Source organism: Tessaracoccus caeni (genome assembly GCF_029211185.1).
GTDB lineage: Bacteria > Actinomycetota > Actinomycetes > Propionibacteriales > Propionibacteriaceae > Arachnia > Arachnia caeni.
In genome coordinates this window covers 1-53989 of sequence record NZ_JARGDO010000008.1, presented here as the reverse complement: position 1 = coordinate 53989, position 53989 = coordinate 1, and the positions used below count along the sequence as shown (strand labels likewise).

At 65.0% G+C, this 53989-nt stretch carries 67 protein-coding genes, 1 tRNA gene and 1 other RNA gene (1 of these 69 cut by a window edge); 29 read left to right on the top strand and 40 right to left on the bottom strand.

The annotated features are described in order from the left end of the window. On the top strand, positions 1-425 hold the 3' end of the coding sequence (locus P0D62_RS08760; RefSeq protein WP_275702257.1) for a PEP/pyruvate-binding domain-containing protein. It extends 2044 nt beyond the left edge of the window; the window shows 425 of its 2469 coding nt (coding positions 2045-2469); its start codon lies beyond the left edge, outside the window; it ends in the stop codon at positions 423-425. Here the strand turns inward: P0D62_RS08760 and P0D62_RS08755 are convergent. The 3 genes from P0D62_RS08755 to P0D62_RS08745 all read right to left on the bottom strand — a co-directional run bounded on the left by P0D62_RS08755 (position 397) and on the right by P0D62_RS08745 (position 2092). Further along, positions 397-972: a DUF1697 domain-containing protein gene (locus P0D62_RS08755; protein ID WP_275702256.1), complete on the bottom strand. Its 576-nt coding sequence runs from the start codon at positions 970-972 to the stop codon at positions 397-399. The genes P0D62_RS08760 and P0D62_RS08755 overlap by 29 nt on opposite strands. Positions 973-979: 7 nt before the next feature. Then, positions 980-1327, bottom strand: coding sequence for a TM2 domain-containing protein (locus P0D62_RS08750; protein WP_275702255.1), 348 nt, complete (start codon positions 1325-1327; stop codon positions 980-982). Positions 1328-1486: 159 nt separating this feature from the next. Next, positions 1487-2092 (bottom strand): hypothetical protein, encoded by a 606-nt coding sequence (locus P0D62_RS08745; RefSeq protein WP_275702254.1) that lies wholly within the window; start codon positions 2090-2092, stop codon positions 1487-1489. Between the two features lie 65 nt (positions 2093-2157). Between P0D62_RS08745 and P0D62_RS08740 the strand changes: the two genes are divergently transcribed. Both P0D62_RS08740 and P0D62_RS08735 read left to right on the top strand, forming a co-directional pair. Next, positions 2158-2868, top strand: a complete 711-nt coding sequence (locus P0D62_RS08740) for a TetR/AcrR family transcriptional regulator (protein ID WP_275702253.1) — start codon at positions 2158-2160, stop codon at positions 2866-2868. Between the two features lie 77 nt (positions 2869-2945). After that, positions 2946-3614 (top strand): response regulator transcription factor, encoded by a 669-nt coding sequence (locus P0D62_RS08735; protein WP_275702252.1) that lies wholly within the window; start codon positions 2946-2948, stop codon positions 3612-3614. A gap of 830 nt (positions 3615-4444) precedes the next feature. Here the strand turns inward: P0D62_RS08735 and P0D62_RS08730 are convergent. Both P0D62_RS08730 and P0D62_RS08725 read right to left on the bottom strand, forming a co-directional pair. Then, a complete protein-coding gene (locus P0D62_RS08730; RefSeq protein WP_275702251.1) occupies positions 4445-4852 on the bottom strand; it encodes a PIN domain-containing protein in 408 nt (135 codons plus the stop codon). Further along, positions 4837-5094 (bottom strand): type II toxin-antitoxin system Phd/YefM family antitoxin, encoded by a 258-nt coding sequence (locus tag P0D62_RS08725; RefSeq protein WP_275702250.1) that lies wholly within the window; start codon positions 5092-5094, stop codon positions 4837-4839. The genes P0D62_RS08730 and P0D62_RS08725 overlap by 16 nt, the downstream gene beginning before the upstream one ends. Before the next feature lie 471 nt (positions 5095-5565). On the opposite strand from P0D62_RS08725, the gene P0D62_RS08720 reads away from it, so the two are divergent. Together P0D62_RS08720 and P0D62_RS08715 are read left to right on the top strand one after the other, a co-directional pair. Next, positions 5566-5934, top strand: a complete 369-nt coding sequence (locus tag P0D62_RS08720) for a hypothetical protein (protein ID WP_275702249.1) — start codon at positions 5566-5568, stop codon at positions 5932-5934. A gap of 321 nt (positions 5935-6255) precedes the next feature. Further along, complete coding sequence (locus P0D62_RS08715) at positions 6256-6378, top strand: hypothetical protein (protein ID WP_275702248.1); 123 nt, start codon at positions 6256-6258, stop codon at positions 6376-6378. Between the two features lie 129 nt (positions 6379-6507). Here P0D62_RS08715 and P0D62_RS08710 read toward each other — a convergent pair whose 3' ends face one another. The 3 genes from P0D62_RS08710 to P0D62_RS08700 all read right to left on the bottom strand — a co-directional run bounded on the left by P0D62_RS08710 (position 6508) and on the right by P0D62_RS08700 (position 9726). Beyond that, on the bottom strand, positions 6508-7674 hold the full coding sequence (locus P0D62_RS08710) for a DUF418 domain-containing protein (protein WP_275702247.1): 1167 nt from the start codon (positions 7672-7674) through the stop codon (positions 6508-6510). 250 nt (positions 7675-7924) lie between these two features. After that, entirely contained in the window at positions 7925-9187 is a 1263-nt protein-coding gene (locus tag P0D62_RS08705) for an MFS transporter (RefSeq protein WP_275702246.1), read from the bottom strand. Positions 9188-9318: 131 nt separating this feature from the next. Then, positions 9319-9726 (bottom strand): SgcJ/EcaC family oxidoreductase, encoded by a 408-nt coding sequence (locus P0D62_RS08700; RefSeq protein ID WP_275702245.1) that lies wholly within the window; start codon positions 9724-9726, stop codon positions 9319-9321. A 440-nt stretch (positions 9727-10166) separates the two neighbouring features. Between P0D62_RS08700 and P0D62_RS08695 the strand changes: the two genes are divergently transcribed. After that, a complete protein-coding gene (locus tag P0D62_RS08695; protein WP_275702244.1) occupies positions 10167-10928 on the top strand; it encodes a class I SAM-dependent methyltransferase in 762 nt (253 codons plus the stop codon). Between the two features lie 141 nt (positions 10929-11069). Here P0D62_RS08695 and P0D62_RS08690 read toward each other — a convergent pair whose 3' ends face one another. The 3 genes from P0D62_RS08690 to P0D62_RS08680 form a co-directional block, all read right to left on the bottom strand. Then, on the bottom strand, positions 11070-11996 hold the full coding sequence (locus P0D62_RS08690; RefSeq protein WP_275702243.1) for a nucleotidyl transferase AbiEii/AbiGii toxin family protein: 927 nt from the start codon (positions 11994-11996) through the stop codon (positions 11070-11072). Positions 11997-12012: 16 nt separating this feature from the next. Further along, entirely contained in the window at positions 12013-12579 is a 567-nt protein-coding gene (locus P0D62_RS08685) for a type IV toxin-antitoxin system AbiEi family antitoxin domain-containing protein (RefSeq protein WP_275702242.1), read from the bottom strand. A 158-nt stretch (positions 12580-12737) separates the two neighbouring features. After that, on the bottom strand, positions 12738-13112 hold the full coding sequence (locus P0D62_RS08680; RefSeq protein ID WP_275702241.1) for a hypothetical protein: 375 nt from the start codon (positions 13110-13112) through the stop codon (positions 12738-12740). A 183-nt stretch (positions 13113-13295) separates the two neighbouring features. On the opposite strand from P0D62_RS08680, the gene P0D62_RS08675 reads away from it, so the two are divergent. Both P0D62_RS08675 and P0D62_RS08670 read left to right on the top strand, forming a co-directional pair. After that, the gene (locus P0D62_RS08675) at positions 13296-13547 is read left to right on the top strand and encodes a type II toxin-antitoxin system Phd/YefM family antitoxin (RefSeq protein ID WP_275702240.1); all 252 of its coding nucleotides are present in this window, start codon (positions 13296-13298) and stop codon (positions 13545-13547) included. Beyond that, positions 13544-13801, top strand: coding sequence for a Txe/YoeB family addiction module toxin (locus P0D62_RS08670; RefSeq protein ID WP_455153227.1), 258 nt, complete (start codon positions 13544-13546; stop codon positions 13799-13801). The genes P0D62_RS08675 and P0D62_RS08670 overlap by 4 nt, the downstream gene beginning before the upstream one ends. Before the next feature lie 300 nt (positions 13802-14101). On the opposite strand, the gene P0D62_RS08665 is transcribed toward P0D62_RS08670, so the two are convergent. Together P0D62_RS08665 and P0D62_RS08660 are read right to left on the bottom strand one after the other, a co-directional pair. Next, positions 14102-14602, bottom strand: a complete 501-nt coding sequence (locus tag P0D62_RS08665) for a DinB family protein (RefSeq protein ID WP_275702239.1) — start codon at positions 14600-14602, stop codon at positions 14102-14104. 85 nt (positions 14603-14687) lie between these two features. Beyond that, entirely contained in the window at positions 14688-15029 is a 342-nt protein-coding gene (locus tag P0D62_RS08660) for a YciI family protein (RefSeq protein WP_275702238.1), read from the bottom strand. A gap of 145 nt (positions 15030-15174) precedes the next feature. On the opposite strand from P0D62_RS08660, the gene P0D62_RS19165 reads away from it, so the two are divergent. Continuing rightward, complete coding sequence (locus P0D62_RS19165) at positions 15175-15450, top strand: AraC family transcriptional regulator (protein ID WP_406708238.1); 276 nt, start codon at positions 15175-15177, stop codon at positions 15448-15450. A gap of 10 nt (positions 15451-15460) precedes the next feature. Here the strand turns inward: P0D62_RS19165 and P0D62_RS08655 are convergent, their stop codons facing one another. The 3 genes from P0D62_RS08655 to P0D62_RS08645 form a co-directional block, all read right to left on the bottom strand. Continuing rightward, positions 15461-16132 carry a hypothetical protein gene (locus P0D62_RS08655; protein ID WP_275702237.1) on the bottom strand — a complete coding sequence of 224 codons (672 nt, stop codon included), beginning with the start codon at positions 16130-16132 and terminating at the stop codon, positions 15461-15463. Then, positions 16129-16596 (bottom strand): hypothetical protein, encoded by a 468-nt coding sequence (locus P0D62_RS08650; RefSeq protein WP_275702236.1) that lies wholly within the window; start codon positions 16594-16596, stop codon positions 16129-16131. Before P0D62_RS08650 ends, P0D62_RS08655 begins: the two co-directional genes overlap by 4 nt. Positions 16597-17028: 432 nt before the next feature. Next, complete coding sequence (locus P0D62_RS08645) at positions 17029-17820, bottom strand: TetR/AcrR family transcriptional regulator (protein WP_275702235.1); 792 nt, start codon at positions 17818-17820, stop codon at positions 17029-17031. 91 nt (positions 17821-17911) lie between these two features. Between P0D62_RS08645 and P0D62_RS08640 the strand changes: the two genes are divergently transcribed. Continuing rightward, positions 17912-18889, top strand: a complete 978-nt coding sequence (locus tag P0D62_RS08640) for an ATP-binding cassette domain-containing protein (protein ID WP_275702234.1) — start codon at positions 17912-17914, stop codon at positions 18887-18889. Positions 18890-18891: 2 nt separating this feature from the next. After that, positions 18892-19713 (top strand): ABC transporter permease, encoded by an 822-nt coding sequence (locus P0D62_RS08635; RefSeq protein ID WP_275702233.1) that lies wholly within the window; start codon positions 18892-18894, stop codon positions 19711-19713. 217 nt (positions 19714-19930) lie between these two features. Here the strand turns inward: P0D62_RS08635 and ssrA are convergent. The 7 genes from ssrA to prfB form a co-directional block, all read right to left on the bottom strand. Further along, positions 19931-20298: a transfer-messenger RNA gene (gene ssrA, locus P0D62_RS08630) on the bottom strand. A gap of 41 nt (positions 20299-20339) precedes the next feature. Beyond that, the gene (locus tag P0D62_RS08625; RefSeq protein WP_275702232.1) at positions 20340-20948 is read right to left on the bottom strand and encodes a DUF1707 domain-containing protein; all 609 of its coding nucleotides are present in this window, start codon (positions 20946-20948) and stop codon (positions 20340-20342) included. Positions 20949-21052: 104 nt separating this feature from the next. After that, positions 21053-21529 carry an SsrA-binding protein SmpB gene (smpB, locus tag P0D62_RS08620; protein WP_275702231.1) on the bottom strand — a complete coding sequence of 159 codons (477 nt, stop codon included), beginning with the start codon at positions 21527-21529 and terminating at the stop codon, positions 21053-21055. Positions 21530-21576: 47 nt separating this feature from the next. Then, on the bottom strand, positions 21577-22938 hold the full coding sequence (locus P0D62_RS08615) for a M23 family metallopeptidase (RefSeq protein ID WP_275702230.1): 1362 nt from the start codon (positions 22936-22938) through the stop codon (positions 21577-21579). 25 nt (positions 22939-22963) lie between these two features. Then, positions 22964-23866 carry a permease-like cell division protein FtsX gene (ftsX, locus tag P0D62_RS08610; protein WP_275702229.1) on the bottom strand — a complete coding sequence of 301 codons (903 nt, stop codon included), beginning with the start codon at positions 23864-23866 and terminating at the stop codon, positions 22964-22966. Between the two features lie 21 nt (positions 23867-23887). Then, positions 23888-24574: a cell division ATP-binding protein FtsE gene (gene ftsE, locus P0D62_RS08605; protein ID WP_275702228.1), complete on the bottom strand. Its 687-nt coding sequence runs from the start codon at positions 24572-24574 to the stop codon at positions 23888-23890. 156 nt (positions 24575-24730) lie between these two features. Continuing rightward, positions 24731-25840: a peptide chain release factor 2 gene (gene prfB / locus P0D62_RS08600; protein WP_275702227.1), complete on the bottom strand. Its 1110-nt coding sequence runs from the start codon at positions 25838-25840 to the stop codon at positions 24731-24733. 56 nt (positions 25841-25896) lie between these two features. On the opposite strand from prfB, the gene P0D62_RS08595 reads away from it, so the two are divergent. From P0D62_RS08595 to P0D62_RS08585, 3 genes are all read left to right on the top strand, one after another. Next, positions 25897-26349, top strand: a complete 453-nt coding sequence (locus tag P0D62_RS08595; protein WP_275702226.1) for a GatB/YqeY domain-containing protein — start codon at positions 25897-25899, stop codon at positions 26347-26349. Between the two features lies 1 nt (position 26350). Then, entirely contained in the window at positions 26351-26737 is a 387-nt protein-coding gene (locus P0D62_RS08590; protein WP_275702225.1) for a pilus assembly protein CpaE, read from the top strand. 65 nt (positions 26738-26802) lie between these two features. Continuing rightward, positions 26803-26876: transfer RNA gene (locus P0D62_RS08585), tRNA-Val, on the top strand. 418 nt (positions 26877-27294) lie between these two features. Here the strand turns inward: P0D62_RS08585 and P0D62_RS08580 are convergent. The 3 genes from P0D62_RS08580 to P0D62_RS08570 all read right to left on the bottom strand — a co-directional run bounded on the left by P0D62_RS08580 (position 27295) and on the right by P0D62_RS08570 (position 28942). After that, a complete protein-coding gene (locus tag P0D62_RS08580; protein WP_275702224.1) occupies positions 27295-27867 on the bottom strand; it encodes a PIN domain-containing protein in 573 nt (190 codons plus the stop codon). Positions 27868-27870: 3 nt separating this feature from the next. Next, positions 27871-28251: a helix-turn-helix domain-containing protein gene (locus P0D62_RS08575; RefSeq protein ID WP_275702223.1), complete on the bottom strand. Its 381-nt coding sequence runs from the start codon at positions 28249-28251 to the stop codon at positions 27871-27873. A 199-nt stretch (positions 28252-28450) separates the two neighbouring features. Next, positions 28451-28942, bottom strand: coding sequence for a winged helix-turn-helix transcriptional regulator (locus P0D62_RS08570; protein ID WP_275702222.1), 492 nt, complete (start codon positions 28940-28942; stop codon positions 28451-28453). Between the two features lie 77 nt (positions 28943-29019). Here P0D62_RS08570 and P0D62_RS08565 point away from each other — a divergent pair, with 77 nt between their 5' ends. The 5 genes from P0D62_RS08565 (at position 29020) to P0D62_RS08545 (ending at position 32771) form a co-directional block, all read left to right on the top strand. Continuing rightward, the gene (locus tag P0D62_RS08565) at positions 29020-29715 is read left to right on the top strand and encodes a dihydrofolate reductase family protein (RefSeq protein ID WP_275702221.1); all 696 of its coding nucleotides are present in this window, start codon (positions 29020-29022) and stop codon (positions 29713-29715) included. Further along, entirely contained in the window at positions 29715-30089 is a 375-nt protein-coding gene (locus tag P0D62_RS08560; protein ID WP_275702220.1) for a VOC family protein, read from the top strand. The genes P0D62_RS08565 and P0D62_RS08560 overlap by 1 nt, the downstream gene beginning before the upstream one ends. A 76-nt stretch (positions 30090-30165) precedes the next feature. Further along, positions 30166-30744 (top strand): VanZ family protein, encoded by a 579-nt coding sequence (locus P0D62_RS08555; RefSeq protein WP_275702219.1) that lies wholly within the window; start codon positions 30166-30168, stop codon positions 30742-30744. A 262-nt stretch (positions 30745-31006) separates the two neighbouring features. After that, positions 31007-31702, top strand: coding sequence for a response regulator transcription factor (locus P0D62_RS08550; RefSeq protein WP_275702218.1), 696 nt, complete (start codon positions 31007-31009; stop codon positions 31700-31702). After that, on the top strand, positions 31695-32771 hold the full coding sequence (locus P0D62_RS08545) for a sensor histidine kinase (RefSeq protein ID WP_275702217.1): 1077 nt from the start codon (positions 31695-31697) through the stop codon (positions 32769-32771). The genes P0D62_RS08550 and P0D62_RS08545 overlap by 8 nt, the downstream gene beginning before the upstream one ends. Positions 32772-32826: 55 nt before the next feature. On the opposite strand, the gene P0D62_RS08540 is transcribed toward P0D62_RS08545, so the two are convergent. Then, positions 32827-33243, bottom strand: a complete 417-nt coding sequence (locus tag P0D62_RS08540; protein WP_275702216.1) for a M15 family metallopeptidase — start codon at positions 33241-33243, stop codon at positions 32827-32829. 577 nt (positions 33244-33820) lie between these two features. After that, a complete protein-coding gene (gene sigJ, locus P0D62_RS08535) occupies positions 33821-34753 on the bottom strand; it encodes an RNA polymerase sigma factor SigJ (protein WP_275702215.1) in 933 nt (310 codons plus the stop codon). Between the two features lie 406 nt (positions 34754-35159). Between sigJ and P0D62_RS08530 the strand changes: the two genes are divergently transcribed. After that, the gene (locus P0D62_RS08530; protein WP_275702214.1) at positions 35160-35462 is read left to right on the top strand and encodes an antibiotic biosynthesis monooxygenase family protein; all 303 of its coding nucleotides are present in this window, start codon (positions 35160-35162) and stop codon (positions 35460-35462) included. A gap of 97 nt (positions 35463-35559) precedes the next feature. Here P0D62_RS08530 and P0D62_RS08525 read toward each other — a convergent pair whose 3' ends face one another. Beyond that, complete coding sequence (locus P0D62_RS08525; protein ID WP_275702213.1) at positions 35560-36123, bottom strand: DUF7010 family protein; 564 nt, start codon at positions 36121-36123, stop codon at positions 35560-35562. A 228-nt stretch (positions 36124-36351) separates the two neighbouring features. Between P0D62_RS08525 and P0D62_RS08520 the strand changes: the two genes are divergently transcribed. Further along, positions 36352-37215 (top strand): dienelactone hydrolase family protein, encoded by an 864-nt coding sequence (locus tag P0D62_RS08520; RefSeq protein WP_275702212.1) that lies wholly within the window; start codon positions 36352-36354, stop codon positions 37213-37215. 46 nt (positions 37216-37261) lie between these two features. Continuing rightward, entirely contained in the window at positions 37262-37912 is a 651-nt protein-coding gene (locus P0D62_RS08515; protein ID WP_275702211.1) for a hypothetical protein, read from the top strand. Positions 37913-38087: 175 nt separating this feature from the next. Here P0D62_RS08515 and P0D62_RS08510 read toward each other — a convergent pair whose 3' ends face one another. Genes P0D62_RS08510 through P0D62_RS08495 form a run of 4 tightly spaced genes read right to left on the bottom strand, consistent with a single transcriptional unit; the run spans position 38088 to position 39609 of the window. Continuing rightward, a complete protein-coding gene (locus tag P0D62_RS08510) occupies positions 38088-38435 on the bottom strand; it encodes a TfoX/Sxy family protein (RefSeq protein ID WP_275702210.1) in 348 nt (115 codons plus the stop codon). Positions 38436-38447: 12 nt separating this feature from the next. Then, positions 38448-38804, bottom strand: coding sequence for a nuclear transport factor 2 family protein (locus P0D62_RS08505; RefSeq protein WP_275702209.1), 357 nt, complete (start codon positions 38802-38804; stop codon positions 38448-38450). Between the two features lie 42 nt (positions 38805-38846). Continuing rightward, positions 38847-39281: an SRPBCC family protein gene (locus P0D62_RS08500; RefSeq protein ID WP_275702208.1), complete on the bottom strand. Its 435-nt coding sequence runs from the start codon at positions 39279-39281 to the stop codon at positions 38847-38849. After that, positions 39274-39609 (bottom strand): ArsR/SmtB family transcription factor, encoded by a 336-nt coding sequence (locus tag P0D62_RS08495; protein WP_275702207.1) that lies wholly within the window; start codon positions 39607-39609, stop codon positions 39274-39276. Before P0D62_RS08495 ends, P0D62_RS08500 begins: the two co-directional genes overlap by 8 nt. Positions 39610-39790: 181 nt before the next feature. On the opposite strand from P0D62_RS08495, the gene P0D62_RS08490 reads away from it, so the two are divergent. The 3 genes from P0D62_RS08490 to P0D62_RS08480 all read left to right on the top strand — a co-directional run bounded on the left by P0D62_RS08490 (position 39791) and on the right by P0D62_RS08480 (position 42224). Next, positions 39791-40291 carry a MarR family winged helix-turn-helix transcriptional regulator gene (locus P0D62_RS08490; protein WP_275702206.1) on the top strand — a complete coding sequence of 167 codons (501 nt, stop codon included), beginning with the start codon at positions 39791-39793 and terminating at the stop codon, positions 40289-40291. A gap of 158 nt (positions 40292-40449) precedes the next feature. Then, positions 40450-41667, top strand: coding sequence for an NAD(P)-binding domain-containing protein (locus P0D62_RS08485; protein WP_275702205.1), 1218 nt, complete (start codon positions 40450-40452; stop codon positions 41665-41667). Further along, entirely contained in the window at positions 41664-42224 is a 561-nt protein-coding gene (locus tag P0D62_RS08480) for an NADPH-dependent FMN reductase (RefSeq protein ID WP_275702204.1), read from the top strand. The genes P0D62_RS08485 and P0D62_RS08480 overlap by 4 nt, the downstream gene beginning before the upstream one ends. A 199-nt stretch (positions 42225-42423) precedes the next feature. On the opposite strand, the gene P0D62_RS08475 is transcribed toward P0D62_RS08480, so the two are convergent. Genes P0D62_RS08475 through P0D62_RS08455 form a run of 5 tightly spaced genes read right to left on the bottom strand, consistent with a single transcriptional unit; the run spans position 42424 to position 46501 of the window. Then, entirely contained in the window at positions 42424-43164 is a 741-nt protein-coding gene (locus tag P0D62_RS08475) for an ABC transporter permease (protein WP_275702203.1), read from the bottom strand. Between the two features lie 11 nt (positions 43165-43175). Continuing rightward, entirely contained in the window at positions 43176-43931 is a 756-nt protein-coding gene (locus tag P0D62_RS08470; protein ID WP_275702202.1) for a hypothetical protein, read from the bottom strand. After that, positions 43928-44668 carry an ABC transporter ATP-binding protein gene (locus tag P0D62_RS08465; RefSeq protein ID WP_275702201.1) on the bottom strand — a complete coding sequence of 247 codons (741 nt, stop codon included), beginning with the start codon at positions 44666-44668 and terminating at the stop codon, positions 43928-43930. Before P0D62_RS08465 ends, P0D62_RS08470 begins: the two co-directional genes overlap by 4 nt. 31 nt (positions 44669-44699) lie before the next feature. Beyond that, positions 44700-45374: a response regulator gene (locus P0D62_RS08460; protein WP_275702200.1), complete on the bottom strand. Its 675-nt coding sequence runs from the start codon at positions 45372-45374 to the stop codon at positions 44700-44702. Then, positions 45371-46501 (bottom strand): sensor histidine kinase, encoded by a 1131-nt coding sequence (locus tag P0D62_RS08455; protein WP_275702199.1) that lies wholly within the window; start codon positions 46499-46501, stop codon positions 45371-45373. The genes P0D62_RS08460 and P0D62_RS08455 overlap by 4 nt, the downstream gene beginning before the upstream one ends. A gap of 147 nt (positions 46502-46648) precedes the next feature. Between P0D62_RS08455 and P0D62_RS08450 the strand changes: the two genes are divergently transcribed. Further along, positions 46649-47326, top strand: coding sequence for a methyltransferase domain-containing protein (locus tag P0D62_RS08450; RefSeq protein WP_275702198.1), 678 nt, complete (start codon positions 46649-46651; stop codon positions 47324-47326). On the opposite strand, the gene P0D62_RS08445 is transcribed toward P0D62_RS08450, so the two are convergent. Then, entirely contained in the window at positions 47327-49999 is a 2673-nt protein-coding gene (locus tag P0D62_RS08445) for a DEAD/DEAH box helicase (RefSeq protein ID WP_275702197.1), read from the bottom strand. Positions 50000-50133: 134 nt separating this feature from the next. Here P0D62_RS08445 and P0D62_RS08440 point away from each other — a divergent pair, with 134 nt between their 5' ends. From P0D62_RS08440 to P0D62_RS08430, 3 genes are all read left to right on the top strand, one after another. After that, on the top strand, positions 50134-51531 hold the full coding sequence (locus tag P0D62_RS08440; RefSeq protein WP_275702196.1) for an alpha-L-fucosidase: 1398 nt from the start codon (positions 50134-50136) through the stop codon (positions 51529-51531). A 184-nt stretch (positions 51532-51715) separates the two neighbouring features. Beyond that, positions 51716-52066, top strand: a complete 351-nt coding sequence (locus P0D62_RS08435; protein WP_275702195.1) for a YciI family protein — start codon at positions 51716-51718, stop codon at positions 52064-52066. Between the two features lie 8 nt (positions 52067-52074). Next, entirely contained in the window at positions 52075-53340 is a 1266-nt protein-coding gene (locus tag P0D62_RS08430; RefSeq protein ID WP_275702194.1) for an RNA polymerase sigma factor, read from the top strand. Between the two features lie 5 nt (positions 53341-53345). Here P0D62_RS08430 and P0D62_RS08425 read toward each other — a convergent pair whose 3' ends face one another. Further along, positions 53346-53876 carry an endonuclease/exonuclease/phosphatase family protein gene (locus P0D62_RS08425; RefSeq protein WP_275702193.1) on the bottom strand — a complete coding sequence of 177 codons (531 nt, stop codon included), beginning with the start codon at positions 53874-53876 and terminating at the stop codon, positions 53346-53348. Between the last annotated feature and the right edge of the window lie 113 nt (positions 53877-53989).

The following is a 53989-nucleotide window of genomic DNA, read 5'->3' as shown; positions in this document are numbered from 1 at the left end:
GCCGTAAACGCGGCACTGCGGAGGCGATCTGGTGGGATCGCGGCCAGACCACCGACGACGGCCACACGCTGAAGGGCCTCCCCGCCAGCGCCGGGCGCGCCGCCGGAACGGCCCGGGTAATCCGCTCCCCCGACGAGTTCCACCGCCTGCAGCCCGGCGACATCCTGGTCTGCCCCTACACCGACCCCACCTGGACGCCGCTGTTCGCACTCGCGGCTGGCGTCGTCGCCGACTCGGGCGGTCCGCTCTCACACGCGGCCATCGTCGCCCGCGAATACGGGATCCCCGCCGTCCTCGGCGCAGGACGAGCCACCAGCCTGCCCGACGGCGCGCGCATCGTCGTCGATGGGTCGGCGGGCACGATCGTCCTCGAAACCGAGACGACCGACAGACACCTCAGCGATCAGCCAGCGCCAGCATCTTGAGCACCGTGTTCCAGTTGCGCGACGTGCCGACGCCGGATCGGTCGATCTTGCGACTCGCCTTGTCCAGCGCCGTCGGCAGCACCGCTTGACCCATGCCATTCGGCAGGTGCATATAGAGCTCCCGCCCGATCACGGCGCATTCCTCGGGCAAGAACGACGGCAGATCCAACGACTCGAGAATTGCCGCAGGCGGCGCTTCCACCATGAAGACGACGTGCAGCTGCGTACCGCCGGCATGCGGGTAAGGGTTGGCGTCGACGACGGCGGCCATCTCGTCCCGTGTCCGGACCACCACGGGCACCCCGTATCCGGCGGCCGCCGAGATCGCCTCGCTCAAGGTGGCGGCAAGATCAGTCGGAGCAGGAGACGGCGGAGTCACCACCGCATTGCCCGACTGGATATAGGTGACCACGTCGGTGCAGCCAGCCTCCTCCAGGACCGACCGCAGCGTCGCCATGGCCAGCCGATGACCGCCGACGTTGATCCCGCGCAGCAGCAGGATGACACGATCAGCCCGAGCGGCTGCCGCAGGATGGGGTTCCGTCATGATCCGATCATCTCCTTGCCTCCGGGGCCGGTCGCACCAGGATGACGATGCCTTCGATCACGGCCCACACCACGTTGGCGATCACCAGACCGTACCCAAGGATGACCAGCACCGTGATGAGGAGTTCACTGCCCGGCCCCATGGTGTGCCCGAGGTAGAGGTCGGAGTACCAGAAGATGATATACAGGGTGTAGAGCGCAATGACGGCCCAGACGGCCCCAGCCAACCCCAACAGCACCACGTGCCCGATGCCGCGCCACCGCTGACCGAGATAGAAGTTGTGCGCTCCCGTCCAGCCGAGTAAGAACGCCAGCAGCGCTGCGGTCGACTTGGAGGGAGGAGGCTTCGGAGGCAAGGGCGGGCGCGGCGGCGGAGGCGGATACGGAGGCTGTCCCCATGGTGGTCGCGGCCCGGACATATCGACCTCCTGCCCGTCGACGATCTCTCGTCACCCAGTCAACCAGGTCGACCGCCCACTAAGAGGCGCGCCACTCGGGCGCGAGATCCCTACCTCCTAGGCGTTGCGCTTCGTCGTCACCATCAGGATCAGTGCGAAGCCGAGCAGGACGATCCCCCCTCCGACTCCGGCCATCGTGGGGGCCGGTGCCCAGCCGGCAAGACCGGCCCACAGCGCCACCGCCGACGCGACGACACACCCGAGCGCGGTGTATCGAAGGATGGGCGCGTTGAACGGTCGAACGAAGGGCAGGAAGTGCACGCCGACGACGAACAGCACCCAGGTTGAGACGTACGTCGCGTTGCCCGTACCGACGAGTGCGACGGCTCCCAGCAGAATAAAGACGACCTCTGCCACCACCGACGCCCAGTAGACCTTCCTTGCGCTCGGGTCGGTCGCGAGGGTCGGCGGTGCAGGAACACGCCGAACCATGATGATCGCCGCGACCAGCGCGATCCCCGCGACGCCCATTCCGACGCGCAGCCATCCCTCGATCAACGCTCCCTGATGCCCCCATCCGAACCAGGCGACGCTCGCCCCCGACAAGACAACGGCCATGCTCAGGTGATCCTTCGCCCTGACGTCTCGCGAGGACACAGCTCCGAAATCCGGCCCACTGGGCGTCTTCTCCGTCATGACCGCCACCTTCTCCTTGGTACTCATATTTTGACTGTAGTGCACTTTAATGAATATAGTCAATGGCAGACTTAACATCGAGGAGGCCTCGAATGACACAGCAGCAAGAACGCCCGTCGCGGCGCCGTTACCGCTCCGAGGTGCGCACGCAGCAGGCGACGCGCACCCGCGAGGCGATCACACAAGCGGCACGCCGACTCTTCGAGGCACATGGTTTCGCGGCCACCACCATCGCGGCGATTGCGACGGAGGCTCAGGTCTCGCAGCAGACGGTCTACGCCGTCTTCGGCAGCAAACAGGCCCTGGTGAGGGCGATCGTCGAGCAGATGGAAGAGTCCGCCGACGCTGCCACATGGCGTGAACGGATCGCACAAGAAGAGGATCCTGCGCAGATCCTGGCGGCCTTCGCGCAGTGGACGCGCGCGTTCTTCGAAGCCAGCAGCCCGTCGTTCTCGATCGCTCAGCAGGCCGCTTCCGAGCTCACCGATCTCGCTGAGCAAGGCGACGCCCACCGGCGTCGGGCACTCGAGTCCCTCGTGACGCGACTCGCCCACAAGGACGCCCTCCGCCCCGGCCTTTCGGAACAACACGCAGTCGACCGCGTCTGGCTTCTCACCGGCATCCAGACCTACGTGGACGCGACGACCCGGTGCAACTGGACCCCAGAAACCTACGCCGAGTGGCTCTCGGAGACGCTGGCCCAGCAGATCCTTGATACGCCCCTCACAACAGCACGGCTATCGAGCGCGGACCATGCCGGCCCGACGCAGGACGATGGTGTCCACTTTCAGACAACCTCCTAAAACGCGCCTTTGAGCGCTTCGCCCGCCATCCGAACGGTGGGACCGCGACCGCGCCCCTCGCGCCTACTCTTGAGCACATGGTCGCGCGGCGTGCTCTAGTGGTGGAGGGCGAGAACTTCATCGCCACCATCCTCTGTCAGATCCTGGTCGGGCTCGGATACGAGGCCGAACACGCCCGCGACACCAACGCTGCCCGAGAAGCTGCCTATCGGTTCGACCCGGATATCGCTTTGATCGACTTCGAGCTTGGCGAGACGCAAAACGGCATCGCCCTCGCCCAAGAGTTCCAGCAGGCATCTCCGGGCATGGTGACAGTGGTGCTTGCCTGCCGATCCACGGTGGTGCCCCCACATGAGATCCCCAGCAGCGTCGGATTCATCCACATGAGCGTGATCAAAGGCCCACAAGAGCTCGTGGACGCCGTCGACGAAGCACTACGAGACGGCGGGATGAGTGTGCGCGTCACCCGCGACTTCTCAAGCCCGATCGAGCGGTTGTCGGCCTCTCAACTGAAGGTGCTGCAGCTGATCTCCCTCGGGTTCAACAATGCCGAGATCGCTCGACGACGCAACCTGACCGTCTCCGGCGTCGAGCAGGCCATCAGCACTATATTCCGCCGCCTCGATCTCGCACCCCAGAAGGGTCTGTCACCCCGCGTGGAGGCGGCCCGGCTCTACATCAAAGCCAGAGGCGTGCCCACCCGCATCGACGACACCGAAGACCTAGAGAACTTGGCTCCTCGGTAGATCCAGGGGATATCCCCTGCCCCGGCTCAGATGAGGAACAGCGGTTTTATAGAGTGTGCGCGGCTTGGGGAAGCTATCAAGAAGGACACACAACATAATGACCGCTGATTTTGTCCCCGGCGCCCCCACCCCAGGTATCGAACGACGCCAGATCGTCAAGGCCGCAGCCTGGGCCGCCCCGTGATGATGGTCGCAGCCGCAGCACCACTCGCCGCCGCGTCCGCCGACAACACACCGTTCCACATGATTGTGAACGCCATGCTCGTGAACGATAGCCTGGCCAGTGGCCCTGATATCTGGCCATCTGCGGACCCCTTCGACCTCCAGGGGTTCCCCGACGGTCAAGCTTTCAAGGTAGAGTTCCCTGGCCCGTACACGGTCTTAGGTGTGGCGGGCACCTTCGACGAGGCCACCGGTATATTGACGGCCCTTCCCGGCGATCTCCATGTCCAAGTGTCTGTGATAGCACACGCACCAGGCACGTACACTGTGACCAGCCTGGGGCCACGTGCCCTCGGTCAGACGGCCAGCAATCAGATTTACGCGTAGAGCAACCCCTCTGCCGCACGGCGCGGCTCCCCTCAGGAGTCGCGCCGTTCCACATCCCTTCCGGCGACAACCAGATCCTCAAATCCGGAGCAGAACCGGCCAGACACCGTGCCACTTCAAGCTGGCGCGACCGGAAGTCCACGCACCCGAACGACGGCGTCTGTGCCCACCAGAACCGCACCATCCGCGAGATCCTTCCGAAACGCTGGAAGATTACGCAGCGAGCATCACAGGTGACCGGCCTTGTGTCCGCTGCAGCAGGACGAACGAGACCCATTCACTCACCGGAATGCCGGCCGTTCAGTGAGCACACCGGGAAGCGCACCGAAGCGGGCCGAGGCATCTCTGCTCAACACAACTCGTCCGGTCTCCGCCGCATGGGCAGCAATGATCAAGTCATGCGCTCCTCTCGGACTTTCTTGTCTTCGCGCATGCGCGATAAGGCGCGCATGGTGGACCGCCGTGGTTTCGGTGTATTCGAGGACCTCCACCATGCCCGTGATCGCCGCGAGGGCACGAGAGCGTTCCGCAGCACGCGCAGGCGTATCGGCAAGCTCGATTCCGGTACGGTACTCGGCCACGGTGATCGCCGCGACCGCCAGATCGTCGTCATCCAACGCCTCCCGGTCCACCTGCCCACGCTCATAGTCGATCAGCACGTTGGTATCAAGGATCACTCGCCGGCCCACGGGTCGACCCCCTCATGAACAAGCCCTGCTACGGCGTCGTTGATATCGGCCGCGAACGCATCGTCCGGAGGGGGCAAGGACTCGAGGGCCGCACGCAGGTCCCTGCCCGTGCGTCGCTTCGCCGGCCGGATCTCGGCGACGGGCCGCCCAGCCCTGGTCACCACCAGCTCCTCGCCTGCCTCGATCGCATCCAGCAGATCAGAAAAGCGCCTTGACGCCTCGGTCGCGGTGATCGTCTTCATAGGCCAAGTCTATCTGATAATCAGATTCCCTTCATCGCTCCCGTGCGCTGGAGCGGGATGATGTCTCCTTTCGGACGACACATCCGCTGGGCGAGCGTGGTGCAATGGATGACGTGCACAGACGGCGACGCAACCTGACCGTCTCCGGCGTCGAGCAGGCCATCAGCACGATATTCCGCAGCCTCGATCTCGCACCCCAGAAGGGTCTGTCACCCCGCGCAGAGGCGGCCCGGCTCTACAGCCCACCCGCATCGACAACACCGAAGAGCAGGAGAACTTGGCCTCCCGGTAGACACAGGGGTAATCCCCTGTCCCGACTCAGACGAGGAACAACGGTTTATAAAATGTGCGCGGCTTGGGGAAGCTATCAAGAAGGACACACAACATAATGACCGCTGATTTTGTCCCCGGCGCCCCCACCCCAGGTATCGAACGACGCCAGATCGTCAAGGCCGCAGCCTGGGCCGCCCCGTGATGATGGTCGCAGCCGCAGCACCACTCGCCGCCGCGTCCGCCGACAACACACCGTTCTACATGCAAGCGAACCCCCTGTTTGTGAACTCGAGCTTGGGCGATGGCCCTGGTATCTGGCCATCTGCGGACCCCTTCGACCTCCAGGGGTTCCCCGAAGGTCAAGCTTTCAAGGTGGAGTTCCCTGGCCCGTACACGGTCTGGAGTGTGTGGGGCACATTCGACGAGGCCACCGGCATATTGACGCCCCTTCCCGGCGAATTCTATGTCCAACTGTTTGTGATAGCACACGAACCGGGCACGTACACGGTGACCAGCCTGGGGCCACGTGCCCTCGGCCAGACGGCCAGCAATCAGATCTACGCGTAGAAGCAGCCCACCTGCCACACGGCGCGACTCCCCTCAGGAGTCGCGCCGTTCCACATCCCTTCGGGCGACGACCAGATCCTCAGCCCGGAGCAGAACCGACCACACACCGTGCCACTTCAAGCTGGCGCAACCGGAAGTCCACGCACCCAAACGACGGCGTCTGTGCCCACCAGAACCGCACCATCCGCGAGATCATCACTACCATTCCGTCGTGGTCGGGGACCAGGTCCATCGACGAATGCAATTGTCTACTTTCGGACGACGCCACCCCCTGCATCACCGCGGGACGGTTGAACCACCCAACCGCGAAAGAAGGTCTGCGTGATCGAGATCATCGGAGTCACCAAAAAGTACGGAGCAAAGACGGCCGTCGACGACGTCAGCTTCACCGCCAGACCCGGCAGGGCGCGGGCTTCCTCGGGCGTAACGGCGCAGGTGTTCTAGCCGCCTCACCTGCCCTCGACGCCGCCGCTCTACGCCTTCCTCATCGTTTCTGTGGACGGCGCTGGCGGGGGTCACATACGTCGCCGCGTTTCTCCGGCGCGACGCGTCGTAGCTCCGGCCAGGGGCGGTTCAGCCCCGACGACGGCGTGGGCGAGCAACCATACGACGCAGGAGCGCGTCGAACGGTCCCGGCTTCCCACGTGCTTCCAGTTGAGCCGCGATCAGCACGCTCACCAGCCAGACGCCGAACGCGATGGCCAACACCCCGGCGACGCCGACCCTCGCACCGACGCCAAAGCCCCACGCCGCAAGCAGGGGCGCCATCACGATCGACTGCCACAGGTAGCCCGACAGCGATCGCCGGCCGAGGGCGGCGATTGGTCCGGTCACCTGGCCAGGTTGCGGTGCACGCGCGGCGAGCAGGGCGAACAACGCGGCATATCCGGCGCCGGCGAATGGGCCCGTCGCCGTGGCCAGCGGCATGGGCGCCCAGGAGGCGACCTCGGGCAGCCCGAGCAGCCCGAGGTGCTGCAGCGCGCTGGGAACCCCGCCGAGCCAGCCGATCGTGATGCCGATCACGGCCACCCGGCGCAACAGGCGACGATGCTGTTGCGGGTTCTCCAGGATCCCCCGTCTCGCGGCCAGCCACCCCAGCAGCACCATCGCCGGCACGACCAGAGCGAGCATCGTCCCCGGCGTCGCCGCGATCCACATCCCTACCCGCCACGCCATCCCCAGCAGGTAGTTCTCGTGTCCAGAAAGCATGTCGGCGAGACCGAAGGGCATCGCGTCCGATCCGACGGAGGCCGCCAGGCTTGGATCCTGGGCAAGCAGCCACACGAACGCCGCACCCATCGCGGTGGCCCCGAGGCCTCCGACGACGATCAGGCAGCCGAAGACGATCAGCCAGGTCCGCAGCACCTGGTCGGCGCGGTCGAAGAACAGTGCGACCATCACCAAGCCGGTGAGCCCATAGGCGCCCAGGACGTCGCCCCCGAACAGCAGCAGGGCATGCATGAATCCGAACAGGATCAGTAGCCCGTGGCGGCGGACCAGTTCATGCTTGATGACGGCAGGCGGTAGGCCTCGTCCGACGCGGGACCGCGCGAGCTGGACCATGCCGTAGCCGAACAGCAGTGCGAACATCGGGTAGATCCGGGCATCCACCGCGATCGCCATCACCACCTGCAGCGCCTTGTCGAGCGCCGTGCCGTCAATGGGGTGCGCCGAGCTGAAGCCGCTTTCGCGGCCCCAGAGGTACCAGATCGAGTTAGCGCAGGCGATCAGCAACAGCATCAATCCGCGTGCCAGGTCGGGCGCAAGGCCACGTCCGCTCGCGGCGGGCGGTAGGTACCACGGGGGTGGCGCAGGCGGTCGGAACTGGGGCGCAGGAGGGGCTGGCGGTGGTGCGGATGGCCTCGGGATGTCGGTCATGCTTCTCCACGATAGGCGACCAGCTGTCGATGTCGGAAGCTCCGTCGCGCGGCACTTGCCTAGGAAGCCAACGTGTCTTTGCCACGGATCTCGTCAATGGGATCGCGGCCGGTCAGGCCATCGCATCCTCATGCCGGGCATCGCGCAGCGGCGAGAACACGACGACGAGGGCTGCGACGACGAAGACACCCGCCCCGATGCCGAGCGTCAAGTGATAGCCGAGGAACGTCATGAGCAGGCCGGTCAGCAGGGCGCCGAAGAAGAACACGATGCGGTTCACGGTGCGGATCGTCGAGTTCATGCGGCCCTGGATGCCGTCAGGAGCGACCGACTGGCGGTAGGAGATGTCGTTGGTGTCTTCGATTCCCATCGCCAGGCAGTAGAGGAACTGCGCGGCTGCAACCACGACGAGCACGACGGCGATGCCGCTGTCGGCGCTGATCGGCGCCACGGCGAGCAGGAGCCACGGGACGACGACCAACGCACGTCCCAGCAGAATCGCCCGACCGGCACCGAGCCGAGAGCCGACGCGCGGCGCGATCATCGCTCCGACGAAACCGCCGAGTCCGCCACCCGCGAGCGCCACGCCGAACGCCCACGATGGAAGGGCCAGCTCGCGCAGGACGAAGACCGCGAAGACGGTCACGACGATGCTGTTGCCGAGGAACCAGACGTGCACCGAGAGCGCGAGAGGTCGCAGGGTCGGATGCTGGTAGGTGTACCGCATTCCTTCGGCGATGTCGTCGCCCACGTGCACGCCCGCGGGACGCGGCTCGGGCTTGGGTTCGTCGACCGTGATCCGTGACTGCAAAACAGCGGCGATCGCGTTGATGACCGCGTCGAACGCGAAAAGGACCGGCGCTCCGACAAGGTTGAGGAGCGCACCGCCCAGCGCCGGCCCTGCGGTCTCCGCGACGGTCTGGCTCTGACCTAGCCGCGCGTTCGCCATCACGAGCGAGCTTCGCGGCACGAGGCGCGGCAGCAGCGGCTGCGCCGCGGAGTCGGCGAACAGCGTGAGCACACCAAGCACAAGCACGACAGCGGCCAAAGACCAGAAGTCGAGCGCATCCAAGAGCAGCAGCACCGGGATCGAGGCCAGAGTCGCCGCGCGCCCGATCGTGGTGAGCACCAGGGTGCGTTGGCGTCGCCAGCGATCCATCAATGCGCCGACGATCAATCCCAAGAAGAGATACGGTACAACGCCGAGCGCACTCAGAATGCTGATCTGCATCGGGGTCGCGTTCACGACCGTGACGATGAGCACTTGGAACCCGACCCCAGCGATCGCACCACCGAACGCGCGGATCGTCGTCGCGCTCCAGAAGTAGGCGAATGCCGGGTGACGAAGGACGTCGCGCGAACTCACCTGGCTCATGGCCTCGACCCTATCGCCGCGTGGGACGCTCACCGCTACTCAGCTTCCCTGCTTAGCAGAGTGCATCAGTATCCGCCTCGCCAACGGGCCGTCTTGCGGATCGGGTGTGGCCCCTGACAGCTGGGTGCCGGCTAGTGGCTGGCCAAAGGAGTGTTCTGGTACGCGGCGAACAGCCAGCGACCCACCACCCGCTGCGCAACCAGGGAGTAGACGGTGCGCTTGTTGCCATCGCTGGAGCGGTGGTCCAGGTATTCGATGTGTCCGTACGCGATCAGCAGCGCAACATCGTCGGTGAGGAACCGGACGCTCTCAATCCGACCGACGAGGCGGCTGTTGCGCGCCCAGGCGGAGAAGATGATCTCGTGGCCATCCACGATCTCCTTCCACCCGTGCTCGATCATCCCGTTCGCGATGATGTAGTCCGCATCGGGGGTGAAGCACTCGGCGTAGGCGACCGCGTCGCCCCAACTGTCGAGCATGTGCTGGTAGTGATCACGGATTGCTGCCTCGTCGGCATAGCTGACCTTGGTGGTAGACATGGGAGTCCCTTCGTCTCAGAGGGCCAGACGGACCCGCGGCGAAGGTCATCGCAGGGGCCACAACACGGGATGTGTGTCTGGCGGAAATCCTGCGAGGCGAGCGGAAGCTCGCTGGAGGATCGAGCATCTCGATCCCTTCGGAGCCGAAGCTCCTAAACATTGGTTCCCGGAACGGACCCTAGCACGACACGACTTAGCGGGCCGGATCAGTATGCGCCCGGCGTTCCTGGACTGCTCCGTCGAGGTCGACCATGCACAGGTCGCCGTGTACCGCTGCTCCGGTAGCGACACCGGCTGCTGCGACCGCGACGACCATGACCATCGGGGTGTTTCCGTTGCCTGCCACCCAGACCCCACGCCCCCGCAGTCCTCGGCCGGCCGCCGGTTCGTCGACATGCGACCTCACCCATTCCGGCGGGCCGCCTGGGAGAATCGGCCCTATGACTGACGCGTTCGACTCGCTGATCGAGGCTGGAGCCTCCGCCGACGTGTCCGGGTGGGACTTCTCCTGGCTGGATGGACGAGCAATCGAGGAGCGCCCATCCTGGGGCTTCACTCGTCAGCTCGCCGACCGGCTCGGCAGGGCATCGGCGTCGCTGGATATCCAGACTGGTGGCGGTGAGGTGCTCGCCGAGGCCGAGAGCTTCCCCGCGACCGCCGTTGCCACGGAGTCCTGGCCGCCGAACGTCGCGAAGGCGACCCGACTGCTGCATCCCCGAGGGGTCGTGGTTGTGGCCGATCCCGACGAGCCACCGTTGCCATTCGGTGACAACGCGTTCGATCTGGTGACGAGCAGGCATCCTGCGACGATCTGGTGGGACGAGATCGCCCGAGTCCTCCGTCCAGGCGGCACCTACTTCGCGCAGCACGTCGGACCGGCGAGCGTGTTCGAGTTGATCGAGTTCTTCCTCGGCCCGCAACCCGAAGCGCGGCGAGGGCGCCACCCCGACGACGAGACCGCCGCCGCCGAAGCCGCCGGCCTAGAGATCGTCAATCTGCAAACAGCGAAGCTGCGAATCGAGATCCATGATGTCGCCGCGGTCGTCTATCTGCTGCGGAAGGTGATCTGGTGGGTGCCCGGCTTCACGGCAGAGAAGTACCGGGATCGACTCCGAGACCTTCATGACCTCATCCAGCAGAACGGACCATTCGTCGCGCACTCCACCCGCCATCTCATCGAGGCCAGGCGGCCAGTGGCTTAGGTCCAGCAAGGCCCGTGCCACCCATATGGACAGGCCCCGCAAAGAAGCGGCTAGAACCGGGGCCGGTTCACCCTGAGGATCTGGACCCCATTAGCAGCGAAACCGACGCCCGCCCGCACCGAGGGGCCGGGGCCTACCTCCCTAATGAAAGTCATCAAGGCTCTGGATCCAGGCATTCGCTTCTCCAACCGCGTCCTCGAGTGACAGCTCGACGCCACCGGAAGCGGCTGCTCGGATGTAGTCGTCTTTCCAGTGGGCGTATGCGACAAGGGTCGGCGGCCAGTTCCTTATCGGACGGCCAAGCTTGGCGGCCTCGGCTGCCCTGGCATCGAACACGGCGACTGCGGCCTCTCGCACCTCTGCCAGCGTCGGTGAGCCGGTCGTCGCGACGAGGTCGCGCAACAGGAGCAGGTCTACGACATCACGAGCACGGTCGTTGATCGATCCCGGTGGTTTGTGCGGGTCGGAGACGGCATGGAGCTTCTGCGCAATCTGAAACCGCATCGCGATCCCCACCAGCACATCAGGGTCTGGCAGCCCGAAGCCTGCCAGCGGAGGCGGCTCGATGAACTCTCGCTCCCGACCGATACCAGCCTCGTCGGGCGAGACTTCGAACTGGATACGCCGCCACGTCACGCCTCGCAGGTTGAGGATGATGTCGAACCGGCGTGGTTTGACGAGCTTCGTCGGGACATCGATCACCTCGACTTCACTGCGACGAAGCGTCAGCGGCCCCCACGGCTCATCAAGCACCTCTTCGAGCACCGCGAAGAACGCATCCAGGTCACCGCAGACAAGGCCATCGACATCCTTGGTGGTGCGGGCTGTCGCATTGAGCCGGTGCTGCAGCAGGGTGCCGCCTTTGAGTAGGAACAGCTGGCCTCCGTCCTCGTCGAGCGCATGCTGGACTGCGCCGACGGCCACCGATGAAGCGATCAGCCAGCCGAGCCGTCCGCCCTTGGCTTCATCGCCGAGCTGACCCTCTGCTTGAGCGATCCAGGTGTTGAGCACCTTGGCCGAGACTGGCTCCTTCGTCTTCGGCTTCAACGTGCTCAGCAGCGCGGCCAACTTGGAGCCGCCACGGTCATCGGTCGTAGCGAGCCTCCAGCTCTTCCGCCAGCGCATCGCGCTGAGTTGTCTTTAGATACCCCTGCGCATACCCGCGTTCGATCGCCTGCCGAAGCAGATAGGTCGGTGTCCCATAGACGAGGCACTGCCCAATCGCTGTCACTGGAGTCACCGTCGGGATCTCTTGCCACCATCCGACCTGTTTGGGAGCGAGATCCTGATAGTGCACGACGTAGTCTTCCCCGCTCGCGCGACGGAACCGGCGGTCCTTGCCGACGGTGACATGGATACGGTTCGGGTTAACGTCGCTGATGCCGTAGACGTCGAGCGCCGTCTCGTGCGACAACACCGCCTCGGGCACCCGCGTCCAGAGCACCGCCAGCATGAGTTGGTCGTGTTCACCAACCGGATACTGCGGGAAGCGGTAGACCCCGTGTGCGACGCGCTTCAATGTGCCGCGATGCACCAGCATCTGAAGGGTCTGCTTGCTTACCCCCACATCAGCAGCTTGCTGCGCCGTCACGAAACCGTGCTGCGTGTCCGCAGCTTCCCATAGCTCATCACGCGCCAGCACCCTCGACATGTCAATAGTATAACGGCAACGTTATACTATTGACAGTATCTGGCCGATCGACGAGACACTCCAAGTATCGACAACCGGCCCTTATAGCTACGCCGCTTCACTTTGGGGCGATATCAGCCAGGATCAGATCACCGAATGGCGAAAGACGCCACACGAACTCACTGAGCGCCCGGCAGCGGCCGGAGCTTGAAGACCAAGATGCCGACGAGGAACTTGTTGACCCAGGCGTACTTATGTGGGAAACGCTGGACCTGGTCTGCCGACAGATGTGGCTCGCCGACTGCTTCGATCCACAGCCCGGCCTGCGCGAACACGTTGAGCACGCTGGACATCGTGTAGCGCTGCTTGACCAGGGTGACCTCACCGTTCCAGACGGCGGGGGTGGAGAAACTCGCGGTGGCAAAGTACTCGTCACCCACCAAGCTGCCATTCTCCTCCGCGCGCTCCAATGCATGGCGGATCGGCTGTGTTCGAGTGAGCAGTATCAAACCATCATCCGCCAGCAACGCACGGGCCCGCTTCACTGCGTCCATCGCGGAGTTCCGCTCGAGCAGCATGCCGATCAGCAGCGCGAGCGGGTTCTCGCTCGGCAGGCCGTCGGCCTCGACGTTGTCGGTGAGATGCAGTTCAGTATCGCATCGGAGACGGCGACTCCAGCTAGAACGAGTGGTACGATAATGTGGTACAAGTTGCCAGAATGGTTGGAGGCCCCAGCAATGTCCATCACTGCGAGCGAGGCCCGTAAGACGCTCTTCCCATTGATCGAGCGGATCAACGCCGATCGGGAGGCAGTGGAGATCGTCTCCCGCAAGGGCAATGCCGTCTTGATGCCGGCCGACGAGTACGCGGCATGGCAGGAGACGGCCTACCTGTTCCGGTCGCCGGCGAACGCGCGCAGGCTGCTCGACTCCTATCAGCGAGCACGCGCCAGCAAGGTCGAGGAGCACCAGCTCGACAGAGGCGAATGATGCGTCTCGTCTGGGACAAGTTCGCCCGGGAAGACTACAAGCACTGGCAGGCCGCTGATCGGCGCGTGCTGAAACGCATCAACACCCTGATCGACGCATGTCTGCGCGAACCATTCGAAGGCATCGGAAAGCCCGAGCAGCTGAAATACGGCGCGCAAGGGGCTTGGTCACGGCGTATCACCGACGAGCACCGCCTGGTCTATCTCGTCGATGGAGAAGACCTCATCATTCTTCAAGCCCGCTACCACTACTGACGAGCGACTCGGCGCCGAAGTGCCACTCCATGGCTCAGCGACCTGCTGGTCCCAGAACCTCGGAACCGAGGTGACAAAGGGCATGCGACAGAAGGCAGCCCAGGGAGGTGCCCCTGGCCGAGCGTCGCAGAGGGTATCTCAACCAGTGCCAGATTGAGGACGTAGGCGAGAAGCTGCGGCCTCACACGCCCTGGCGCCGGGCCAGGTACGCGCTTGTCAGCTCGCCATTCTGGTTTCTCCTTCGTCGGATAGCTGAGCCGTCGTGGATTGCCGGCGCTGCGGTCCAGGTATCAGACGCTGCTACTCACCTGTCGATCCGTCGAGCTCCTCGCGGAGGATGTCGAGGTGACCGACGTGTCGCGCGGTCTCTTGAATCATGTGAATGACTACCCATCGCGCATCCATCACCTCGCCGCGACCATCGTCGAACCGGTCGTCGAGATCATGCCGGGCCAGTATCTGGCGCGACCGCTCACACACTTCGCGATAGCGGGCGGTCACCGTCTCGACCGTCTCCGCCGGCTCGATCCTGAAGTCTGCATCGGGATCGTCCGTGGTGCTGAACAGCAACGGCTCCCCCGTATCGTCGAGCCGCTGAGCAAACCACGCGTGCTCCACCTGCGTCAGGTGCTTCACCACGCCAAGGGGGCTCACTGCCGACCGCGCCGGACGGGAAGACGCCAAAACCTTGTCGAGCCCCGCCACCTTCATAATCGCCGTCGCACGCAGGAAGTCCAGGCAGCCCGCAAGGGCGGCGCGTTCGTCGGCAATCGTAGGCGCGCCCACTCGCTCTTCTGGCATGTCCACATGCTAATCCCTGCGGCGCCCATGAGACTTTGGGGCGGTTCCGAACTCCACCGGGGCGCCGTCTCCGGCATCTGGACGCTTAATAGACCTGACGGATCTGCTGCGGCCAGCCGCAGGCCTCCGCAATCCTGCCGCCCCACATCCGGGCGGCCTCCTCGTCTGCTACATCGATGAGCGTCAGACCACCGATGAACTGCTCCGATGGGTCATACAGTCCGGTACGGAACTCCAGCTCGCCGCCGGTGCCATCCGCTGTGATCGCCCGATCCAGATCCTCATCGACGCCAGCCGCGAAGATCAACACCCCGGCATCCCGCATCTCGTCCATGACCTCTCTCGCGAGCGGCCCGCGACTGGCGAACCACTCCTCGCTATGATCGCCCACCCACTGCTGATTGAAGTAGATGATGTACTGGCTCATCGTCGGCCCCTTCTCCACTGACAGGCGAATGTCGTGTGGTCACCAGCGGTCCCGGTGACGGGCGAGCTATCGTCGTTCATACGACTCACGCTACCGACGATTCAGGAGTGGCGTCTTGAAGATTCGCGACCGGCGTGGAGGACGGATGCCCCACGCCGCCCACGACCGAGACATCCTCTATCCGTCGAGGCTCCCGACATTCGAGCGCGTCGCGGCACCCGCCGCTGGAACCTCGCACCGGGTCGGCTCTCTCGACAGCTCGCTCACGATAAGCCAGGTCGCGGCTCACCTCGGCTACGCCGATCACGCGCACCTCACTCGCGAGTTTCGCCACCTGCTCGACCTGGCTCCGGTCGACTACCGCCACGAGTCGCGCTTTGATGTGGCGGGGCGAGACGGGCGAAGTCAGGCGTCTCGCTGACGGCGACGAATCACCCCTTGCGACCGCGCTCGAAGAACCACCAGACCGCTTGGGCAAGCAAGATCGTTGCCGCGCCCGCTGCGGCGACAAGGCGCCAAACAGCAGCCAGCCCGCCGGGCATACCGTACGCGGTGACGAGCGAAATCGTGACCACAACGGCGATGAGCAGGATGCCGTGTGCCGCTATCGACGTCCCTCCAGCCCGCCGACCTGCCGCCAAGAGCAGTTGTCCGAGTTGGAGCGCGGCAATACCGATCGCTGAGCCGATGGCGAAGGAGACGACACCTGGCGGGAGTGGCCATCGATCAAGTGAGACGATGACGGAGCCGGCGATGACGAGCAAAGCGAGTGCATCGATCACCGCCCCTGCGACAAGAAGCGCACCAGTCTTGTCTTGGCTCTGCCGCTTTCGCGGAACGTAGTCCCACGCTCGCTTCCTGAGCTCACGACTGGCGAAGAAGGCGATCAGAAATGTACTGATCGGGGCGATCAAGGAGGCGAAGAGATTCCCCGTTGCGGCCCAGATGACGGCACCGACCGCAACAACAACCGGGAGTGAGCACAGTCGGGCGAACCACCACCCACGAAGGTATAGGCCGCGCGCCTCGGCCAGATCGGTCGGATGCAAGAGCTTCTTTCGTGCTGGATCGGGAAGTGTGACTTGTTCGTGCAGTTTGGTCATTGTGATCTCCATGGTGTGGTTTCGAGGTACTCGCGATCCTGAGTGGACTTCGCGATGTCATAGACCTTTTGACGCGAGACACCGAGCGCGTTCGCTACGGTGACCGCGCTGAAGTCGTCGAGCAGCGCATCAACACCGCGAGACCGGACACTCGCTGCTCGCGAGACAAGGTGCGACATAAGGGCGCCAACTTCGGCCGCGATGAGCGCCACCGCCTGGTCGCCACCAAAGGCATCCGCCCACCCGGCTCCGCTCCGCGAAGCAGCGTAGAGCGCATCGCCACCATCCACCAGGTGTTCGGCCACCATACTCGAGGTGACTCCGGCACGCTCAAAGCGTTCGATCACCTCGGCGACGACCGCCGCATCCTCAAACGACCGATGCTTGAGCACCTCAAACCAGTCGTGGGCAGCCGCGGATGGCTCACCTGCAACCAAAGTGTCACCCCCGGGTTTACGATCCATGTCTCCACTATCGCAACATGATCACTTACTGTCAACCCCAGGGTGACAACTAAGTCGAGGCAATCCCGCGATCTCGCTACGATCACCCACACGCCTGCCCCACGCACATTCCGCGGACTGATGCTGACTGGCGCCCGTCCTCACCGGTACACGACCACCCCTGTTGACACTGCCACCCCGGCGCCGACGGATATTTCACGGCACTGAGCGGCTGGGTCGACGCAGTCTCCGTCCCTCCACTGCGGAGCGACAAACCTCCCTTCTTCGCCATCATCTGCTGATGGGTGGGAGCGTGGGACACCTTCGGCGCACCTGCTTCGCGACAGTCCGTGAGAACTGTCATCGTGCTGACCGTGCTCGTCTCACTGCTCACCATCGAACACTGGTCTATCCAGTCTTCGAGCTACTGCTTCCGATGACCCACTGGGGCTCCTAGTGAGCCCTACCTACGGTGTCCCTAGCGGCCTCTCTCTTCTGAGCGATCAGGCCCTCCACGCCATCCAAGATCATGCGAAGCCCGAAGATGTAGGTGCGGTTCGGGTCAACGGCCGAGTTGTACTCTTGGCCCGCAGCCAATCCGATTCTCGATGCATTAGGGAACCGAGCGGGGTCAATGAGGGCGCTGAGCACTGGACCAGCCACGGTCCACCACTCCTGGTCACTACTGCCGGTTGTTCGGCTGGTTTCCGCAACAGCGGATGAGAGCCGCGCTGCGGCCTTGACGTGTTCCAGCACGAGCGTCAGAACCTGATCCGTCTCGATGTCATCAAGGCCGATCCCGACCAGCGGAGCGAGTTCGATGTCGTACTTCGCGGTAGTCCCCGGCCCGAGCGGCGGGCGGGCAGTATCAAGATCGAGCAACCAGCGGTGTTCAGACAGCAGTTGCCAGTTGCGCTCCGCAATCGCTCCCACACCGGCGCGCCAGCCGGATTGCGGAGGACGATGCTCCGCCTCGGGGTATGCCTCGCCATTGACGTGATCGACCATGAGGTCGATCAGCTCAGCCTTGCTCGGGACATGGGCATAGAGCGACATCGCGCTGACGCCGAGTTGTTCAGCGATCTTCCGCATAGATAGCCCTTCAACACCGGACGCCCCGGCGACAGTGATGCCGGCGTCGATGATCGAATCGAGCGTGAGGCCGGAGCGCCCCGTCTTGACGTTGGTGCGCCAAAGCAGCGCAAGGCTCTGCAACGGGTCACCGCTTCCGGTGCGCTCCACCATCCTGCTTCCCTCCATCAGCGTCCCTTGGGAACGACCCTAGTCTAAGGTATTGTACGCTGTACGTTACATCGTAAAACAATGGAGGTTCGGAGTGAGAACAGTCATCGAGGCCGAGGGTGTCGGCAAGACCTACCTGACGAAAGCGGGTGAGGTCGGGCTGCGCGAGCTGAGCTTGGAGGTGAAGAAGGGGCAAGTGTTGGCGCTGCTGGGGCCGAACGGCGCGGGCAAGACCACCGCCGTGCGCGGCCTGTCAACGCTCCTGCGGTTCGATCGCGGTCGAGCGAGCATCGCGGGCCACGATGTGCAGGCTGAGGCCACGCAGGTGCGACGCCGGATCGCCCTGGTTGGACAGTCGGCGGCCGTGGACGATCAGCTCACCGCCAAGCAGAATCTCATGCTGTTCGGCCGGCTGCGTGGTCTGAGTCGCGCAGACGCGACCAAGCGATCTGGTGAGCTGATCCAGCAGTTCGGTCTTGCCGAGGCGCAAGACCGAGCGGTCGGAGGATTCTCAGGCGGGATGCGGCGCAAGCTCGACGTAGCCGCCAGCATGATCGTCAGCCCAGAGGTGCTGTTCGTGGACGAGCCGACGACAGGCCTGGACCCGGCTGCCCGTCGAGAGTTGTGGCAAACCCTCCGCATTCTTCTCAACGAGGGTACGACCGTCTTGCTGACCACACAGTACCTAGAGGAAGCCGACCAGCTCGCCGATCAAATCGTGCTGCTGTCGCACGGCAAGGTGATCGCTCAGGGCACCTCTGACGAACTCAAGGACGCCGTTGGGCCGTCGGTGATTCAGATTCGCTTCGACAGCGAGGCGGACGCGAGGAGTGCACTGACAAGGCTCACGACCCTCGATCCCCAAGCTGCGCTCAACGACGCCGGGATTGAGGTCTCACTCCACGCGGTCGGCTCCGATGCCCTCGGGCGAAGTGTCCGCGCTCTCACCGAGCTGGGACTTTCGCCGAACGAGGTCACACTGCGTAAGCCCTCATTGGATGAAGTGTTCCTGACGCTCACTGGCGACACGCCCGAGTCCCCGACCACCGCCACGAACAAGGAGAACCGCTAACCATGACTTCGACCGTTCCCACGCGGGCGTCAATCGTCACGCCGCCCAGCCTTCTCGGCGCGGCCTGGATCATCACCGGACGCGTGATCGGGTCATGGCGATCCCAGATCGGCGTCATGGCTACGACCTGGTTGTTCCCCGTCTTCATCACGCTGCTGTTCCTCGGGCTGTTCGGAGGGGCGCTCGCCCTTCCGGCCGCAGTGAGCTACACCGACTTCTTGATCCCTGGCATGCTCGCCGTGACGATGCTCTTCGGACTGGATGCGACCACTCTGACCGCCGCAGCCGATGCGGCACGCGGTGTCAATGATCGGTTCCGCTCCTTTCCGATCAATGCCGCCGCCATCGTGCTCGGACGCTGCATAGCCGACATGATCAGTTCCCTCGTCACGCTCGTGTCCATGGTGACGTTCGCGTTCCTGATCGGCTGGCGTCCCAACACCACGCCCGGCGACACGCTCCTCGCACTCGTGCTCCTGCTGTTGCTTAGGTTCGCGATGCTGTGGATCGGGCTCTACATCGGGTACGGCGCGAAGTCGGTCGAGTCCGTCGCCTACGTGCAGATCTTGGTGTGGCCGATCGCGTTCTTCTCCAGTGTCTTCGTCAACCCCGCCACAATGCCTGCCTGGTTGGGCACGATCGCCGAGTTCAATCCGGTGTCTGCTACCGCAACCGCCGTGCGCGATCTGCTAGGTTCCGCAACCTGGCCAACGCAGAGTTTCGCGGGTGAACATGCGCTCGTCTTGGCGATCATTTGGCCACTACTTCTGAGCGCGATCTTCCTTCCCCTGGCCGCAAGACGGTTCCGGAGCGGGGACCAGTGAACCACGAAACCGCAATGCGGCAGATCAGTTCGGAGCATTCCGCAAAGTTAGCGGCGAGTCGATGCACATCGGCCGCATCGGACTCCGTGGAAGAAAGGTGAGCTCGTCAGCTCACGGACACGCACGCACAGCTCGCATGCGGACAACGAAAAGCTCCGTACCCAAACCCCTGACACCAATCATGATGTCAAGTGTTCGAGTGCGGAGCTTCCCACAGGGGTGGAGGTGGCGGGAATTGAACCCGCGTCCTTGAGAGGCGAACCAGGGCTTCTCCGGGCGCAGCCGTCTAGACGTTTTCTCGGTCCCTGCACTCTAGCCGGCGTGTTGCAGACAGACCCAGTATCAGTAAAGTCCCCGTTCAGCCCTGATACACAGCTAAACGAGCAAGCCTCCTAAATGAGGCCAGACACCGGAGCGAAGGCTAACTCCGGACTGACCCTTCGATCACTGATCAGGCAGCGAGAGCGAAGTCAGTGCGATTGTTTTCGGCACTTATTGGTTTCCATGCGGCGTTAACGAGATAGGCATGGATCCTCGGCCCGCTTCTCCTGGGACTACCGTCCCTAGTCGAAACCAGTCACCCCCTGTTGAGTTGTACCTAGCCAGTGTAGCGCAGCCCCAGAGGGCTAGCTGACACGAGGATTCGGCTTGACGACCATGAAGCGCTCGAGCCCCTCGAACGACCGCTGGCCGCTGAACGCACGCGCGCTGCCGACGATCGTGAGCAGGAACCACGCCACGCAACCGGCGGAGAAGATCGTCCACCAGAGTCCAGAGAACGGCAGCAGGACCGCAGCGGCGAACACGAGCGTGCCGTAGACCAGTGTCGAAAGCTGCAAGCCCAACGCCCTCGAGGCCTCCCACCAGACGCGGCTGCCTCGAACGCTGGCGGCCTTCACGATCGCAGGCACCAGGAAGAAGCCGAAGAAGCCGCTGAGGTGGACGAGTCCGGCACCGACGTTCTCACTCGACGTGCCTGCGGGCTCGAGACCGGGACGCGGGAGACGGGCGGGCATGGGCGGCAGCGCCACTCCCCCGGTTCTCACGCGCACCAGCCCGGCCAAAGACTGATTCAACTCGGACCGGTTTCGAGCCCGAAGGGCCATCTCCAGCCGGCGGTCCAGCTCGGCTTCGTCGATGGAGCCCTCGCCGTAGCTGCGACTCAGCTGCTGAATAGCCAGATCCCGCTGGGCATCGGTGACGAGGTACTGGGCTGCGGGATCGTTCAACATCATGCCCATAATGATCGTCCGCTCAGCCGCACCCCACCATAGGGAGCGACCCTGAACGACCCCGGAGCCCGCCCCTACCTCGGGTCCATCCGAGCGACGACCAGCACCTACCTGCGGTATCGGTTGCGCGCCGCGAGCGCCCGCTGGGCCTCGCGATTGGCGTCGCGCTCCGCGATCGTGCGGCGCTTGTCCCAGTCCTTCTTACCGGTGCCGATGGCGATCTCGACCTTCGCGTAGCCGTCCTTGAAATAGATCGACAGCGGAACCAAGGTGCGACCGGCGCCCTCCAAGGCGCGTTCGATCTTCGCGATCTCCTTGCGGTGCAGCAGCAGCTTGCGTGAGCGTCGAGCCGAATGGTTGCGCCAGGTTCCGAACTCGTACTCCGGGATGTTCGCGTTGCGCAGCCACACCTCACCGTCGTCGACGCTGGCGTAGGCATCCTGCAACGTCGCGCGGCCGTTGCGCAGAGTCTTGACCTCGGTACCGGTCAGCACCATTCCGGCTTCGTACGTGTCACCGATCTGGTAGTCGTACCGAGCCTTCTTGTTCTGTGCGACGAGCTTTCGTCCGGTCTCCCTGGGCATTGAGCCAGTATCTCACGCGAGGGAAAGGCCCACCAATGCTCGAAGGCTCAGTCGAACCAGTTCGACATCGGATTGACGAGGTCGCCGTCCTCCCACACCATCAGGTGCAAGTGGCATCCGGTCGAGTAGCCGGTGGAGCCGACGTAGCCGATCGTCTGTCCCTGCGAGACCGTGTCCCCGACCCCGACGATGTACTTGGTCGCGTGGTTGTACCCGGTGGTCACGTAGCTGCCGTCGACGCGGCCGTGGCTGATCATCAGCCTGTTGCCGTAAGCGGAGTGGTAGTAGCGATCGCTGACGGTGCCGTCAGCCGCGGCCTTGATCTTGGTGCCGCAGGACGCCCCGAAGTCGGTGCCGTCGTGCAGCTTGTACACGCCGGTGACGGGGTGCACTCGCATGCCGTACTTCGACGTGATCCGGCCCGAGACGGGACGCACGAACCCGGCGTCCGACGTCGAGGAGCCGGACGAGCGACCCGACGAACCGCTGGACGAGCTGATCTTCGAGCGCGAGGTCGACGACCGTTCTCTTTCTGCGCGTTCGCTGGCCTCGCGGGCTTCGTCTTCCTTGCGCTGCTTCTCGATCTGCGCCTTGATCCGGCGCTCGACATCCCCACGCTCGGTCTCCAGGGCGACCTGCCTCTGCTCTTCCAGGTCGAGCTGCTGCTTCGCCCGCGCCTCCGCGGCCTCGCGGTGCTCAAGCAGGGTGGCCACCTCGTCGCGCAGCCAGGCGGCTTCGTCGCGGGCCTCGTCGGCCTTCTTGAGCTGCTTGGCCGCCGCCTCTCGGGCCTTTGCCGCCTTTTCCTCGGCGGCTTCCGCCTTCAGCTCGGCCTCTTGGAGCTGGAAGCGCAGCCGCTCCAGCTCGTCGAGTTCGAGGGCCGAGGAGTCGAAGATGGTCTGGCCTAGCTGTGCTCGCTGGTTCAGCTCCGACGCGGTGACGTCGGACAGGAGAAGCGCGAGGTTGAGCAGCGGGGCGTTCTGCTGGGTGATGACCATGATCTCGCCGTCGATGCGATCGTTGAGCTCGTCGAGCGCCTTCTCCGCGGCCACGACCTCGGCCCGTGCCTGCTTCAGCGCCTCCTCGGCGGCTTCCAGTTCACGCGCACGCTGACGGTCGAGTTCCTCGGCCTCCTCGAGCCGATCCTCGGCCTTCTTGAGCTTCGCTTGGGCGGCCGCCAGCTCACGCTCCGCGGCGTCGCGGGCGGCGATGGCAGCGCTGACTTCCTGGCTCGCCTGATCGACCGCCGCAGCTTGCTCCGCGATCTTGTTGGACAGCGAGTCGCGCTGATCCTTCAAGTCGTCGGCGGTTGCCAGAGGAGCGGTGACACCAACCAGCGCCATGACGACGCCCGCAGCCAGCAACGTCGTCCGCAGTCTGCTGACCTTGCGGCGGGGGGAAGAGGTAGTCACGCTGAGTCTCCTTCGACGGCGGCGGCTAGATGCGCAAGTACTTACGCGTGGCGAACAGGGTGGGAATGATGGACAGCACGACGCCGACCAGGGCCATGATCCCGATGGCGCTGAAGACGTCGGACCAGCCGATCCACGGGAGGGACTGGATGAGGTGCTGAGCGTTCTGCTCGACGATCACCCAGTATCCGGAGGCGAGCACGATAGAGGCGACCGCCACGCCGATCAGGCCGGCGATCAGGCTCTCCAGGAGGAACGGCAGCAAGATGTATAGGTTGGACGCGCCCACCAGCCGCATGATGCCGATCTCGCGTCGTCTCGTGAACGCCGCCATCCGGATGGTGTTGGCGATCTGCAACGACGCCGCCAGCAGGAGGAGCACGCTCATCGCGATCGTCGCCCACTGGATGGCGGTGAGTGCGGTGAACATGGGGTCGAGCACGGTGTGCAGATCCTGGACGTTCTGCACGCCGGGCAGGCCCTTGGCCTCGCTCACCACGCCTTCGTAGTTCTCGGGGTTGACCAGCTTGATGCGGAACGAGTCCTGCATCTGGTCTGCGGTGCGCGACGCGACGATCGGCGAGTCCTTGAAGACGCGCTGGAACTCCTCGAACGCCTCCTGCTTCGACTCGTAGAAGACCTCCTGAACCTCAGGATTGGCCTCCAGCGTTTGGCGGATCGTGTCGCGCTGCACGTCGGAGACGGCCTTGCCCTCCTCGCACATGCCTCCCTGGGAGGTCTCGGTGCACAGGAACGCGGAGATCTCGATCCGGTCGTACCAGCGACCCTTGACCAGGTCGACCTCGGAGGAGGTGAGCAGGCCGAAGCCGAACAGCGACAGGGACACTCCCATCGTCACGACGACGGCGACGGTCATCGCGAGGTTGCGACGTAGTCCCGACCAGGTTTCTCGAAGCGTATGCCTCATGTCTGCGTCTTCCCTCCTTCCCTATGCCGTGCCGTAGATGCCCATGGCCTGATCGCGCACCAGTTCGCCGGAGCGCAGCTCCAGCACGCGGCGGCGCATCTGGTCGACGATGGTGGCGTCGTGGGTGGCCATGATGACGGTGGTGTCGGCGCGGTTGATCCGGTCGAGCAGCTTCATGATGCCGACGGAGGTTTCCGGGTCGAGGTTTCCGGTGGGCTCGTCCGCGATCAGGATCTTGGGGCGGTTGACGAAGGCCCGCGCGATCGCAACGCGCTGCTGCTCGCCGCCGGAGAGATCCTCGCACGGACGCTCGGCCTTGCCTTCGAGACCGACCATTTCAAGGGTGTCGGGAACGATCCGCTTGATCTCGCGGCTGGGCTTGCCGATCACCTGGAGCGCGAAGGCCACGTTCTCGTAGACGGTCTTGCCCGGGAGCAGGCGGAAGTCCTGGAACACCGTGCCGATCTGGCGGCGCAGCGCCGGCACCTTCCACTGGTTCATCGTCGAGAGGTTCTTGCCCGCCACATACAGGGTGCCCTTGGTGGGCCGGTACTCACGAAGGATCAATCGCAGAAAGGTCGACTTGCCCGAACCCGACTGCCCCACGAGGAAGACGAACTCGCCCTTGTCGATCTCCAAGCTCACGTTACGCAGGGCCGGACGGTCCTGTCCCGCATAGAACTTGGTGACGTTCTCGAAAGTGATCACGTGGGGCAACTCCGGATGTTTGGGGAAGATTCCTGAGATTTCTCAGATTTTGCTGAGCTGAGTCTAGTTCACAGACGTCGCAATGCAACTCTGACCCGCCCTCCACGTCTCCGACAAGGGGCGATGCTGACGCGAGGGCTGAACGTCTGGTTGACCCTAGTCGTTCTGAGAACGCTTGCGCCAGCGGATTCCGGCGTCGATGAAGCCGTCGATGTCGCCGTCGAAAACAGCCTCGGGGTTGCCCACCTCATGCTCGGTGCGCAGATCCTTGACCATCTGATACGGATTCATCACGTAAGAACGCATTTGGGCGCCCCACGAGTTGCCGCCGTCGCCCTTGAGCGCGTTCATTTCCTTCTCGCGATCGTGACGAACCTTTTCGAGCAGGCGGGACTGGAGCACGCGGAGCGCGGCCGCCTTGTTCTGCAGCTGCGACTTCTCGTTCTGACAGCTCACGACGATGCCCGTGGGCAGGTGCGTGATGCGGACGGCGGAGTCGGTGGTGTTGACCGACTGGCCACCAGGCCCCGACGAGCGGAACACGTCGACGCGGATCTCACCCTCGGGGATGTCGATGTGGTCGGTCTCTTCGGTGACCGGCAGCACCTCGACGCCGGCGAACGACGTCTGACGACGCCCCTGGTTGTCGAAGGGCGAGATGCGCACCAGACGATGGGTGCCCTGCTCGACCGACAACGTGCCGTAGGCGAACGGAGCCTTGACGGCGAAGGTGGCCGACTTCAGGCCCGCCTCCTCCGCGTAGGAGGTGTCGTAGATCTCGACGGGGTACTTGTGCCGGTCGGCCCAGCGCAGGTACATGCGCATCAGCATCTCGGCGAAGTCGGCGGCATCGACGCCACCGGCCTCGGCGCGGATGGTGATCAGCGCGTCACGGGGGTCGTACTCCCCCGACAGCAACGTGCGGACCTCGAGTGCGGAGATGTCCTTGCCCAGGCCGCCGAGTTCCTTCGTCACTTCGGCGAGGGAGTCCTGGTCGCCCTCCTCGACGGCCATCTCGACCATGAGGGTGGCGTCTTCGAGACGTCCGCGCAACGACGCGATGCGATCGACCTCAGCCTGCTTCGCGGAGAGCTGGGAGGTGACGCGCTGCGCGTTCTCCTGGTCGTCCCACAGGTCGGGCGCGGCCACCTGCTGCTCCAGTTCGGCAATCTCCGCCCGCAGCTTGTCGAGGTCGGCTACGGCCTCGATCGACGTGAGGGAGCGGTCGAGGTCTGAGATTCGCTGCGTAAGATCTTCTTGGGCCACGAAGAGCCATGCTATCAAGAGGCATAGCAAACGGCCTCACGGAAAGGAGCCCACGAATGGGTGCTCACAAGGATCGGCTGAAGGCAGACCTCGCTGCCGCGCTGCGCGCGAAGGACGAGATCGCCAAGGGCAACATCCGGATGCTGCTCGCCGCCATCACCAATGCAGAGGTGGCGGGCGCCACCGCCAAGCAGCTCAGCGACGACGAGGAGCTCGCGGTGCTGACCAAGGAGCACCGTCAGCGCAAGGACTCCGCTCAGACCTACGCTGAGGCCGGGCGCCCCGATCTGGCGGAGAAGGAGGCCGCGGAGGCCGAGTTCATCGCCGCTTACTTGCCCACTCCCCTCACCCAGGAGGAGTTGGAGGCCATCGTCGCCGAGGAAGTCGCAGCGTTCGACGCGCCGTCGATGAAGCAGATGGGACAGATCGTCAAGGCCGTCAACGCTCGTGTCGCCGGCCGGGCCGAGGGCAAGACCGTCGCGACGCTCGTACGCGCCGCGCTGGCCTGACATGCTGTCGCTTTCTCTGGCTCGCCGGATCAAGCCGGCCGTCACATGGCGGCCTGCATCCGGCGATCGTTTCATGATCCCCGACAAGGAGATGGACGACGAGATCTTCCACATCGCCGAGATGACCATCGAGGTGCACACCCACCACGGCGCTGGCGTCGTGAAGTTCAACGGCACCACCGAATGGGCGCTCGACTCCATCCCCGCCGACCAGGTGCTCTGGCTCCCCCGCGAGGACCAGCTCCGGGAACTGCTGGGAGACCGCTTCGTCGCACTCGAGCATCAGGACGACGAGTGGGTGGTGACCTATCGCGTCGACGACGCCAACCGACGGACGCGGGCGGCCGATGTCGAGGACGCCTACGCCCTGGCCGTCCTGGGCGAGTGACAACCCCCGGCCTGTTGCACTTTAATTAGCTCGCAACAGCAAACCCGACTACCCTGTGTAGTCGCGGGCGCATAGCTCAGTTGGTTAGAGCACCTGCCTTACAAGCAGGTGGTCGGGGGTTCGAGTCCCTCTGCGCCCACCGCAGGTGAAATACCTTGTCAGAGGCTATTTGGAGGCCCACACTCCCTACCTGGGAGCGGGCGCCTGCTGTTCGCTAGATCCACGTTATTCCACGGGTTTCCACGCTCAGTAATTTTGTCGTGTGGGTACATCTGTGGGTACACCGAGCCGCGAAAGACCCTGAAGATTCCCTAGCCAGAGGCCGATTCGCCGGGCTAGCCGCCCGCGGCCGCAACGCTGTTTTGGCGCAACCACGCCCCGATTCACAGCTCTCGTCGACGAGATCACGCCGTGAGGCTGGTCGCGTCGTTGAAACTGATCGGACATGTCAGTCAGGCGTGTTCGAGGTTGTTGAAGATGTGAATGGCTCGCCTGATAGCCTGTAGGTCGACTGATCACCAACCAGAGCACGATTGTTCAAGGGGCTTGCGTGGGCCCTACTCGTCCAGGTGTGGCCTAAGGTATTCGGCGAACTGTGGCGCTCCCGCGCGCGCGATCGCGTCAGTAAGCTCCGCGGCAGTCATGGGTGGATTCTTCTTCGAGCTTGCGGCGCGGGTGAACGACTCGACGACGGCCCGGTGGCGATCGGACAACAGTTTACTGAGGAAGGTGTCGGAGGTAATGACCTGCACGCCGGCCTGAGCGAGGGCCGGGGCTTGGAAGTCTTTGAGGTTGCGGGTCAGGAGCACATCAACATCGCCGTAGATGCACGCGGCGGCGTGTAGACGGTCGCCGGGATCGGGCGACAGGTCATCGGAGGCCTTGCCGCGGTACAGACCCCCATCGATCCGGTATCTGCTGAAGTGGGTGCGCACGGCATCGGTCACCGAGCGCGCCGACTCTGGCGTGCGGACGCCTTCACGGACGATGACTTCCTCCCACTCCTCCAGTAACTCGTCTGTCCAGACCCAGGTGAACAGGAAGTCTTCAGACATCGTGAGCAGCACATCCATGATGGTGAACGGGAACAACTCGCTGGTGTCGATGAAGACCCGTTGTAGCCGCGCCAAGAGTCACGCCCCGAGCGCGGCGCGAATTGCGTCGCCCCCGGCCCGGCGTTGCTCGCGCTCAGACGCTACTTCCAGCACATCCTCCACGCGGATGCGGCGGTGACGGCTGCCGGGCAGGCGACGGAAGGCGAGCACACCATCTTCGCAGAGCCGATCCACAAACTGCCGAGTCACACCCATGAGCTTCGCGGCCTCGGTGGGCGTTACCTCATCGTCGGCACGCAGGACCACAACCCGCGCCCCGTGGGCGACGGCATCGAGCATCGACCGCACCGCAGACTCAACCAGAGTGTCGCCGTGCAACCGCTCCGCGAGGCTCTTAGCGTCGGAGCGCACAGCAGGGTCAACCGGATCGAGCGTAGCGGCAAGTGCATGGGTGGTCATGGCACTATTCTACCCATAACTGCAATAACGACAACCTACCTACTGCCAGTATCACCTCGTCTTCCCCCACACCGCCTGACGAGTGACACCGAGCGTTGGCGCGTACCACGTCGGGCTGTTCATCCTATTCGCCGATGTAGATGCACCCGAAGAATGTGAGTATCGGACTGCCATTAGCGGAGGGCCCAGTGCTCAGTACTCAGTGCTCCCTGCCAGCCATCGCCTTGTAGGCGGTGTCGAGACGGGCGAGAGGGCCGGGGCTCGTGCGGGGGCGCGGCTCCGCGTCGAGGTGCCGAACACGCAGTTCGTCCATGAGTTCCTCAATGAAGTCCGGTCCCTCTGCGCGCATCAGTTCCTGCCGGGTGCGCAGCTCAGGTGTGCCGTCGCGCCAGTCGAGACCCCAGTTGCCGAGCGCGAACAGGATCGGGACGGTTTGGATGCCCGCCTCGGTCAGGCTGTATCGGGAACGGCGCCCGCGCCCCGCGTCTTCCTTGGTGAGAATGCCGGCCGCGACGAGCTTCTTCAATCGATCGGCGAGGATGTTCGACGCGATGCCCTCGATCGAGCCGGACAGCAGCTCACGGAAGTGCCGCCGGTCACCGAAGACCATGTCCCGCAGCACGAGGAACGACCACTGATCACCCAGGGCCTCGACGGCCGCATTGATCGCGCATCCCGACCGTGGATTCATGGTTCCCTCCTTGACGTAACACCAGTCAACCATCATGCTAGTAATTGCAATGTGCAATCACTAAAGGAGTTCTGACCGTGAGAATACGCGCCGACCTCAACATCTCACTCGACGGATTCGCCAGCACCGCCGACGGAACACCGGAGGATCCCTTCGGCAAGGACTGGTTCCGGCTGGTCGAGGCGTATGCGGCGACCCGCACCATGCAGGAGCGCGTATTCGGCGACACCTCGGGCGCCGGCACGACGGGTGTCGACGACAAGTACGCCGCCGCCTACTTCGAGGGGATCGGCGCCGAGATCATGGGCGCCGGAAAGTTTGGGCTGCACCTGTACCCGAACGATCCGCAGTGGCGTGGCTGGTGGGGCGAGAATCCGCCGTTCCATACGCCGGTGTTCGTGCTCACCCATGAGCAGCGGCCGGAGCTGGTCATGGAGGGCGGCACCACGTTCCGCTTCCTCTCGGCAACTCCGGAGGAGGCGCTCACGCTCGCGATCGAAGCCGCGAACGGTCAGGACGTGCGGATCGGCGGCGGCCCCACCGTGGTCCGCGACTTCCTGCGGGCAGGGCTCATCGACGAACTCCACGTCGCGATCGCCCCAATCCTTCTCGGCGGCGGGGTGCGCCTCTGGGATGGGCTGCGCGGTCTCGAGGCTGCCTACGAGGTGACGACCGAGGTGGCCGAGAGCGGCACAGTGCACATGACCTTCACGCGAACGGCCACTCAGGCTCCCGCCGCGTCTCCGTGGCGGCCAGATGGGGACACGCTCTGATGAATACCGAGACGCAGGTGTTCGCGGGGCTTCCTGTACGTGATCTCTCCGTAGCGATCGACTGGTACTCGATTTTCTTCGGCCGCTCCCCCGACGAGGTCGTCGGCGAGGAGGCCATGTGGCAGGTTGCTGCGGCGACCTGGCTTTTCGTCGCCCCCGACGAAAAGCGGGCCGGAGGCGGACTCATGACTCTGGGAGTACCCAGTCTCGACGCCTACCTGTCGCGTTGGCGTTCGGCGGGCATGGCTCACCAGCCCATCGAGACCTACGGCAACGGCGTGCAGCACGTCACCATCATCGACCCCGACGGGAACAGCGTCTCCCTGGCCGCCGCGCCACCGCAGGACGACTCGACGAAGAAGGAAATCTCATGAGCGAACGGACGCCGGACGCAGATCGGTAGGCGAAAACGATACGCTCACGCAACATCGCGCCGGGTTGACTGATGGAATGAGTGATTTCACCTTGGCGCGGGGAGAGACTGTCGCATCTGAGCTGCCTCTCCAGAGGACACACGCACTGCTCGTCGGGCTGTTCGTCGTTTACCTCGTCCTCCTCACCTGGATCATCCTGTGGAAGCTCGAAATTCCCTTCGTCGGCTCGGGCAACCTCCGTCGCATCAAACTGGTGCCATTCGCGGCCAGTGGTTCGTATGGTGCCAGCGATCCCCTTGAGGTCGGGATAAACATCCTGCTCTTCCTGCCTCTCGGCACGTACCTGGGTCTGCTTCGCCCGTCGTGGACGCTCTGGAAGCACGCGGGAACGATCGCGGCAGCGAGCCTGCTTCTGGAGGCCGGCCAGTACACACTCATGATCGGGAGCACCGATGTCACCGACGTCATCGCCAACACCGCCGGAGGTGTCATCGGAGTCTTGGGGATTGCGGTGATGCGGCGTGCGGGCAGGCTGAGAGTCTCGAGAACGGCGCGCATCTTGCTTGTCGGGACCGTGCTTGCTGTGCTTGCGTGCCTGGTGTTCTTCGCATCACCCGTGCGCTACGTGCTGAAGGACGTGCCGCTCACGCCGTAGTAGCGATGCTCTGCTCGGTTCACTCGTGACCGTGGCGCCTTCTTTGGCGGTTCAGCTCTTTCGGTCGTAGGTCAGCGCGAGCACGCCGGGTTCGCTGGTGTCGCAATGGGTGAGCTCCCAGCTCGTAAGCGGGTTCTCGTCGTCGAACAGGCGGTCTCCGCCGCCGCCAAGCACAGGGGGCGACGATGAGGTTGAGGCGAATGCCTCCGCACCCAAGAAACTCGTACGCTCACGATATGCGCGGCTTCGTAGCATGAGAGGTATGCGTGTGTTGATCGTCGAGGACGAGCCGTTCATGGCCGAGGCCATCCGCGACGGGCTGCGATTGGAAGCGATCGCTGCCGACATCGCCGGTGACGGCGACACCGCTCTCGAGCTGCTGAGCATCAACGACTACGACATCGCTGTGCTCGATCGTGACATCCCCGGCCCGTCCGGTGACGACGTGGCCGCGAGCATCGTCGCCTCCGGCAGCGGCATGCCGATCCTGATGCTGACCGCCGCGGATCGCCTCGACGATAAGGCATCCGGATTCGAGCTCGGAGCCGACGATTACCTCACCAAGCCGTTCGAGTTGCGCGAGCTCGTACTGCGGCTCCGCGCCCTCGATCGGCGTCGGTCCCGCAGCAGGCCGCCGGTTCGGGAAATCGCAGGGCTTCGGTTGGATCCGTTCCGCCGCGAGGTCTACCGCGACGGACGGTATGTGGCGCTCACCCGCAAGCAGTTCGCTGTGCTGGAAGTGCTGGTGGCCGCTGAGGGCGGTGTGATCAGTGCCGAGGAACTGCTTGAAAAGGCGTGGGATGAGAACGCGGATCCCTTCACGAATGCGGTACGAATCACCGTCTCGGCCCTTCGCAAGCGTCTCGGTGAGCCTTGGGTGATCGCCACCGTGGCCGGCGTTGGCTACCGCATCGACACGGTTCCAAAGGCCGAGACTGTGGGAGACACGCATGCGTAGACGGCGGGGCCTGAGTGCTCGTATCAAGCTCACGCTCAGCTACGCGGGCTTCCTCGTCTTCGCCGGGATCCTGCTGCTGGGAGTGACGTGGTACTTCCAGATCCGGGAGATGTCCGTCTTCTACCTTCCGACGTTCGACGATTTCCTGCTCGTCTTCGACCCGGGCAACTTCGGTCCTCGCATCTTCACCCCCGCGGCGATGCTGGTACTCCTGGGCCTGCTGCTCGTCGGACTTGCCGGTGGTTGGATACTCGCCGGCCGCATGCTCGCGCCGTTGACGCGCATCACGAGCGCCGCGCGACAGGCCGCGAACGGGTCGCTCACCCACCGCGTTGCGCTGGAGGGCCGGGGTGACGAGTTCCGTGAGCTCGCCGACGCTTTCGACACGATGCTCGCGAAGCTGGAGGCGCAGCTTGTCGAGCAGCAGCGGTTCGCCGCCAACGCGTCTCACGAGCTGCGCACTCCACTCGCAGTGATGCAGACGATCCTTGATGTCGCGAGCAAGGATCCGAGCCCGGACGGTCGCGAAGAACGTCTCCGCTCCGTCAATGCCCGTGCGATCGCACTCACCGAAGCGCTGCTGCTGCTGAGCCGGGCGGACCAGCGTTCCTTCGTACCCGAGCACGTCGACCTGTCCCTCCTTGCCGAGCAAGCGGCCGAGACCATGCTTCCCCTCGCGGAGAAGAACCACGTGGTTCTCGAGATCACCGGACCTGTCGCGTTCGCGTCCGGATCGTCCGCCTTGCTTCTGCAGATGGTTACGAACCTCATGCACAATGCCATCGTTCACAACCTTCCCACGGGCGGCTCCGTGCAGATCGTCACGACCGCTGGGGCCGGGTTCGCCGAGCTTACGGTCGAGAACACCGGTGAGCAGCTGAGCACACAGCTGGTGTCCACGCTGACCGAACCGTTCCGGCGCGGAACCGACCGCATTCGCAGCGACCAGGCCGGCGTCGGGCTGGGGTTGGCGATCGTCAGCAGCATCGTCACAGCGCACGACGGAACCCTCACTCTGACGCCACGGACGGGCGGCGGGCTCCGCGTCACCGTCCACCTCCCGCTGTGAGGCAGTTGCAGCGAGTCCGCTGAGGGACCACACGGTCCGTCGCATCCACTCACACTCACCCTTGCATCCTCGGATCGTGCGTCGGGTCGGCAAACATGCGCGGACACCCACTATCGGCGGCTTCGGGACGTAGCTCGTAGTGCCACGGTTCGTTGGCGTAGATCTGACAGAGGCCATACTCTGCGCCGTGCTCGGACAGCCAGACCACGGCTTCGGAAGGGCCGACGTCGATTGCTTCACCGGACACATGAGCAGAGGTCTCCGCAGTAGCCACCCATCGTGCGGCTTCCGCCTCCGAACCGTACTGTGCGACGGCGCGACGCAGGAGCAGCTCCTGGTAGTCGCCGGAGCGCCAGCCGCTGTTGACGGTGACATAGATGCCATCGTCTTCCGCGTGCGTCGCCGCGTCGCGCATAGCGTGGAGCAGCTCACCGTCAAGGTGGGCGATGCCGGGGTATTGATCGTCGAACACCGTGGCGCCGTCCGGCAAAACTCCGTCTGCTTCCGAGATGCCGGTATCGCTAAGGGCTCCGGGAAGGCCTTCACCGACGGGTGGCGGCGATGACGATTCCACGCTGTGCGAGGACTCGGGTGACGGCGGACTTGCCGAAGGGGCTTGCGACGATGCGGTGGAGTCTGACGACGGTTCCGGTGACGAACCCGACTGGTACACGAACACTCCAGTGATCGACGCTGTCAGTACGATCGCGCCAGCGATGGTGGGCCCGAGGGCTCGACGGGTTCGTGCTCGTGCAACTGCTGTTCGACTCATGCTGCCAGTCAAGACAGTCTCGTGTTGCCAGCCCGTATGCGGCTTTTCGTAGATGGACGATATGTCGTGGCGGAGACGGCAACCGCAGCCTGGTTCCCGTCACGCGAGGACTGTTCGATCAGGCCAGTGGCCGAGTCCACGTCGAGGGGGATGAACGGGTCAGCAAGCTTGATCGTCACCTTTCGTCCCCAGAACAACGGCGCCAGCACGAGGTTGGTCGAGCCCGCCGACTCTATCGGGCCTCACCGGTTGGGTCTTGCAGGTGGTGATGCACCCGCTATCGCCAGACTTCGAGCTTTTCGGGGTTGCGGACTGCCCAGACGTGTTTGATCTTGCCGGAGCGGGTGGTCGCCAATGTGATGACGGCGAGGGTGTGGTCGTGACTGTCGGTGGCGACGAGTCCAGGTTCGCCGTTGACGAGTTCTTCATGAACGGTGAGGTCGGGCTGCCGGTCGAGGACACCCATGAGGAATCGTGCGATGGCTTCGGGGCCGTATAGCGGTTCGAGGGAAGCGGAGACGAGCCCGCCGCCGTCGGTGATCGCGGTGGCGCCTGGGTCGAGCGTGTCGAGAAGTGCGGCGAGGTCACCGGTCTGCCAGGCAATCTTGAATGATTGCACAGCGGCTGCGTGTTCGGCGCGGGGTACAGGGGTTCGCTGTTCTTCGCGGACGCGGCGTCGTGCGGACGATGCGAGCTGGCGGCACGCGGCGGGCGAGCGGCCAACGATCTCGGCGATCTCGGGGAAGGTGTAACGGAACACGTCGTGGAGGACGAAGGCCACGCGCTCAGCGGGCGTCATGGATTCCAGGACGATGAGCAACGCCATCGACACCTGGTCGTCAAGGGTGACTCGGTCTGCGGGGTCGAAGGCGGTGGTCGGATCCTGGCTGCTCCACCTGTGCGGGGCGGGGATCGGCTCGGGGAGCCACTCGCCGACGTAGCTCTCTCGACGGGCGCGCGCCGTGGTCAGCATGTCGAGGCCGATGCGGCTGGCGGTCTTGATGAGCCACGCGCGGGGATGGGCTATATCCCGGCGTTCCTGCTCGGAGAGCCGGTACCAGCGGATGTAGGTCTCCTGCACGGCATCTTCCGCGTCGGCGAGGGAGCCGAGTAGACGGTAGCTGAGTCCCAGGAGGACGCTTCGCTCTCGGATCGCATCCACCAGGTGCGGTGGCTCGGCGTGTCGCCACGTCATATCGTCAGGCATCATCCCTCCCGTCTTCAGTCGCAGGCTCCCTGGGAGTTGCGCACGCATCCCTCTGGCTCCTATCGCATCATGTTTCCTTGACAAGGAGACGAGATGACCCCGTGAAGTGTGAGACGCGCTACTGGCCCCTCGGTGTGCTCACCGGCGACCATGGGCTGCGTCCGCTGAACGACGTGGCGACATGACCTTCGTCTCTCCGTTGACCGGCGCAACCGGCCCCAAGAAGAAGAACGAGGTAACCCGTCAGAGCGTGAGGAGATCCTCTGTTCGCAACCGCTGGCCTGACAGTCCAAGGCGCTGTCTCGTCTACCCGCAGAGCAGGCACCCCGTCTGTTCACGGCCCACCGGTGCGAATCACGCCGAGAGTCGACCGCACTCAGAACGCAGAACACGTCTGAAGGAGGAACCTATGTCCAACCCCATCACGTTCGTCAACATCGTCGACGTCGACCCGTCCCAGCAGCAGGAGGTCATCGACCTGCTAGTGGAGGGCACCGAAAAGGTCATGTCCAAGCGACCAGGCTTCATCTCGGTCACCCTGCTCGCCAGCCTCGACAAGCGCCGCGTCATCAACGTCGCGCGCTGGGAGACCCCCGACGACGTGAAGGCGACCCAGAGCGATCCAGCAGCCGCCGAATACGCCAAGCGCACCGCCGCGATTGCGAAGGCAGCGCCCGGCCTCTACACCGTCGTCGGCGAGTTCACCGCCTGACAGGCGGTCACGGTGGACCGTGCGATGGAAAGCGGAAGTAGACGAACGCGACGGCCACGAGAGGATCATCGTCGGCTATCGCTATGCCAAGACGTTCTCAGTCAGCGACCAGTTGCTTGTCCGGAAGATTCAACTGGCGCGTTCGAAGCGCGACGAGCGAGTACGCGTACGACAGCACGACGGCCACCGCGACGGCGCTGACGCGATGGTCGGGTACGAGCCACCATGCCGCGGTGACGAGCACGGTCCGTGCGATCGCATGCACGGTGCCTGCGGGGTTCCCGATGATCCACGAGAAGACGATCCAGTGGAGGCCCAGGCCGATGCCGAGAGTCAGTGAGATCAGTTGTGGGGCCACGAAAAGAAGCGTGATGTGCACCGCCCAGAGCAGGTTCACCATGAGCACGCACATCGCCATGAGCTTCGCGAGGGGATTCGTATTGTTGAGGAGTCGCTCTCCGAGCATCTTCGCAAGCAGAATGCCGATCGGGAAGATGGCTCCCGTGCCGACGATGAGCGCGAAAGTCGCGATCCTCGGCTCCATGAAAAGCGCGGCGACACCGATGATTGCCCAAACGATCATTCCTGCAAGCGGGAGCGCGAGGGATCTACCTGCCTGCGCGTCGAAGTCAGCGCGCAGTTCGGGGAGCGTCGGGTCCATCCGGAAGGCTCCTTCTCAAGGAATGGTCAAGTACCTGCGCAATGGTAGTGGTCTGCGGGGGTTGCGGGCCATGACACAGGGAAGGTATCTTCACCGAAGACCGTGCATGACGCAAAGGAGGTGATACCCGTGAACGATTCGACATGGGTGCTCCTCGTGGGAGTTTCGGTCGGACGATAGGTCGTCCGGGAGCGCCGCTGATCAGCAGCACTCTCGAAAGGCACGACCATGCACTTCACTTCTGAACAACGTCTCGACGGCGACATCCTCGAACGTGCTTTCACCCTCAGCGACATCCCCGGCATCCTCTGGACGCCGCCCTCCGCATCCTCGCCTGCACCGGTACCCGTCATCCTGATGGGACAACCCGGCGGGATCGGGATGCAGCGTATGTATCCCCGTCTGGCCGCGCGGGCACAAGGCGTTGCCCGGCACGGGTTCGCCGCCGTCTGCGTCGAGTTGCCCGGCGCCGGCGACCGTCCACGCCTGCCTGACGCGGAGCAGGCACGAGCCGATCTCGTTCGCGCCATCTCTGCGGGTAGGGCCCCGAGCGGCGACGTCATCGACCGACTGGTCCTCCCCCTCGTCGATCAGGCCGTTCCGGAGTGGCAGGCCACCCTCGACGAGGTGCTCACGCTGCCCGAGATCGGCGATCGGGTTGGAATCTCGGGCGGGGTGATCGCCGTCGGCACCCGCATGGCCGCAGAGGATTCCCGCGTCGTCGCGGCTAGCCTTTTCGCAGGCACCTATGTGCCGCAGGCCATCATGGAGCAGGCGCGTGATGTCACGATCCCGCTGCATGTGCTCCTGCAATGGGACGACGAGAACAACGACCGGCAGATGGCCCTCGACCTGTTCGACGCATTCGGGTCGAAGGAGAAGACGCTGTACGCCAACATGGGAGGACACACGGGCGTCCCGGAGTTCGCGGGCGAAGACGTCGTCCGCTTCTTCGCCCGGCACTTGTCTCCGTCGCAACCGACGGCAACGTCCGCACCGGACTCATCCGGCACACGGGACGATCGACGGACCCCTCCCGTGGCCCCACCCGAAGTGATCAACGGCTCAGCTGAAACTGAGACGGACCACTGAGTACGCTGGAGCGAACGCCCGCTCCCCTAGTGAAAGGCAGTTCCACTTGCGACCTCTCCGACCCCGCAAGATCGCGCCGGCCGCTGTCGCGCTCGTCTGCCTTGGCCTCGCCGGCTGCTCAGAGCCCGCCGCCGCGCCCACCGAACAAGTCAGCCCCACTCAGCAGGTCAGCCCCTCGGTGGAGGCCTCCGCGCCTGAAACAGGGGCGACCACTGACGCCCCCACCACGGGGCTCGTCGAACCTGAGGTCGATCGATCGGGTTCCTACTCGACGTTCCGCAACCGACTACTCACTTTCATCGACGAAAAGCTCGACTGTGAGACCGGCGAGGTCGTCATCGGGGGCGACGTTGGAGATGTCCAGGTGACTGCTGGCTGCCCCATCGTCACGGTGCACGGAGACAACGCTTACGTCGTGACGGAGAACGTCGGCGAGTTGACGGTGGCCGGGGACTCGAACATCGTCGTTGCGCGAGGCGTGGGCCTGGTCGTCGTGTCTGGATCCGACAACGTGGTCCACTGGCAAGGCGCAGCGCTTGATGCGACCGCGTCGGACGACGGCAACACTCTGCTCCAGCACGAGGAACCGGTCGAGGGCGAGCCGGCGATCGAGATCCCGTTCCAACACGGAACCGACTTGCCAACCGAGTTCGACCCCGAGTCCCTGATGAACGAGAACTACAAGCCGAGCAGCTGAGGAACCACCGATCAGTGCGGCTGCGTACGTCGATTCGACCGCCGATTCCTCATTAGCGCGGCTGCGCACGTCGGTTCCACGACCGATTCCCCTGTAATGCGGCTGCGTCCGTCGCTATGCCGACGCACGCAGCCGCGTTACCCGTGATCCCGTCGGTCTGGAGAACGGAACTCGCCTATTGCCGACCGCCGGTGACCTTGCGGTTGTAGTCCATGGCGATGTCGACCCACGCAGCCAGCTGCTCGTCGTCTTGGATCTCATCGGCTGCGACCTCGATCCACCCCGGCCCCATGTCGCGCCCCGGGCCCATCTCCGCTTGCATCGCCCCCGGCTTGGCGAGCAGCTCATTGTGCTGGTCGCTGTCGACTCGCACGAGGAGAGCGCCGTTCTTGAGGGCGCTGACAATCATCTTCTCGTTGACCATCACGGACCTGGCGCCGAACATCGACACTTCACGCACGACGGGCTCGTCGACGATCCGAGCGCGAATGCGTTCGATCAGCGTGGCCTGCTCAGGCGTCATATCGCTCGCCCCTTAGCCCTGTTCGGGCGGGCCGTAAGAGAGGCGGTCGAAGATCAAGACGCTCTCGGTAATCTTGCCTGCAATAACGGTGAAGTACTCGGCTGCCGGCGTCGTGGCGGTTGAGGCCGTCTGCGGATAGTAGAAGAGTGCCACCCGGTCTCCGTCAGCGAACTCGGCGATGTCTTCGATTCCGGTGAGCATCGGGGCGAAGCCACCGATGAATCCCCGGTACGCGTCCTTACCATCGAGGTCGACGCCCGGGGCACGACAGCTGATCTGGTCCGAGACGTATTCCATTGCGGCATCGACATCGCCGCTCGTCCACGCCTGGTGGTACTTCTGCACGGTGTCGTACGCGGTGTTGGTCATGGGGTTCTCCTGTCTTCATGCCGCAGGCGCGGCGTTTGGTGTTCAGTCCGGGAGTGGGTGCCAGTCGTCGGGCCCCGCGTCGCGGCCGGCGCCGACGGTGGCCAGACGCGGGAGGAAGTTGGCCCAGCCATCCGCATGCCCGCGCACCTCGGCGTCGGGCAGATCAGAGTGGCGAAGGTCAACGCGGGTGCCGCTTCCGATGCGGGTGAGGCGGAACTCGACCGTCGATGCACCGACGGGAAGATCCTCGCTCCCGAGGAATCCCCACGACACCACGACCCTGTTCGGCGGATCGACGTGCAGAAACTCGCCTCGCACCGGGTGCCCGGCGATGTTCACGGCGAACCTGCCACCAGGCCGGGGATCGAGGTCGGCGTACTGGCCCATCCAGGCAGTCATTCCGTCATTGGTCGTCAGGTATTCGAACACTGTTTCCGGTGCGGCAGCAATGTCGATGGTGTCGCGAAACTCAGCCATGATCGCCGGCTTCCCGCGACTCGATCGCCGTCTTCAGATCAGCCAGCTTTCTCGGCCAGAAATCGTCCAGGTACGAGCGCACGGCCGCGAGCCCGTCGGTATCAACCGCAAACAGGTGCCGTGTTCCCTCACGGGTACCGACGGCGAGCCCCGCCTTGCGCAGCACCCCGAGATGATGCGACGTCGTCTGCTGAGAGAGTCCGACCTCTTCGGCAATCGCCCCCACAGGTTGCGGGTTGCCACGAATCACCTTCAAGATCGCGCGTCGATTCCCGTCGGCGAGCGCACGCAACGCCAGATCCAGATCAACCACGGCTTCAGCGCCCATACGAAGTCTCCCTAGCTAGCAACCCTTGCCCTAATACAAGCAGTTGTTTGTACTCATGTCAATGAGTGCATGGAGCTGCCGGGCGCGCCTGCCCGCACAGGCACCCTCGGCACCTATTAGTTGACACGTCAATCATTCACTCGTATAGTTGATACATCAATCAGTTGGGCAGGTGAGCAGCATGTCGCAGGACACGTCGTCGTCGAGACGGCCGCTTCCGTCAAGGGACGAGCTGCGCATCTGGCGCGACTACATCGAGACCTCCGAGGTACTGCGTCGGGTGATGGGCGCTCGAATGCAGAGCCGATCCAGCATCTCCTCAGGGGATTATGCGGTGCTCCTGGCCTTGAGCGAGGCCAAGGATCGCGCGATGCGCTCCTCCGATCTGGCTGAGCACATCGGGTGGGATCGCAGCCGTCTCTCCCATCACCTGGGACGCATGGAGAAGCGTTCGCTGATCCGCCGCGAACGTTGTCCCGAGGACAGTCGCGGATGTCTCGTCGCAGTCACGGACGACGGCCTGCAGCAGTTCCGATGTAGCTCCGTTCCGCATCTGCGCGACGTGCGCCAGCTATTCGTCGAGCCCCTCACGCCCCAGCAACTGGCGGCCATCGGGGAGGCCATGATCGCACTCCGGGCGCACCTTGAGGCAGCGCCCGACCCCTCGCCTAGAGACCACTGATCCCCCACTTCTCTCATCGCAGGGAACGCGCGCACCACCGCAACCAGGCACCCGCGCGACGCTGCGTCGCATCACCTCGCGTCAAAGGAACCCTTCATCATGCAATTCGGCATTTTCACTGTCGGCGACATCGCGCCCGACCCCGCCACCGGCGTCCGATGACTGAGGACGTGGGCTACGCGACGGTCGTCGTCATCGGGGCAGGCCAGGCCGGCCTGTCCGCCGGATACCACCTGGCCCGCCGCGGCTTCGCCAGCGCGTTGGTTGAGCCGGACGCAACCCGCTCCTTCTTCATACTCGACGCCAACTCCTCACCTGGAGGGGCGTGGCAGCATCGGTGGGAGTCCCTGCGCATGTCCACGGTCAACGGCATCTTCGATCTTCCCGACTATCCGAAGCCACCGATCGACCCGGACGAATCCAGCCGAGACGCGGTACCCGCGTACTTCGCCGCCTTCGAACGCCGGGCGAACCTACCGATCCTGCGTCCCGTGGCGGTCTCCGCCGTCTCACGGGCAGACGACGATTCGGACGGAGAGCTGTTCGTCGATACCGACCGTGGTCGATGGCGTGCGAACGCCGTGGTCAATGCAACCGGCACCTGGAACAACCCTCTCCTGCCTCACTATCCGGGCCAGGAGAGTTTCATCGGGACGCAGCTGCACACGCGCGACTACATCTCGGCCGACGACTTCGCTGGACTCAGCGTCGCGATCGTCGGTGGCGGCATCTCAGCGATCCAGCTGCTCGACGAGATCTCCCGCGTCGCGCGCACCTACTGGTATACGCGCCGGGAGCCGGTGTTCCGCAACGGGGACTTCCGGCCCGAGATCGAAGGCCGAGAGATCATCGCCAAAGTGACCGCCGACGCCGAAGCCGGCAAGCCCGCTCGCAGCGTCGTCTCCTACACCGACCTCGCCTGGGCGCCGTACGCCGTCGCCGCCCGGGAACGCGGCGCGCTCACTCGTCGCCCCATGTTCACCCGCATCGAACCGACCGGCGTGCGCGAAGCCGACGGCACCCTCACCCGAGTGAACGCGATCCTCTGGGCGACCGGCTTCCGGCCCGACCTCGCCCACCTCAACCCACTCGGACTGCACAACGAGCAGGGCGGCATCGCCGTGACTGGCACCCAGATCACCAGCGACCCACGCGTCCACCTCATCGGGTACGGGGCATCACAATCCACCGTCGGCGCCAACCGCGCCGGACGCGACGCCGCCCGGGCGCTCGCCACTCGATTCCACACGCACCAACCCGTCGCGCCGACAGGCGCGATTCCCCCCAAGCCGGCGACGGCTCGTGCCGTCGTCATAAGCCGCCAACCGCGGCAGCAACCATCACCGCAACCAGAAAAGACAAGGACCACCCCATGAGTGAACTCAAGATCGCCATCATCCTCGGCAGCACGCGGCCCGGCCGCAATGGCAAAGCCGTCGCCGACTGGGTCATCGACCAAGCCGCAGGCCGCAGCACCACGTACGAGCTGGTCGACCTCCTCGATCATCCGCTACCGCTGTTGGACGAGGCCATCCCGCCGTCGGCCGGTATGTACCAAAATGAACACACCAAGAAGTGGGCCGAGACCATCGCTTCCTACGACGGCTACGTCTTCGTCACCCCCGAGTACAACCACTCCACCAGCGGTGTACTGAAGAACGCCATCGACTACCTCTACAAGGAGTGGAACGACAAGGCAGCGGCCTTCGTCGGCTACGGCGGCATCGGTGGCGGGCGGGCCATCGAACACCTCCGCGGCATCGCCTCCGAGCTGCAGCTCGCTCACGTACGAGCCACGCTCACCTTCTCGCTGATCACCGAGTTCGAGAACTTCACCACATTCACGCCCGGTAGCCACCAGGCTCAGGCAGCCCAAACGATGTTCGACCAGCTCGAACGGTGGGCTGCGGCACTCAAGCCCCTGCGCGGCTGATCCTCCACAGCGGGAGGCGACACGACGACCCCAGAACGTCGTTGTGTCGCCTCCAGCGGGAGCCGGCCGACGTTGCCGGCTTGCAGATCGAGTATCGCGACCGGCGCCGGCAGGCCCGCGCCATTCGAGCATCACTTCCCACATGAGTAGCGTCAAGGACACCGACGCTACGCCGCTTCTTGGCCCTCAGGCGTCGGCCTCATCCGTTGGCATCGCGTCGGGTAAACGAGGCAGAAGCAATCAGGACGACGACGGCTGTCCACGTTCCCATCACGAGGGCGCCCGGCAGTGGGTCGAGTAACCCCACACCGGGGTAGGACGTAAGCAGCTGGATTCCCGCGAGGTCGGGCAGATACCTGAGCACGGGAAGGGCTTGCACGAGACCGATGGTGAGACCGAGCACCATCGGAACGAGCACGATCAGCGTCACGATGAAGCTCCGCGTGAGGACGGTGAGTCCTGCAGCGATCAGGCTGATGAAGGTGTAGTTGAGCACGACGCCTCCCAGGTTCCACGCCATTCCCGTGGTGAATCCCGAGATGGGCAAACCGTACTCGCCGAGCGCCGCATGTTTCAGCAGCACGGCAGCCGTCGTCGAGAGGAGCCCGATGAGGGCAGAAAACGTAGCGATCACCGTCAACTTCGCCGCGATTACCCAACCCCGTCGTGGAACGGCCGTCAGCGTCGTGCGGATCTGGTCGTCCATGAACTCGGTGCCGACGATGAGCGCGGCGAGCAGGATGACCAGCGGCTGACCGAAGCCCGCCACCTCAAAGCCGTGCGATTCAATCGGAAAGCCATCCCACCGGCTGTCCGTGGGCCGGTAGTTGAGGCCGGTCACCAGCGCCAGGCTCGGCGGCACGATCAGCGCGGCCAGAGTGGTGATCACAATAGCGGGGTGAGTCGCTGCCTTGGTCAGTTCGGCACGAAGAAGATCCACGTGGCCTCTCCTCATGCGTCTCGCCGAGTGAACGCGATGACCGCACCCGTGACGAGCACGAGCGCCCAGGCCGCGTGGACGAGGCCGCCTGTCGTGGGATCGAGCACTCCGTCGAAACCAGGGGCGGTATAGAGCGCCTCGCCGGCGGTGACCGGGAAATATCCGGCGACATTCCAGATGCCGGCGAGGAACGACCCGAGGCCGATGACAAGGGGCATCAGCACGATGATCGGCAGCACGGCGGAGCGCGCAAGCGTGCCGAGCGCAAACGCGATGAGCGCCGTGCATACCCAGGCGAGTATGAGTCCCCCGATCAACGCCCAGATCTCAGGAGTGAGCAGCAGCGGATCGACCCCGTCGTCGGCGACGGCGTGGGTGATCATGATCGCTCCGGCCATCGACAGCAGGGCGATCACCGCCGTCGCCGTGGCGAGCAGAAGCATCTTCACGACGAGGACACCAACGCGACGTGGCGTCGCGGTGAGCGTGGTGCGGATCTGACTGCTGCCACCGTATTCACTGGCCGCCCAGAGTGCACCGAGCACGACGATGAAGGTATAGCCGAAGCCCGCCATCTCGAAGCCGTGATAGGCGAGCGGAGTCGGCTCTCCGAAGAGCCGGGGATCGTCAGGCGGCAGCCTGTAGGCCGTAGCGCTGGCCCATGCCTGCGGCCAGGTGCCGAGGATGGTGACGGCAGCGATGGTCCAGGTGGATGGGGCGGTGAACAGCTTGGTCGACTCCGACCTGACGACGTGAACCAGGCTCATGCCGGCCCGCCTCCGTTCACACCGCCTGAGCGGTACTCCCCCTGCCCGTCAGTCAGCGCGAAGAAGGCGTCCTCGAGCGAGGCATGGTCGCCCTGGATCGCTCGTGCGGTGCCGGTGGCAAGGATCTGGCCGCGCGCAATGACGACGACGTCGTCGGCGATGCCTTCCATCTCGTTCATGAGGTGGCTGGAGACCAGAACGGTCCGGCCCTCATCGGCAAGCCGGCGGAGAACACGACGCGTCCATCGGATCCCGTCGGGATCCAGCCCGTTCGTGGGCTCATCCAGCACCAGAACGCGCGGGTCACCCAGCAGCGCGGCGGCGATCCCGAGGCGCTGCCCCATTCCCAACGAGAATCCTCGGATGCGCGAGCGGGCGGCATCGGCGAGCCCGGTCATCTCAAGCACCTCCCCGACCCGTGTGGTCGGGATGCCGTTCGACTGCGCCACCCAGGTGAGATGCGCCCGCGCGGTGCGGCCCTTGGCTGCACCGGGACCATCGAGCATCGAACCGACCGTCCACAGCGGACGGTCGATGTCTCGATACGCACGACCGTCGATGTGAGCGGTTCCAGAGGTTGCCCGGTCGAGCCCGAGCAGAATCCGCATGGTCGAACTCTTCCCGGCACCGTTCGGGCCGAGGAAAGCGGTGATGCGGCCGGGAGCGGCGTCGAAGGAGACATCGTCGACGACGCGACGACTCCCGTGTGTCTTGACGAGGTGGCGTATTTCGATCATGCACCAAGCCCATCGCACCGGGCGCCGCGCGTCAGTCTGCTGGTGTTGACAATCCGGACGTGCGGGCGACGAGCGCGCACTCATAGGCGATCACGACCAACTGGGCACGATCGCGTGCGCCGGTCTTCGTCAGGATGCGGCTGACATAGGTGCGGACGGTGGTCGGCGTCACGAACAACTCCGCGGCGATCTCGTCGTTCGACAACCCTCGCCCGATCAAGGCGAGGGTCTCCTGCTCCCGCGCGGTCAGCTGCGCGATGCGGGGATCGTCGGTGCGCGGCATCGGTGCGAGCTGACTGATCAGGCGCCGGGTGACCTCGGGCGCGAGCAGCGCGTTGCCCTCGTAAGCGACGCGCACCGCGTGCACCAGCGACGCCGGCGTGGCGTTCTTCAGCATGAAACCGGAGGCACCGGCTTGGAGCGCCTGGTAGACGTAACGGTCAAGATCGAACATCGTCAGCACGATCACGCGCGACGAGGAGCCCTCCGCGAGGATCGCGCGCGTGGCGTCGATGCCATTCATCACCGGCATCCGAACGTCCATCAGCACCACGTCGGGTTCGTGCTCGCGCGCGGCAGCCAACGCCTGGGCGCCGTCGGCTGCGGTGTCCACCACGATCATGCCCGGCTCGTTGTCGATCAGGAGCCGCACGGACGACCGCAGGCGGGGATCGTCGTCGGCGATGAGCACTCGGATGACCGTCATCGCACTCCCCGACCGTTCACCGGAAGCGAGACGACGACGGTGAAGCCGGCTTCGCTGTCCCGCACATCCAGTCGCCCGTCGAGCAGCGCCGCCCGCTCGCGCAGCCCCCTGAGGCCATGCCCTTCGTGCGGAGAACCGCTGATTCCGTGCCCGTCATCGCTCACCGTCACCTCGACCCGACCGTCGAGCCGCTTCACCATGACACGGCACGAACGTGCGCCGGAGTGCCGGATCGTGTTGGTGACCGCTTCCTGCACGATCCGCCGGATCGTCTCCTTGTGCACCACCGGCAGCGCATCGGCAGCAGCATCCACCTCGACCATCGCTTCGATGCCCGCCCGCTGCAGGCTCCGCGTCACGCCGCGAATGACCTCGGACAGCGACGCTCCCGGCGTGTGTTCGACGTCTTCCCGCTCTCGCCGCAGCAGCTCGCGAAGCTCATCGAGCGAGGATCGTGCATCCGTCTCCACCTCGCGAAGCGTCGCGCGGAGCTGCGCTTCGTCGAGCGACGAGACATGCGCGGCGATTCCCGCTTGCACGCCGATGGTTCCGAGCGAATGCGACAACACGTCGTGTACCTCGCGAGAGAGGCGTAGGCGCTCGTCCGAACGCGCACGAGCCGCACTCTCCTGCCGGGCCTGTCGGGTTCGCGTGCCCAGCGCCCATGCCGCACCGAGCACTATTCCCGACAGGATCACCGAACGCAGTCCCGCCTGCGCCTGATCGCCACCAAGAACCAGCATCGCGAGCCCCACGAGCACGGTGGCGACGATCAACCACCGGGGAAGGACACGGAGGCCATGCCTCTCCGCGACGGCGAACACGCACAAGCCCGCCAGCACACACGGGTCCGCAGTAACGCCGAGTGCCCACCCCACGACAGTTGCCGCCGTCGCGATCACCGCGGATGCGACGGGGAGCCAGGCCCGGACCAGCACCGCCACGAGGCAGGTGACAACCAGCACCAACTGCCACCCTCGGGCAGCAGGCGTCGCCGGAAGCACCGTCAGCCATAATCCGATCGAGACCGCGGCCCCGAAGAACAGATCGCGAAGAACGGCGCTGAGACGCCAAGCAGATGGCCCTGGCAACGGGCGCCCCTCGGCACCGGTTCTCTCCGCGATCATGACCCCCATGGTACGAACCCCACGTCAGCGGCTCGTCCTATCCGAGGCCGCAGTCAATCGAGCCTTCACCCGCATCATCGGGCATACTGCGGGCTCTATCCGACAACAGAGCCAGCGTCCGCTCGACCCGACTTAGAGGAGAGACCCATGCCCGCCGATACCGACAACTTCATCGTCAGCGCGCGAAACCTCGAGGAGTACCGGGCATTGTTCGCTTTGACCGACGACGACCTGGCGCGGCGTATTCTCGACTGCCCCGGCGGAGCCGCGAGCTTCACCGCGGAGGTAACCGCACAGGGTGGGGACGTCACCGCCGCTGACCCGGTCTACGAGCTTCCGGCCGCAGAGTTGCATGCCCTGGCGGCAGAGCAGGCAGCGCGAGCATCGGGCTTCGCGGTGTCCCATGGCGATCAGTACGACTGGAGTTGGTACGGCACGGCCGAGCGACACGCGCAGATCAGGCGCGACGCAGCAGCGGCATTCGTCGCCGACCACACACGCCACTCGGAACGCTACGTCGCGGCGCAGCTTCCTGACCTGCCGTTCGCGGACGACTCCTTCGATCTGGCCCTGTGCTCGCACCTGTTGTTCACCTATCCGCAGATCACCGTCGAGCAGCATGTCACCTACATCCGCGAACTGACCCGCGTGGCCGCTGAGGCGCGCTTCTTCCCGCTCGTGACCATCACCGGCAGCCCCGCTGATGACCTTGTGGAATCAGTAAGGCACCAACTGGAACGCGACGGCGTCCGGACTCACCTCGCCGACGTCGCGTTCCGGTTCCAAAAGCACGCCACGCAGATGCTCGTCGCGAAAGGTTCATAGTCAGTGATCTTCGACCACCACGTCCTCGTCCTCCAACACGGGCGCCGTGGGGAAGAGCCGCTCTCGTTCGAGGGCGACCACCTCGCGCGCGATCCGGACCTCTGACACATCGAGGGCCTCGGGCGCGCTTTCCGCGGTGTCGCTCTCGCGGGCGAAGTGGGCGAACGTACGGCGCTTCCGGGCGAGGATGTCCGTGATCCGCTGGTCCACTCCCTCCTCAGACAGCAGCCGGTGTACCTGCACCGAGTCCAGCTGGCCCATGCGGTGGGCGCGCGCGATCGCCTGCCACTCAGTCGTCGGCTTGAGCTGCGGCTCGCAGATGACCGCCACGGAAGCGCGTTGGATGTTCAGGCCGACGCCGCCTGCCTGGATCTGCGATACCAAGACCGCGCCGTGATCTGCGTCTTGGAAACGGTCGACCATGACCTGCCGAGCACCGGCGGGCACCGATCCGGTGAGCGGCCCGAACACTTGGCCAGGCAGACACTCCGCCAGGGTGTCTAGCACCTTCAAGAAGTGAGAGAACACGATCACCCGCCGCCCGTTGGCCTCCGCTTCGGCGACGATCTCGACGATCCGGCGGATCTTCTCCGACCGGGGCCCTGAGAGCATGGCGGCTTGGCGCATCGCCATGAAGTTGCCGGCTTCGACAGCCCGAGCATAAACCTGCTCGTCGTCGGAGGAGAGCGGCACCCACTCGTCGGTCTCGATGAGTTCAGGGAGCTCGGTGAGAACGTCTTCCTGGTTGCGCCGCAAGTACGCGGGCGCCACCTGGCGGCGGAAGTGCCGCGGTGAGGGCGCGCCGTCGTCGACGACGAGGTCGGGACGGAGGTAGCCGATGAGCGTGCCGAACTCGTCGACCCGGTTCTCCAACGGGGCACCGGTCATCAGCATCGCCCGCTCGGCGCGCCGGACCAGAGCCGATGCCCTCCGGGAGCGTTGAGCCGCGGGATTCTTGATGTAGTGCGCCTCGTCGACGATCACGCACGGCAGGACGGGCAGGCGGTCAACGACGGGGGTCACCGAGCCGAGGGTCTCGAAGGTGGTGACGGCAACTCCCCCGTCTTGCACCCAGGCGATCGCCGCCGAGGAGCGAGCCGGGCCATGGAGCCGATGGGCCGAGAGCGCGGATTTGGACTCGATCTCGCGGATCCAGTTCGTGACCACGGCCGCGGGGCAGACAACCAGGCCATGGTCGTGGCCGGTCGCCTTCAGATGCGCCAGGAGCGCGAGCGCCTCGACTGTCTTTCCCAGCCCCATCTCGTCGCCGATCAGCACCTTGCGCTGCACCAGAGCGAACTTGGCCGCGAAGCTCTGGTAGCCGCGCAGCGAGACGCGAAGCTGCGTCGTATCCAGGGGCAAGGCGCGAATCGCCTCGAGGATGTCCTCGGGCAGATCGCCGTGCGCTCTTCGCTCGTTCTCGGTCAGGAAGCCGAGTTCGGAGAGCATCGCATAGTAGTCGGAGGGTCGGGACTGGAAGTCCTCCCACGGATCGACGCCGTGTCCGGCGGATGCAATCTCGGCGACGTGACCCGCCCAGTTCAGCAGGCGGCTGACGGCCGCGCCGAACTCTTCCACCGGCCGTCCATGCGACTGGACGACGACCCGCACCACGTCACCGTCGACGCTGCGGGCCAGCGGAGCGAACATCTCGAACAGGCCAGTCTCCGAGGCAAGGCCCATCGGGCGCCTCGCCGCGTCCCAAGCCGCCAGGCGAGCGAGGAGCGCCGTGCCTTCCGGCGTGCGATGCCTCGGATCGAGTCGGAGCGGGAGGTCGTCGTGTGTCGCCTGCCGCAGGGTCTGCGCCGCTCCGAGAAGCCGATGAGCCGTCTTGGCGCCGATCCCCGGGATCTGCTCCAGCCGGGCGCCCAATCCGAGCACCTGCCCGACGGTGGTGACGTCTGCGTCGGTGAGCGCGCCTGTCCGCAGGCGGTCCCTCGTGGTGTCCCGGAGCCGCTCGACGGGCATCTCGGAGAGAAGCCTGTCCACCTCGATACGACGAATGTCCTCTCCGGCAGCAAGGGCCTCCGCGCGCAGCCGCTCGACACGACGCCGTCCCCGAGCGATGGCCTCACACGCAGCGGGGAGTCCGCGCACGATGGCTCCCGAAAGGAGCTCGATGCGGCCGCACCCGTAGCCCAGCTCGTCGATCAGCCCGGTTTCCTCCCGCAGTGCATGGTCGACGGGGATCTCGGGCCTCGTGCGGCCGGCCTCCACGAGAAGGCGCTCGAGGAGCCCTGGCACAGCATGGGTCTCAGCCTGGGCGCGGTAGTCGGCGATAAGGTGCGCGGCGGCGAGCCCCGCGTCGCGTTCACGCGCACCGTTGAAGAACCGACGCAGCCCGAAGAGCACCCGGATGTCGCGCAGGGCCCCGGACACCTCCCCAGTCAGCACGCCCACCGCCTCGCGTTCGGACGCGGTCAGCGCCGCAAGCGCGGACGCCGCAGCAACGTCGCTGAGCAGCTTCCCCGCAGCCGGGCGAAGCGGGAGCACCCGCCATCCGTTCCCGCCGTCGTCGAGGACATCGACTCGGCTGTGCAGCAGCGCAGCCGACGCCGCCGCGGCCGCCTTCTGTATCTGAGACCGGCGACTCTTGACCCGCTCGGCCTGCGCGACCCAGCGCTCGACTTGCATGGCCTCCGCCCGTAGCTGCTCACGTGCGCGTCGATCCATGAGCGCTCCTCCGATCGTGTCACTGTTCCGGAGGAGCCTAGAGGAAGGGTCTGACAACTGCGGTCTGCTCGGGCCGCTCCGGAACGAACGACAGCGATGTGAACCGGCGCCTCGCGTCGGATAAAGTCGCCTGCGTGACATCAGAGGGTCATCCGGTCCAGACAGGGCCGGACGAGCATACGCAGTTGTTGACCGAACACGCCCCGGCAGCCGCCGCACTGGTCGATCTTGGACGCCCGCTGGCCATCCCTTCCGCTGCCCAGCTCCGCTGGCACCGAGAGGAACTGGCGATGTTCGTCCACCTGGGCCTCAATACGATGACCGGCCGCGAGTGGGGCGACGGCACCGAGGATCCCGCATTGTTCGCCCCTCATCAGCTCGATGCCCGGGCGTGGGCGCGGCTCGCCCGTGAAACCGGATTCGGCACTCTCGTCCTCACCGCCAAACACCACGACGGATTCTGCCTCTGGCCCACCGCCACGACGGCGCACAGCGTCGCGGCGAGTCCATGGCGCGATGGCTCCAGCGACGTGGTGGCTGAAGTCGCCGACGCCTGCCGCGCGGAGGGAATCCGGCTCGGTCTCTACTGCTCACCATGGGATCGCAACGCGCCCAGCTACGGCTCGGGCGATGCCTACAACGACCTCTACATCGCCCAGCTCACCGAGCTGCTCACCGGGTACGGCGACGTCGCCCAGGTCTGGTTCGACGGCGCCGTCGGCGAGACCGACGCCGGACGCCAGCGCTATGACTGGCCACGGATCCACGCCACCGTGCGAAGGCTGCAGCCCGACGCCGTGATGTTCTCCGACTCCGGGCCCGACCTGCGCTGGGTCGGCAACGAGAGCGGGGTGGGCTCGCTCACCTCATGGTGCGCCATCGACTCGGCGCGGGTGCCCGAACCCGGCCGCAGCGACCCCTGGACCGTCGACTCCCTATCGACCGGCTCCCCCGACGGCGATGTGTGGCGGCCGCCGGAGTGCGACGTGTCGATCCGTCCCGGCTGGTTCTGGCATGCCGAGGAGGACGCCCAAGTCCGCGACCCCTACAACCTGTGGAGCCTCTATGCGGCCACGGTGGGGCGGGGCAGCAAGCTGCTGCTCAACGTGCCACCGAACCCCGACGGCGTCATCACGGACGCCGACGCCGCAGCCTTGCACGGCTTCGCCGCGCTGCGTGAACGAACGCTCGGCACCGACCTGCTGGCAACCGCCACGACCCATCGCGACGGCGATGCCCTCATCATCACCCCGGAGGCACCCGTCGAAGCCGACTTGCTCGACCTCGCCGAGGATATCGCCGAGGGTCAGCGCATCGCCGCTCACCGGGTCGAGGTCGACGACGGAACCGGCTGGCGTCCGCTGCACGCCGGCACCACGATCGGCAACCGCCGGCTGATTCCCCTCCCGCCCACCCGGATTGCCCGGCTCCGTGTCCGGATCGATCTGGCTTACGGTGAGCCCCGCCTGTCGCACGTGGCGCTCCACGTCAGCCCGCACGGCTCGACGACACGCGCCGACAACCACGACTGACATCCGCCTCACGGCGCCGCGAAACCAACCTGGCCCCAGACAAATCGCGTGAAGCTCTGCCTGTCCTCGAAGCCCAAACTCGTTCGTCCTCCTTGTAGATGGCTCGCACAACACCCGCGAGCTACCAACCACTCCCCCATACGATGAGGGCGTGGTTCGACACCACAAGGACAGGGGACATCCCATGAAGTACACATTCTTCCTCTACAGCGACGAAGCCGCCTACGGGCAGCGGTCCGAAGCCGACATGCAGCAGGAACTCGCCGTGTTCGGCGCCTACATCGGAGCACTCCAGGAAGCCGGGGTCTTCGTCGCCACTGACTGGCTCCAGCCCACGATGACGGCCACCACCGTCACCATGCGCAACGGGGAGGCCGTCGTCCACGACGGTCCGTTCGCCGAGACGAAGGAGCAGCTCGGCGGCTACTTCATCATCGAGGCGCCCTCGCTCGACGTGGCCCTCGAATGGGCGAAGAAATGCCCCGTGGCGCACTACGGCACGGTCGAGGTTCGCGCCTCCGCGATGGGCGGCTGAGCCTTTCCATGAACGCCGATGAACCGGGCGGATCCGATGACCTCCTCACCAGGATCGTCACCGAAGATCGCGCTCGGCTCATCGGCGCTCTGGCTCGATGGTGCGGCGATCTGCAACGCGCCGAGGACGGGTTCAGTGACGCGATCGAGGCCGCTCTGAAGACCTGGCCGTCGACGCCGCCCCGCAATCCACATGCATGGATCATCACCGTCGCTCGCAATCGCATCCGGGATGTCGCGCGTTCGGCGGCAAGCCGGACATCCCGCACGCTCACCGATGAGATCAACGACTCGCTCGTGGCCGACCTGAGGCCCGGCAAAGACGACACCCTCGCTCTGCTGTTCGCCTGCGCCCATCCCGCTCTCGACCGAAGCGTTCACGCGCCGCTGATCCTGCAGGTCGCGATGGGCGTCAGCACCATCGATATCGCCACCGCGTTCGCGCTTCCCGTCGCGACGCTGTCCAAGCGACTGGTGCGGGCGAAGCAGAAACTCCGGGCGAACCGTGCCTCGTTCGAGATACCCGAGCGAGTCGAGCACGATCGCGTCCAAGCCGTACTGGATGCCGTCTACGCGGCCTACGCCGTGAGCTGGATGCGGATCTCGCCTCCCGGAGCGACCGAACTCGTCGTCGAGGACGCCGTTCACGCCAGCCAACTCCTCCTGCGCGAATGCCCGGACAACCACGAGGTCCGAGGCCTCGCCTCCCTCTTGCTCTTCCTGCACTCACGCGCGTCGACGCGGATCCTGGATGGCTGTCTCGTGCCGCTCGAGCAACAGAATCCGCTCGGGTGGGACCATCGACTGATCGCGCGCGGAAACCAGATCCTACATGGGTGCCTGGGCTATCCCCGGCATGGCGATCCTGGTCCTTATGAGCTGCAAGCCGCGATCCAGGCCGCACACTCCACCCGCGTCGAAGGAACCTACCCACCGTGGCCGGTGATCGCCCAGCTTTACAACGCGCTGATCGCCCAGACGCCGAGCATGGGTGCGCATGTGGCCCGTTCGGTCGCGATCGCTCACGCAGTAGATGTCGCGACAGGTTTGGCGGAACTCGACGCACTGCCGAAGCGATTTCCATCGATCGATTCATTCCAAGCATTCCACGCGGCCAAGGGAGCCCTTCTTCAGGACGACGGGCAGACCACAGCAGCGCGGGAGTCGCTCATCCGCGCGCTCGACCTGTGCACCGACATCCCCGGCCGCAACTACCTGCGCCGTGCCATCGACCGTCTTCCCGGATCGCATGGCACGGCGCACCGTGTGTCCTGACCCGCCTACCGAATGACGGTCGTCGCGCGCAGCATGTTGTGATCGGACGGGATGGTTCCGACGAACTTGCCCGCCTTGTCCACATTCACCACCGTTTCCCACTCAGAGACGTTGACGCCCTTGCTGGTCCAGATGTAGTCGATGTAGATGCCATTGACCCACGGCTTCACCGGAGCCGAACGGCTCCACGCGTTGTGACTGGAGAAGTGGGTGTTGATCCGCTTCATGGCGGTCGCGCCACTCGTGGTCTGCGTCGACTTGTACACATTGCCCAGCGGATCGACGAAGCCGGCCTTGCGCATCGCGTCGTATGGTCGGTTTCCGCCCTCGGTCCACTTGTGCGAGTTGAAGTCACCGACCACATAGGTCGGCAGATCCTGAGGATTCTTCGCCTCGATCACCTTGAGGATCTGGCTCATCTGCTTCTTGCGCATGTTGACGGTCCTCGCATCCTTGCCTGGATCGAGATGCACGTTCACGAAGAAGAACCGCTTTCCGGTCGCCCTGTGCTCGAAGATCGCCCAGGGTGCCGTCAAAGTCGTGCGTAGGGCCGTCTGACTAGGCAGTTTATGTGGTTCGCGGCGTGGCGAACGCAAGGGACGCGGTCCCTCTGGTGAGGATGTGGGTGTTCAAATCCAGTCTCGCTTCG

Coding starts and splice junctions, on each gene's coding strand:
- P0D62_RS08755 (WP_275702256.1), bottom strand. CDS start 972: ATGACGGAACCCCATCCTGCGGCAGCCGCTCGGGCTGATCGTGTCATC.
- P0D62_RS08745 (WP_275702254.1), bottom strand. CDS start 2,092: ATGAGTACCAAGGAGAAGGTGGCGGTCATGACGGAGAAGACGCCCAGT.
- P0D62_RS08740 (WP_275702253.1), top strand. CDS start 2,158: ATGACACAGCAGCAAGAACGCCCGTCGCGGCGCCGTTACCGCTCCGAG.
- P0D62_RS08735 (WP_275702252.1), top strand. CDS start 2,946: ATGGTCGCGCGGCGTGCTCTAGTGGTGGAGGGCGAGAACTTCATCGCC.
- P0D62_RS08725 (WP_275702250.1), bottom strand. CDS start 5,094: ATGAAGACGATCACCGCGACCGAGGCGTCAAGGCGCTTTTCTGATCTG.
- P0D62_RS08710 (WP_275702247.1), bottom strand. CDS start 7,674: ATGCTGTTGCTGATCGCCTGCGCTAACTCGATCTGGTACCTCTGGGGC.
- P0D62_RS08705 (WP_275702246.1), bottom strand. CDS start 9,187: ATGAGCCAGGTGAGTTCGCGCGACGTCCTTCGTCACCCGGCATTCGCC.
- P0D62_RS08700 (WP_275702245.1), bottom strand. CDS start 9,726: ATGTCTACCACCAAGGTCAGCTATGCCGACGAGGCAGCAATCCGTGAT.
- P0D62_RS08695 (WP_275702244.1), top strand. CDS start 10,167: ATGACTGACGCGTTCGACTCGCTGATCGAGGCTGGAGCCTCCGCCGAC.
- P0D62_RS08685 (WP_275702242.1), bottom strand. CDS start 12,579: ATGTCGAGGGTGCTGGCGCGTGATGAGCTATGGGAAGCTGCGGACACG.
- P0D62_RS08680 (WP_275702241.1), bottom strand. CDS start 13,112: ATGGACGCAGTGAAGCGGGCCCGTGCGTTGCTGGCGGATGATGGTTTG.
- P0D62_RS08675 (WP_275702240.1), top strand. CDS start 13,296: ATGTCCATCACTGCGAGCGAGGCCCGTAAGACGCTCTTCCCATTGATC.
- P0D62_RS08670 (WP_455153227.1), top strand. CDS start 13,544: ATGATGCGTCTCGTCTGGGACAAGTTCGCCCGGGAAGACTACAAGCAC.
- P0D62_RS08665 (WP_275702239.1), bottom strand. CDS start 14,602: ATGCCAGAAGAGCGAGTGGGCGCGCCTACGATTGCCGACGAACGCGCC.
- P0D62_RS08660 (WP_275702238.1), bottom strand. CDS start 15,029: ATGAGCCAGTACATCATCTACTTCAATCAGCAGTGGGTGGGCGATCAT.
- P0D62_RS19165 (WP_406708238.1), top strand. CDS start 15,175: ATGCCCCACGCCGCCCACGACCGAGACATCCTCTATCCGTCGAGGCTC.
- P0D62_RS08655 (WP_275702237.1), bottom strand. CDS start 16,132: ATGACCAAACTGCACGAACAAGTCACACTTCCCGATCCAGCACGAAAG.
- P0D62_RS08650 (WP_275702236.1), bottom strand. CDS start 16,596: ATGGATCGTAAACCCGGGGGTGACACTTTGGTTGCAGGTGAGCCATCC.
- P0D62_RS08645 (WP_275702235.1), bottom strand. CDS start 17,820: ATGGTGGAGCGCACCGGAAGCGGTGACCCGTTGCAGAGCCTTGCGCTG.
- P0D62_RS08635 (WP_275702233.1), top strand. CDS start 18,892: ATGACTTCGACCGTTCCCACGCGGGCGTCAATCGTCACGCCGCCCAGC.
- P0D62_RS08625 (WP_275702232.1), bottom strand. CDS start 20,948: ATGATGTTGAACGATCCCGCAGCCCAGTACCTCGTCACCGATGCCCAG.
- smpB (WP_275702231.1), bottom strand. CDS start 21,529: ATGCCCAGGGAGACCGGACGAAAGCTCGTCGCACAGAACAAGAAGGCT.
- ftsX (WP_275702229.1), bottom strand. CDS start 23,866: ATGAGGCATACGCTTCGAGAAACCTGGTCGGGACTACGTCGCAACCTC.
- P0D62_RS08595 (WP_275702226.1), top strand. CDS start 25,897: ATGGGTGCTCACAAGGATCGGCTGAAGGCAGACCTCGCTGCCGCGCTG.
- P0D62_RS08590 (WP_275702225.1), top strand. CDS start 26,351: ATGCTGTCGCTTTCTCTGGCTCGCCGGATCAAGCCGGCCGTCACATGG.
- P0D62_RS08575 (WP_275702223.1), bottom strand. CDS start 28,251: ATGACCACCCATGCACTTGCCGCTACGCTCGATCCGGTTGACCCTGCT.
- P0D62_RS08570 (WP_275702222.1), bottom strand. CDS start 28,942: ATGAATCCACGGTCGGGATGCGCGATCAATGCGGCCGTCGAGGCCCTG.
- P0D62_RS08560 (WP_275702220.1), top strand. CDS start 29,715: ATGAATACCGAGACGCAGGTGTTCGCGGGGCTTCCTGTACGTGATCTC.
- P0D62_RS08555 (WP_275702219.1), top strand. CDS start 30,166: ATGAGTGATTTCACCTTGGCGCGGGGAGAGACTGTCGCATCTGAGCTG.
- P0D62_RS08550 (WP_275702218.1), top strand. CDS start 31,007: ATGCGTGTGTTGATCGTCGAGGACGAGCCGTTCATGGCCGAGGCCATC.
- P0D62_RS08545 (WP_275702217.1), top strand. CDS start 31,695: ATGCGTAGACGGCGGGGCCTGAGTGCTCGTATCAAGCTCACGCTCAGC.
- sigJ (WP_275702215.1), bottom strand. CDS start 34,753: ATGATGCCTGACGATATGACGTGGCGACACGCCGAGCCACCGCACCTG.
- P0D62_RS08530 (WP_275702214.1), top strand. CDS start 35,160: ATGTCCAACCCCATCACGTTCGTCAACATCGTCGACGTCGACCCGTCC.
- P0D62_RS08525 (WP_275702213.1), bottom strand. CDS start 36,123: ATGGACCCGACGCTCCCCGAACTGCGCGCTGACTTCGACGCGCAGGCA.
- P0D62_RS08520 (WP_275702212.1), top strand. CDS start 36,352: ATGCACTTCACTTCTGAACAACGTCTCGACGGCGACATCCTCGAACGT.
- P0D62_RS08510 (WP_275702210.1), bottom strand. CDS start 38,435: ATGACGCCTGAGCAGGCCACGCTGATCGAACGCATTCGCGCTCGGATC.
- P0D62_RS08505 (WP_275702209.1), bottom strand. CDS start 38,804: ATGACCAACACCGCGTACGACACCGTGCAGAAGTACCACCAGGCGTGG.
- P0D62_RS08500 (WP_275702208.1), bottom strand. CDS start 39,281: ATGGCTGAGTTTCGCGACACCATCGACATTGCTGCCGCACCGGAAACA.
- P0D62_RS08495 (WP_275702207.1), bottom strand. CDS start 39,609: ATGGGCGCTGAAGCCGTGGTTGATCTGGATCTGGCGTTGCGTGCGCTC.
- P0D62_RS08490 (WP_275702206.1), top strand. CDS start 39,791: ATGTCGCAGGACACGTCGTCGTCGAGACGGCCGCTTCCGTCAAGGGAC.
- P0D62_RS08485 (WP_275702205.1), top strand. CDS start 40,450: ATGACTGAGGACGTGGGCTACGCGACGGTCGTCGTCATCGGGGCAGGC.
- P0D62_RS08480 (WP_275702204.1), top strand. CDS start 41,664: ATGAGTGAACTCAAGATCGCCATCATCCTCGGCAGCACGCGGCCCGGC.
- P0D62_RS08470 (WP_275702202.1), bottom strand. CDS start 43,931: ATGAGCCTGGTTCACGTCGTCAGGTCGGAGTCGACCAAGCTGTTCACC.
- P0D62_RS08465 (WP_275702201.1), bottom strand. CDS start 44,668: ATGATCGAAATACGCCACCTCGTCAAGACACACGGGAGTCGTCGCGTC.
- P0D62_RS08460 (WP_275702200.1), bottom strand. CDS start 45,374: ATGACGGTCATCCGAGTGCTCATCGCCGACGACGATCCCCGCCTGCGG.
- P0D62_RS08455 (WP_275702199.1), bottom strand. CDS start 46,501: ATGATCGCGGAGAGAACCGGTGCCGAGGGGCGCCCGTTGCCAGGGCCA.
- P0D62_RS08450 (WP_275702198.1), top strand. CDS start 46,649: ATGCCCGCCGATACCGACAACTTCATCGTCAGCGCGCGAAACCTCGAG.
- P0D62_RS08445 (WP_275702197.1), bottom strand. CDS start 49,999: ATGGATCGACGCGCACGTGAGCAGCTACGGGCGGAGGCCATGCAAGTC.
- P0D62_RS08435 (WP_275702195.1), top strand. CDS start 51,716: ATGAAGTACACATTCTTCCTCTACAGCGACGAAGCCGCCTACGGGCAG.
- P0D62_RS08430 (WP_275702194.1), top strand. CDS start 52,075: ATGAACGCCGATGAACCGGGCGGATCCGATGACCTCCTCACCAGGATC.